Here is a 57336-nt window from a genome sequence, read left to right on the forward strand (position 1 = left end):
TCGCCTCCACACCGTCCATCCGCGGCATCCGGATGTCCATCAGCACCACATCGGGCTGCAGCGCCCGCACCTGGTCGAGAGCCTGGAGACCGTCACCGGCCTCACCCACCACCGCGAGATCGCCCTCCGCCTCCAGAATCATCCGGAAGCCGGTGCGCAGCAGCGGTTGGTCATCGACCAGTAGGACGCGGATAGCCACGGTTCTCCTTAAGGTCCTTCAAGGGCCACAGGCCGGCCGGCCTCAGCATGGACCGGATCCATTCTGCCCTGCACGTCCGGCACGTCCTGCGCGGGCTCCGCCGGGCGTACCGACAACGGGTAGACCGGGGGAGTGCCGCCGAACTCCGGACAGAGCGCCTGATGGTCGCACCAGCCGCACAGCTTCGTCGGCCGGGGCCGCCACTCACCGGTCTCCGTGGCGAGCGAGATCGCCTCCCACAGAGCCAGCAGCTTGCGCTCCACCCGCTCCAGATCCGCCACCACCGGGTCGTACGTCAGCACGTCCCCACTGCCCAGATAGACCAGCTGGAGACGGCGCGGTACCACACCCTTCAGCCGCCAGATGACGAGCGCGTAGAACTTCATCTGGAACAGCGCCCCCTCCGCGTACTCCGGGCGCGGCGCCTTCCCCGTCTTGTAGTCGACGATCCGGACATCGCCCGAAGGCGTCACATCGATCCGGTCGATCACCCCGCGCAGCCGCAGCCCCGACTCCAGCTCCGTCTCGACGAACAGCTCCCGCTCGGCCGGCTCCAGCCGCGTCGGATCCTCCAGCGAGAACCAGCGCTCCACCAGCCGCTCCGCCTCCGACAGCCACCGCGAAAGCCGCTCACCCTGCGGATCCTCCGCGAACAGCTCCGACAGCTCCGGCTTCGACTCCAGCAAACGGTCCCACTGCCCCGGGATCAGCGCCGTGGCCCGGCCGGCCGTCCGCTCCGTCGCCGGATTGTCGAACAGGCGCTCCAGCACCGCATGGACGAGCGTCCCCCGGGTAGCCGCCTCACTGGGCTTCTGCGGCAGCTTGTCGATGACCCGGAACCGGTACAGCAGGGGACACTGCATGAAGTCGCTCGCCCGCGACGGCGAAAGGGACGAGGGCGGCTGAGGCGGCCGCGGTACTGAGGTCATGACGAAGACCCTACGACCCGCCACTGACAACAACCGGCATACCATCGACCACAGACCCCCGAACACTGCATCATCGTGCCGGACGGCACCGACCGAAGGGACCTCGTGGACGAGAGCGGCAACAGCGGGCGGCCGCAGCCCGGCGCAGGCGGAACGGACCCCGCCGCCGGCCCCGGCAGGAAGAAGCCGCCGCGCCGCGAAGAACCCGGAGGCGGCATCCTCATGGGCCGCCCCTTCGGAGTACCCGTCTACGTCGCACCGAGCTGGTTCCTGGTCGCCGCGCTGATCACCTGGGTCTTCGGCGGCCAGCTCGACCGGGTCCTGCCCGGCCTCGGCGCGGCGCGCTACCTCGTCGCCCTCTTCTTCGCCATCGCCTTCTACGCCTCCGTGCTCGTCCACGAACTCGCGCACACCGTGGTCGCACTGCGCTACAAACTGCCGGTACGCCGCATCCAGCTCCAGTTCTTCGGCGGCGTCTCCGAGATCGAGAAGGAATCCGAGACCCCCGGCCGCGAATTCGTCCTCGCCTTCGTGGGACCGCTGCTCTCCCTCGTCCTGGCCGGCGTCTTCTACATCCCGCTGAACTACGTCGAACGCGGCACCGTCCCCGGAGTACTTCTCGGCGGACTCATGATCTCCAACCTCATCGTCGCCGCCTTCAACCTGCTGCCAGGCCTCCCGCTCGACGGCGGCCGGATGCTCCGCGCCGTCGTCTGGAAGATCACCGGCCGCCCGATGAGCGGCACCGTCGCCGCCGCCTGGGTCGGCCGGGCGCTGGCCGTCATCACCCTCATCGGCCTCCCCCTCCTCACCCGCACCGGGTCCTTCGGCAACGACACCGACAGCCTCAGCGGCATGGACACCGTCATCGACGCCCTGCTCGCCGCGGTCCTCGCCGCCATCATCTGGACCGGAGCCGGCAACAGCCTGCGCATGGCCCGGCTGCGCGAACACCTCCCCGACCTGCGCGCCCGCGCCCTCACCAGGCGCGCGGTACCCGTCGAAGCCGCCACCCCGCTCTCCGAAGCCCTGCGGCGCGCCAACGAGGCCGGAGCCCGCGCCCTCGTCGTCGTCGACGCAAGCGGCGAACCCAAGGCCGTCGTCCGCGAGGCCGCCATCGTCGCCGTCCCCGAACACCGCCGCCCCTGGGTCGCCGTCAGCGGCCTCGCCCAGGACCTCACCGACGGCATGAAGGTCTCCGCCGAACTCGCCGGCGAAGCCCTCCTGGACCGGCTCAAGGCCAGCCCCGCCACCGAGTACCTCGTCGTCGAGGACACCGGCGAGATCTACGGAGTGCTGTCCACGGCCGACGTGGAACGCGCCTTCGTCGCCGCCATGGCCCGCCCCGCCGCGTGACCCCCCGGCCCGCACCCGGACACGCGGTCGGAGCCCACGGAAACACCGGTACGCTGGTCACATGTCTGAACCGACCGGTGCCGCCCGCCGACGTGGGCCCTTCAAGGTCGGGGACCAGGTCCAGCTCACCGATCCCAAGGGACGCCACTACACCTTCACGCTCGAAGCCGGAAAGAACTTCCACACCCACAAGGGTTCTTTCTCGCACGACGAGCTGATCGGTGCTCCCGAGGGCAGTGTTGTCCGCACCACGGGGAACGTCGTCTACCTCGCGCTGCGCCCCCTGCTCCCCGACTACGTCCTGTCCATGCCCCGCGGCGCCGCCGTGGTCTACCCCAAGGACGCGGGGCAGATCCTGGCCTTCGGCGACATCTTCCCCGGCGCCCGCGTCGTGGAGGCCGGCGTCGGATCCGGCGCGCTCTCGACCTTCCTGCTCCGCGCCATCGGCGAGCAGGGCATGCTGCACTCCTACGAGCGCCGCGAGGACTTCGCCGAGATCGCCCAGCAGAACGTCGAGCGCTACTTCGGCAGCCCGCACCCCGCCTGGCAGCTCACCGTCGGAGACCTCCAGGACAACCTCACGGAGACCGACGTCGACCGCGTGGTCCTGGACATGCTCGCGCCCTGGGAGTGCCTGGACGCCGTCTCCAAGGCGCTCGTCCCGGGCGGCATCCTCTGCGCCTACGTCGCCACCACCACCCAGCTCTCCCGGACGGTCGAGTCCATCCGCGAGATCGGCTGCTTCGCGGAACCCCAGCCCTGGGAGTCGATGATCCGCAACTGGCACGTCGAGGGCCTCGCCGTCCGCCCGGACCACCGGATGATCGGCCACACCGGCTTCCTCGTCACCGCCCGGCGGCTGGCCGACGGTGTCCAGGCCCCGCCGCGCCGCCGCCGCCCCTCCAAGGGCGCCTACGGCGACGACTACAGCGGACCGGGCAGCCAGAGCGGTACCGCCACCGACTGACCCGGCAACGCACCCGCGCCGCCGCCGAGTTCCCGGACCGACCCGGGAACTCGGCGGCGGCGCCTTTTCGTTGCCCCGGTACCGGTACCGGGGCAACGGCCGGCACCGGTGCCGGCCGCCGGTGCACCGGAAGCACGCAATCCCCGGGGACCCCACCGTTCCGCCCATGTGTGAGGTGTGGCACGATGCTGGCCACTCCCCACCCGCCGCCGACACCCTGCCGACGGCACCGCCGCTCAGGCATTCCGCACCAAAGGAACCACAGGAGACATCCCGCGTGCAGACCTCCGCGCTCCCGGACCTCGCGCACACCGACACCACCACGCTGCACTGGCTCGCCACCGCCGCGGCCATGGCCGCCGTGGTCGCGGCAGCCGGACTGCTCCAGCCCGACACGGCCGCCTCGGCCTCCACCACGCCCCACCGCACCGCCGTGCAGCACGGCTCGGCGCCCGTGGCCCCGCCCGACCCCGCCCGCGCGGCCTTCCCGCTGGAATGCGGCGGCGTCGGCACCACGGTCGCCAAGGAGGTCCCCGGAGACCTCGACGGCGACGACCGCCCGGAGACCGTCGCGGTGGTCCACTGCGCGGCCGGATCGGGCACCCCGCCCAGCGGCGTCTACGTCCTCACACAGGGAAGCGGGGCCGCACCCAGAATCGTCGCGACCCTGGTCGACCCCGCCCAGAAGATGAGCGTCGGAGACTTCACCGTGAGTGACGGAACCGTCTCCGCGACGCTCCTCGGCTACTCCTCGCCCACGGTCCCGTCCTGCTGCCCCGACGAGCAGGAGAAGGTCACCTGGCAGTGGCAGAACGGCGCCTTCGTACGCACCAGCCTGTCCGACGACCCCGCCGACGGCAACGTCTGACGGCGTCACCCGGCACAGCCGCCCACCACCGCCCTGCGGACCGGTTCATCCGGGCGGATCAGCCGGATCAGGCGGCCTCGGGACCGTACACCTCGACCCTGTCCGAAACGCGTCGTACATGAATGCAGTCGCCGGGGCACTCCTTGGCCGAATCGACCACGTCCTGGAGAAGCGGCAACGGCACCGGGGTGGTGGCCCCCTTGTCCTGCAGCAGCTCGTCGCCGTCGCTCTTCACATAGGCCAGTCCGTCGATGTCCAGCTCGAAGACCTCGGGCGCGTACTGCACACAGATACCGTCCCCCGTGCAGAGGTCCTGATCGATCCAGACCTCCAGGTCCTGCGTGTCGCCACCGGTGGGAGCGTCCTGCTGCGCGGTCATTTCGCCTGCCGTTTCCTGCGTATCCGAACCAAAAAAAGCCAGCCCTGACGGGTGTTGAACACTTCGACGATACAACCGGCCGCTTTCCGATGTTGAAGGGTGGGTATTCCCCTGACACGAGGGAGAGCGCAAGGGTGAAGATCGGACACACCCCACAGTCTTTGTGATCTAGGGGTTTCAATCATCACCCACCCAGGTAGGGTCAGGAAGCGTCCAGCTCCCCTTGGAGGAGGTGAGGACCGTGGCAGCCCACGACGACGACATCAACCGCGGCATCCGGCCCGTGCGGGGGTCCGATGACCCAGCCGGCCAGGTCGCCTATCTCGAGCAGGAAATCGCCGTCCTGCGACGTAAGCTCGCCGACTCTCCGCGTCATACGAGGATTCTCGAAGAGCGGATCGTCGAGTTCCAGACCAACCTCGCAGGCGTGTCCGCTCAGAACGAGCGGCTCGCCAGCACACTCCGCGAGGCCCGCGACCAGATCGTGGCCCTCAAGGAAGAGGTCGACCGGCTGGCACAGCCACCGGCCGGCTTCGGTGTGTTCCTGCAAGGCAACGAGGACGGCACCTGCGACATCTTCACCGGGGGCCGCAAGCTCCGGGTGAACGTCAGTCCCAGTGTTGAGCTCGATGACCTCCGGCGCGGCCAGGAAGTCATGCTCAACGAAGCGCTCAACGTGGTCGACGCCATGGAATTCGAGCGGGCCGGGGACATCGTCACCCTCAAGGAGATCCTTGAGGACGGCGAACGCGCCCTGGTGGTCGGGCACACCGACGAGGAACGGGTGGTGCGGCTCGCCGAGCCGCTGCTGGACATCACCATCCGCCCCGGCGACGCCCTGCTGCTCGAACCCAGGTCCGGCTACGTCTACGAAGTCGTTCCCAAGAGCGAGGTCGAAGAGCTCGTCCTCGAAGAAGTCCCGGACATCGACTACGACAAGATCGGCGGCCTGGGCGACCAGATCGAACTGATCCGCGACGCGGTCGAGCTCCCCTATCTGCACCCCGACCTCTTCCGGGAGCACGAGCTGCGGCCACCGAAGGGCATCCTGCTCTACGGCCCGCCCGGCTGCGGCAAGACACTCATCGCCAAAGCCGTCGCCAACTCCCTCGCGAAGAAGGTCGCCGAGGTCACCGGCCAGCCCACCGGCAAGAGCTACTTCCTCAATATCAAGGGCCCCGAACTCCTCAACAAGTACGTCGGCGAGACCGAGCGCCACATCCGCCTGGTCTTCCAGCGTGCCCGCGAGAAGGCGAGTGAGGGCACCCCCGTCATCGTCTTCTTCGACGAGATGGAGTCGCTCTTCCGAACCCGGGGATCCGGCGTCAGCTCGGACGTGGAGAACACCATCGTCCCCCAGCTGCTCGCCGAGATCGACGGCGTCGAGGGCCTGGAGAACGTCATCGTGATCGGCGCCTCCAACCGCGAGGACATGATCGACCCCGCGATCCTGCGACCCGGCCGCCTCGATGTGAAGATCAAGATCGAGCGCCCGGACGCGGAGGCCGCGAAGGACATCTTCGCGAAGTACCTCACGCCCTCGCTGCCCCTGCACGCCGACGACCTGGCCGAGAACACCGGCTCCAGGGAAGCCGCCGCGCACGCCATGATCCAGTCGGTCGTCGAGCGGATGTACACCGAGTCCGAGGAGAACCGCTTCCTCGAGGTCACGTACGCCAACGGCGACAAGGAAGTCCTGTACTTCAAGGACTTCAACTCCGGCGCGATGATCCAGAACATCGTCGACCGGGCCAAGAAGATGGCCATCAAGGCCTTCCTCGACCAGGGCCAGAAGGGCCTTCGCGTCTCCCACCTCCTCCAGGCATGCGTGGACGAGTTCAAGGAGAACGAGGACCTGCCGAACACCACCAACCCGGACGACTGGGCCAGGATCTCCGGCAAGAAGGGTGAGCGGATCGTCTTCATCCGCACACTCGTCACCGGAAAGCAGGGCGCGGACACCGGACGCTCCATCGACACGGTGGCAAACACCGGGCAGTACCTGTAGAACGCAGACCGGCTGCGGATGCCCGGCCGGGCATCCGCAGCCGGTTGCTTTCCGGACAGCTGCGACGACACCGCAGCAATGACGTAATTGATCTCCCCACCAGCACAGAGGCGCTCTAGGCTCATGCATACCGCCCGGTCGCGCAGTGCGGGTACGGGCACAACCGCGCACGCACCGGACAAGCAGCGGTACTTGAGCGCCGCTCCCGGAAGGGAGCGCCGCCGGGCAAGGAGGGCCGCATGACCGTACGGCGAGTAATGGGCATCGAGACCGAGTACGGAATCTCCGTGCCCGGCCACCCCAACGCCAATGCCATGCTCACCTCGTCCCAGATCGTCAACGCCTACGCGGCGGCGATGCACCGGGCGCGTCGCGCCCGCTGGGACTTCGAGGAGGAGAACCCGCTGCGAGACGCGCGAGGCTTCGACCTCGCCCGCGAGACCGCCGACTCCAGTCAGCTCACGGACGAGGACATCGGCCTGGCCAATGTCATCCTCACCAACGGGGCACGGCTCTACGTCGACCACGCACACCCCGAGTACAGCTCCCCGGAGATCACCAACCCCAGGGACGCCGTCCTCTGGGACAAGGCCGGCGAGCGCATCATGGCCGAGGCCGCCGAACGAGCGGCCCAGCTGCCCGGCGCCCAGCCGATCCACCTCTACAAGAACAACACCGACAACAAGGGCGCCTCGTACGGCACGCACGAGAACTACCTGATGAAGCGGGAGACCCCGTTCTCGGACATCGTGCGCCACCTGACCCCGTTCTTCGTCTCGCGCCAGGTCGTCACCGGAGCGGGACGGGTCGGAATCGGCCAGGACGGCCACGAGCACGGCTTCCAGATCAGCCAGCGCGCCGACTACTTCGAGGTCGAGGTCGGCCTGGAGACCACACTCAAGCGGCCGATCATCAACACCCGCGACGAGCCCCATTCGGACGCCGAGAAATACCGCCGGCTGCACGTGATCATCGGCGACGCGAACCTCTCCGAGATCTCGACCTATCTCAAGCTGGGCACCACCTCACTGGTCCTCTCCATGATCGAGGACGGCTTCATCAACGTCGACCTGGCCGTCGACCAGCCGGTGCGCACGCTGCACCAGGTGTCGCACGACCCGGATCTCCAGCAGCTGGTCACGCTGCGCAGCGGCCGGACACTCACCGCCGTACAGCTCCAGATGGAGTACTTCGAGCTGGGCCGCAAATACGTCGAGGAGCGGTACGGCGCGGATGCCGACGAGCAGACCAAGGACATCCTGATCCGCTGGGAGGACACGCTCAACCGGCTGGAGAACGATCCGATGAGCCTCTCCCGCGAGCTGGACTGGATCGCCAAGCGGGAGCTCATGGAGGGCTACCGCCGCCGAGACAACCTCGACTGGGACGCACCCAGGCTGCACCTGGTGGACCTCCAGTACGCCGACGTACGGGCCGACAAGGGCCTCTACAACCGTCTGGCGGCCCGGGGCAGGATGGACCGCCTGCTGGACGAGAACGAGGTCGAGCAGGCCCGTACGGCGCCGCCGGAGGACACGAGGGCGTATTTCCGCGGCCGCTGCCTGGAGCAGTACGCGGACGACGTCGCGGCGGCCTCCTGGGACTCGGTCATCTTCGATCTCCCGGGCCACGACTCCCTGCAGCGGGTGCCCACCATGGAGCCGCTCCGGGGCACACGTGAGCACGTGAAGGACCTCCTGGACCGCTGCCGCACCGCGGAAGAGCTGGTCCGGGTGCTCACGGGCGGCTGAAAGGGCCGCAGGCTGGGAATCATTCCGATGACCTCCGGACGTTGAGACAAGTACCGGGCCAATGTCGGACCCCGTAGGTAGGGTCTGATCAAGTGCTTCGAACCGAGCGGGGTGAGCTACATGGCGACCAAGGACACCGGCGGCGGACAGCAGAAGGCGACGCGTTCCACCGAGGGGACCGAGGAGCAGGCGCAGGACGCGCAGGCCTCCGAGGACCTCAAGGAGCGACAGGAGAAGCTGAGCGACGACGTCGACGACGTCCTCGACGAGATCGATGACGTACTCGAAGAGAACGCAGAAGATTTCGTGAGGTCGTTTGTTCAAAAAGGTGGGGAATAGGGCTTAATGTCCGAATCCCTCGACGGGAGGAACTGTTCTCGCTGTCGGAAGAGTCTGCCGCGGCAGTCCTTCGCGAGTAACAGGACCATGCCGGACGGCCTCCAGGCGTACTGCCGGCGGTGCTCTGCCGAGTACTACCAGCAGCGTCAGGAGGCCAAGGGCAAGTCCGTCCGGGTCAGGGTGCCGGTGCCGCGGGGGCACAAACGTTGTCCGCAGTGCGGCGAGGTGAAACCGCATGGTCAGTGGGAGCGGAACAGGTCGTCCTCGGACGGCTGGTCCAGCTACTGCCGCCCATGCCGGGCGGAGCGGAACCGGATCAGTTACTTCCGACGCACATACGGCCTCGCTCCGGCCGAGTTGGACGCATTGATCGCCGCTCAGCAGGGCACGTGTTGCATCTGTCTGACCGCTTCGGCAGAGCATGTGGATCACTGCCATGAGACGGGTAGGGTCCGAGGCGTACTGTGCTTCAGCTGCAACGCAGCCCTGGGGCAGCTCAAGGACCGGCCGGATGCCATAAGGCGTGCAGCCGCATATGTGGAGGGAAACGCGTGGAAGCCAACACTCGTAGCACCGGGCGTCTACCAGCTGCCTTCCTGACGCCGGGATCGTCCTCCTTCATGGACTTCCTGACCGACCAGTCGCCCGCGATGCTGCCGGGCAACCGGCAGCTGCCGCCCATGAAGGGGGCCATCGAGGCCCCGCACGGGACGACCATCGTCGCGGCGTCGTTCCCCGGCGGCGTGGTGCTGGCCGGTGACCGGCGGGCGACCATGGGCAGCATGATCGCGCAGCGCGACATCCAGAAGGTGTTCCCGGCCGACGAGTACTCGGCGGTGGGCATCGCCGGTACGGCCGGTCTGGCCGTGGAGATGGTCAAGCTCTTCCAGCTGGAGCTGGAGCACTTCGAGAAGGTCGAGGGTGCACAGCTCTCCCTGGAGGGCAAGGCGAACCGGCTCTCCACGATGATCCGGAGCAATCTGGCGATGGCCATGCAGGGTCTCGCCGTAGTGCCGCTCTTCGCCGGCTACGACGTCGACCGCGAGCGGGGCCGGATCTTCTCGTACGACGTCACCGGAGGCCGTTCCGAGGAGCAGGGCTACGCGTCCACCGGCTCCGGGTCGATCTTCGCCCGCACCTCCATGAAGAAGCTCTACCGCGAGGACCTGACGCAGGAGCAGACGCTCACTCTGGTCGTACAGGCCCTTTACGACGCGGCGGACGACGACTCGGCGACCGGTGGGCCCGATGTGGCCCGGCGTATCTATCCGATCCTCACCGTCATCACCGACGAGGGTTTCCGGAAACTCACCGAGACAGAATCCGCAGAGATTGCCCGGTCGGTTCTGGAACGACGGCTCGCCGAGCCTGACGGCCCGCGCGCCGAGCTGCTCTGACCGCCCCTTCCGAGGCTTCTTCGATGCTCTTGCCACTGACAGAAAGGGACGGATAGCCGGTGTCGACGCCGTTCTATGTCTCACCTCAGCAGGCCATGGCCGACCGGGCGGAATACGCCCGGAAGGGCATCGCCCGTGGTCGCAGCCTGGTTGTGCTGCAGTACACCGACGGCATTGTGTTCGTCGGTGAGAACCCGTCCCGTGCGCTGCACAAGTTCAGCGAGATCTATGACCGGATCGGTTTCGCCGCCGCCGGTAAGTACAACGAGTACGAGAATCTCCGTATCGGCGGTGTGCGCTATGCCGATCTGCGCGGATACACCTATGACCGTGACGACGTGACGGCCCGTGGACTGGCGAATGTCTACGCGCAGACACTCGGCACCATCTTCTCCAGTGCGGCCGAGAAGCCGTACGAGGTGGAGCTGGTGGTGGCCGAGGTGGGCGCCGCGGCGGACGGTGACCAGATCTACCGGCTGCCGCACGACGGCTCGATCGTCGACGAGCACGGCTCGGTCGCCGTCGGCGGCAACGCCGAGCAGATCAGCACCTTCCTGGATCAGCGGCACCGCGACGGCATGTCGCTGGCCGAGGCACTGAAGCTGGCGGTGCAGGCGCTGTCCCGCGATCCCAACGGCAGTGAGCGGGAGATCCCCGCGGAGCGGCTGGAGGTCGCGGTCCTGGACCGTACGAGGCCGCAGCAGCGCAAGTTCAAGCGGATCGTCGGCCGGCAGCTCGCGCGGTTGCTGGAGGCCGACGGTGCCGGATCGACGCCGACGGACGCTCCCTCCGACACGGAGGACGGCGACGACACCACCTCGGCGGTGACCGGTACCGGCAAGCCGAGCGGCAAGAAGACCGTTGCCGACTCGGGCGATTCCGCAGATTCCGGTTCGGCCGACTCCAGCTCCACCGATTCGGGTGGGGACGTGGAGTAGTCCGCTCGGCCGTACGGCTCTGCCCCGGTCCGCCTCTCCGGCGGGCCGGGGCTCTGTCATGCGGGGCGGTCCGGGGGCGGGGGAGCGGAGGAGCCCCGGGCGACCAGGTGCACCGGCAGGCTGCCGGTCTCGGCCGTGCGGCCGTCCAGGACGGCCAGCAGGGCGTTCATGCCGCGTTCGCCGACCTGTTCGGCGGGCAGCCGCACGGTGGTGAGTTCGGGCTCCACGGCGGTGGCCAGGGCCAGATCGTCGAAGCCGGTCACGGAGAGGTCGTCCGGCACCCGCAGTCCGAGCCGGCGGGCCGCCTTGCAGGCGCCCGCGGCCAGGATGTCGTCGTCGCAGACGATGGCGGTGGGGCGGGGGCCCGGCAGGGCGAGTGCGCCCTCCGCGGCCGCGCGGCCGGCCCGCACGTCCAGAGCCGCTCGCACGGTGCGTACATCGGTGCCCGGCACACCGCTCAGGGCGTCCCGGACGGCGTCGGCGCGCACCGCGAAGGTCCAGGTGTCGACGGCCGAGGCGAGATGGACGAAGCGGCGGTGGCCGAGAGCGAGCAGATGCTCCGTCACCTGCCGCATCCCGTCGGCGACATCCAGGTTGACCCGGGCCGCCGGACCCGGGGCCGAGGGGTCGCTGTCGAGCATGACGAGGGGCAGGCCGGTCCCGTGCAGGGCGCCCAGCGCGTCGGCGGCCATCGATGAGGCGATCACCCCGTCGAGTGCGGCACGGGCCGAGGCGAAGGGGTCCCGGGCCGGGCCGGTGCCGTCGGGCGACGGGTACAGGACGACGCCGAAGCCGTGTTCGGCGGCGACCGAGGCGGCCCCGGTGTAGACCCGCGCGAAGAACTCGTTGGTGAGGGCGGGGACGACGAGCAGGGCGGTCCTGGTGCGGCCCAGGCGCAGATTGCGGGCGGCGAGATTCGGCCGGTACCCGATCTCGTGGGCGGCCTGTCGTACGCGCTCCGCGGTGGCCGCCGAGACCCGGCCGCGCCATTTGCCGCCGAGGACCAGGGAGACGGTGGCCTGCGAGACACCGGCGGCCCGTGCCACGTCACGGCTGGTGGGCCGGGCGGGGGCGGGCTGGGCTGGGCTGGTCACTCGGGCCTCCGGGCCGGTCGGGGCAGGCGCCGCGCGGTGGACCTGCGGACTGGTCACATGGTACGTATGAACCAGGAAGTTATACGTAAAACCTAGGGTGGCCGAAAGGCGTCCCGGGGAGAGGGGCGGGACATGGCCGCGGGATATCTGGACATCCTCCGGGCGCGGCATGCCGCCCGGCTGCTGACGGGCACCCTCGTGGGGCGGCTGCCCAACGGCACCGCCCCCATCGCGATCGTGCTGTTCACCCGCGCGGAGGGCGGCAGCTACGCCCTCGCGGGGGCGCTGGCCGCCGTGTACGGGCTGGGCACGGCGGTCGGACAGCCGCTGCTGGGCCGCGCGGTGGACCTGTACGGGCAGCCGCGCGTCCAGTTGCCCGCCGCCGTGCTCTCGGCCCTCGGCATGGTGCTGCTCGCCGTGGCGGGCTTCGGGTCGCTGCCGCTCGCCTACGGGGCCGTGGCCCTCGCGGGCGTGGCCACACCTCCGCTGGAGGGGGGCCTGCGGGCCCTGTGGCCGAGCGTCCTGGGCAGCGAGGACCGGGTGCACCGGGCGTACGCCATGGACGCGGTCGCGCAGGAGGTCATGTTCACGGTGGGGCCGCTGCTGGTGACCGTGCTGGTCTCCCTCTGGTCGCCGGCCGCCGCACTGCTCGTGATCAACGCGATAGGGGTCCTGGGGGCGTTGTCCGTCGTGCTGTCCGCCCCGTCCAGGGCCTGGCGTTCCGCGCCGCGTGAGGCGCACTGGCTGGGCGCCCTCCGCTCGCCGGGGCTGCTGGCGCTCCTCGGTTCCTTCTTCTTCGTCGGGCTGGCGCTGGGCTCCATCACGGTGGCGGGTGTGGCGTACGCCGACGACCGGGGCCAGGAGTCCGTCTACGGCTGGCTGATGGCCGCCCTGGGGCTCGGCGCGCTGATCGGTGGCGTGGTGTACGGGGCGCGGCAGTGGGCGGGGCCGCCCGAGCGCCGGCTGCGGGTGATCGTGGCGCTGCTGGCGCTCGGCTACCTGCCGCTGACGCTGACCCCCGGTGTGGTGGCGATGACCGTGCTGGCCGGCGTCGCCGGGGTGTTCCTGGCGCCCGCGATCGCATGTTCGTTCATCGTCGTCGACAGGCATGCGCCGCGGGGCACGGTGACGGAGGCCTTCTCGTGGCTGGTGACGACCTTCGGGGTGGGCGCGGCGGCCGGGACGGCGGTGGCGGGACCGGTCGTGGAGCTGGGCGGGACGGCGTGGAGCTTCGCCGTCGCGGGGGCCGGTGGAGTGGCGGCGCTGCTGGTTCTGCTGGCGACCGGAAGGGTCCTCGCAGCTCCCGGCCGTAGTGCTGTGGCGGTGCGAGGATCGGAAAATGATCGAAACGGTGCCGTCGAACCCGGTTTCAGCTCGGGCCATCAGGCGTAATGTTCAGTCATGGACCGCCGCATTTTCGGGCTGGAGAACGAGTACGGCGTCACGTGCACGTTCAGGGGACAGCGCCGACTGTCTCCTGATGAAGTGGCGCGCTACCTCTTCCGCCGTGTTGTGTCATGGGGCCGCAGCAGCAATGTCTTTCTGCGGAACGGCGCCCGCCTCTACCTCGACGTGGGATCGCATCCGGAATATGCAACCCCCGAATGCGACAACCTGACCGAACTGGTCACTCACGACAAGGCCGGCGAGCGCATTCTCGAAGGCCTGCTTGTCGACGCCGAACGCCGTCTGCACGAGGAGGGAATCGCGGGCGACGTCTATCTCTTCAAGAACAACACCGATTCGGCCGGAAACTCCTACGGTTGCCATGAGAACTACCTCGTGGCCCGGCACGGAGAATTCTCCCGGCTCGCGGACATCCTCATTCCCTTCCTCGTCACGAGGCAGCTGATCTGTGGTGCCGGCAAGGTGCTGCAGACCCCGCGGGGCGCGGTCTACTGCGTCAGCCAGCGTGCCGAGCACATCTGGGAGGGCGTCAGTTCCGCGACGACACGCTCCCGTCCGATCATCAACACCCGGGACGAGCCGCACGCCGACGCGGAGCGCTACCGCCGCCTCCACGTCATCGTCGGTGACTCCAACATGTCCGAGACGACCATGCTGCTCAAGGTCGGCGCGACCGATCTGGTGCTCCGCATGATCGAGGCGGGCACGGTGATGCGGGACCTGACGTTGGAGAACCCGATCCGGGCGATCCGGGAGGTCAGTCACGACATCACCGGGCAGCGCAAGGTGCGCCTGGCCAGTGGCCGCGAGGCGTCGGCCATCGAGGTGCAGCGCGAGTACTACGAGAAGGCCGTGGACTTCGTGGACCGCCGCGGCATCCGTACGGGCAACGTCGAGAAGGTCCTCGAACTGTGGGGCCGCACGCTCGACGCGATCGAGGCCGAGGACCTCGACCGGATCGATACCGAGATCGACTGGGTCATGAAGTACAAGCTCATCGAGCGCTACCGGGCCAAGCACAACATGACCATGTCGAATCCGCGGGTCGCCCAGATAGACCTCGCCTACCACGACATCCATCGTCGCCGGGGCCTGTACTACCTGCTCGAGCGCAAGGGGCAGGCTGCCCGTATCTGCAATGACCTGAAGATCTTCGAGGGCAAGTCGGTGCCCCCGCAGACCACCAGGGCGCGGCTGCGCGGCGACTTCATCCGGCGGGCGCAGGAGCAGCGCCGGGACTTCACCGTCGACTGGGTCCACCTGAAGCTCAACGACCAGGCGCAGCGGACGGTGTTGTGCAAGGACCCGTTCCGTTCCGTGGACGACCGAGTGGAGAAGCTGATCGCGGGTATGTGAGCCGCCGCAGGAAGTGCTTCGGCTCCCTGGGCCTGTCGACAGGCCCAGGTGCGACTCGGGCCCCGTACGTTCCTCGTGCGGGGCCCTTTCCACGCCCTAGAGTGTCGGGGACCCCCACGGGGCCTGCCCCACCCACATGTGTCGTCTGAGATCTGAGGAACCAGTGCGCCGACTTGCCGGCCTTCTAGTCGTCCCCCTGCTGCTGCTGTCAGCGGCCTGCGGTAGCGACGACAAGGGCTCCGACTCCGCTTCCGCCTCCGCGTCCGCTCCCTCCAAGGGTGGATTCCCCGCCATCACCGCGGGCGCGAAGTTCGGCGAGAAGCCCACTCTGGCCAAGGGCACGGGGACGCCGCCCAAGGAGCTCAAGACCAACGTTGTCAGTGAGGGTGACGGCGCGAAGCTCAAGAACGGCGACGCGATCCAGGTCAACTACCTCGGGCAGGCGTGGGACTCCACCAAGCCGTTCGACAACAGTTTCGACCGCAAGCAGCCGTTCGACCTGACGCTCGGCGCCGGCATGGTCATCCAGGGCTGGGACAAGGGCCTGGTCGGCCAGAAGGTCGGCAGCCGGGTCGAGCTGGTCATTCCGCCGGACCTCGGTTACGGAGCGCAGGGCCAGGGCGACATCAAGCCGAACGCGACCCTGGTCTTCGTCGTCGACATCCTGAAGGCGAAGCAGATTCCGGCGTCGGCCAAGGGCAGCGAGGTCGCCCAGGACAACGTCGACCTGCCGAAGGTGGGCACCAACACGGACGGCAAGGCGCCGACCGTCAAGATCCCCAGCAAGTCCACTCCGCCGAAGAAGCTGGTCTCCAACTATGTGCTGGAGTCCAAGGGCGAGGTCGTGAAGGACACCGACAGTGTCGTCGTGAACTACGTGGGCCTGCTGTGGAAGGACGGCAAGACGTTCGACAGCACCTACGCGACGGGCAAGACGCAGACCTTCCCGCTGGCCCAGGTCACCCTCAAGGGACTGAAGAACGGGCTGATCGGGAAGAAGATCGGCAGCCGTGTGCTGCTCGTCGTCCCGCCGGACCAGGCCTTCGGCAGCAAGGCGCAGCAGTCCATCCCGGCGAACTCGACGCTGGTCTTCGCCGTGGACATCCTGGCAAAGATGTAAGACTGTCCCGGTTGCCCAGTTCATCATTTAGAGGAGCAAGTCAGTGAGCATCGAGAAGCCCGAGATCGACTTCCCGGGTGGCGAGCCGCCGGCCGACCTGGAGATCAAGGAGATCTGGGAGGGTGACGGTCCCGTCGCCCAGGCCGGTCAGACCGTCTCCGTCCACTACGTGGGCGTGGCCTTCTCCACCGGTGAGGAGTTCGACGCCTCCTGGAACCGCGGTACGCCGCTCCAGTTCCAGCTCGGTGCCGGCCAGGTCATCAAGGGCTGGGACCAGGGCGTGCAGGGCATGAAGGTCGGCGGCCGTCGCCAGCTGACCATTCCCTCGCACCTCGCCTACGGTGACCGCGGCGCCGGCGGCGGCGCGATCGCCCCGGGCGAGACGCTGATCTTCGTCTGCGACCTGGTCGCTGTCTGATCCCGCACCTGTGTGCTGCGAGGGCCCGTGCCGCAAGGCACGGGCCCTCGCTTTCGTCCGGGCACTCCGGAGCGGTACGGTCGACGGTCGTAGAGCAAAACAGAAAGGGCGTCGATGGCGATTGCCAAGGCCGAGCGGCTGATGAACCTGGCGCTGTGTCTGCTGGGGACCCGGCGCCCGCTCAGCAAGCGCGAACTGCGCGGTTCCATCGAGGCCTACCTGGAGGCGGGCTCCGACGACGCCTTCAACCGGATGTTCGAGCGCGACAAGGACGATCTGCGCGAGCTCGGTCTGGTCATCGAGACCGTGGAGAACCTGGACGGCGACACCGGCTATCTCGCCCGTCGCGACAGCAACCGGCTGCCCCCGATCACGCTGGACGCCGAGGAGGCCGCCGCGCTCGGGCTGGCCGCCAAGGTGTGGCAGCAGGCCCGGCTGGCCGGTGCGGCCAGTGGCGCCCTGCAGAAGCTGCGGGCGGCGGGCATGCCGGAGGCCGAGGACGCGTACGAGGTGCACAGCGCCCTCGAACCCCGTATCCCCGTTCACGAGGCCGCGTTCGAACCGCTGATGCTGGCCTGCCGGGACCGCCGCCCGGTGACGTTCGACTACCGCAAGGCCAATGCCGCCCGCCCCGAGCAGCGGCAGGTCGAACCGTGGACGCTGGAGTGCTGGCGCGGCCACTGGTATCTGGCCGGCTGGGACCGGGGCAGGGGCGCGGAGCGGGTGTTCCGGCTCTCCCGGATCGCCGGCAAGGTGCGCTCCCGGGCCGGCGCGTTCACCGCCGAGGTGCCCGACGTCGTCACCGTCCGTGAGACCGTCGAGAGCTGGGCGGGGGAGACGGCGACCCGGACCGCGCTGATCAGGCTGCGGACCGGTTCCGGCTACCCGCTGCGGGCCCGTGCCACATCGGTACGGGAACTCGGTGACGGGTGGGAGGAGTTGGAGATTCCGTACGGACACGGTCTGGACGCCTGGCTCGTCGAGTTCGGTCCGGACGTGGTCGTGCGGGAACCTGCGGATCTGCGGGCCGACGTGGTGGACCGGCTGCGCGCCGTGGCCAAGGACTGAGGGGACCGTATTCATGGCCACGAACGCCATCGACCAGACCCGCCGGATGCTCTCGCTGGTGACGTATCTGCGTGAGCGCCCCGGCGCGCACGTCCAGGACGTCGCGCGGGCCTTCGGGATCACCGAGGACGAGCTCATCTCGGACCTCGACGTCCTGCCGATGTGCGGGACCAGCTTCCGCGGCGGCGATCTGCTGGACATCGACACCGACGGCGACCGGATCTGGTGGCACAACCCGGACGACGTCGCGGAGCCGCTCCGGCTCGCCGCCGACGAGGCGACCGCCCTGCTGGTCGCCGCCCGCGCCGTCGCGACGCTGCCCGGACTGCGGGAGAGCGACCGGCAGGCACTGCTGCGCGCGACCGCCAAGCTGGAGGCCGCCGCCGGTGAGGTGGGGGCGGCGAGCTCCCGGCTCTCGGTCACCTTCGAGTCCGAGGGCGGCGTCTTCGCGGACGTGGACCGGGCGATCTCCGAGCGGCGCCGGCTTTGGCTGCGCTACTACTCGCCCGCGCGCGACGAGCTGACCGAGCGCGAGGTGGACCCGATCCGCCTCTTCGCCGTCGGGCACACCTATATGGAGGCCTGGTGCCGCTCCTCCGAGGACCGGCGCACCTTCCGCCTCGACCGGGTCGCGGAGATCCGGCTGCTCGACGAGCCGGCCGCGCCGCCCGAGCTGGAGCTGCGGGATCTGTCGGAGGGGCTGGTCCAGCCCGCCGCCGGGGATCCGGAGGTCGTGGTGGAGGTCGGCCCCGGCGGGCGCTGGGTCGCCGAGTACTACCCGCACGACAGCGCCCACGAGCTGCCCGACGGCGGTCTGCGGATCACCCTGCGGACGCCCGACCCGGCCTCGCTGCGCCGTCTCGCGCTCCGGCTCGGCCGGGAGGGGCGCATCGTCTCGCCGCCGGAGCTGGCCGAGAGCGCGCGGCGCGCGGCACGGGCGGCGCTCACCGCCTACGACGGCCCGGCCTGAGGGGAGGGCGCAGGAGATATGAGCAAGCTGTCCGCGGTGTCGGATGTCTCGTCCGTCGCGACCGTTCTCGTTCCCGAGTCCGTACGGTTCAGGGCCGCCTGTCCGGACTGCCGCGCGCGGTTCGAGCTGGCGGCCGGCGCCATCCGGCTCGCGATCGGTGCCACCAGCCGGACGACGTTCTACTCCTTCACCTGCCCCGGGTGCGACGCCGCCGTCCGCAGACCTGCGGGGGACCGGATAGTCGAGCTCCTCACCGACGGCGGCGTACGGACGCTGCGCCTGCACACCGGCTCGTAGGAACCGGACCCCACCAGCCCTCGGACAGCCGGATCACACCGGTCTGTCCGGACCCGGACACGAGACACATCGAGGCTCTGCGCATGTTCTGGCCCATGCTCGCCATCGCCCTGGGGTTCCTCGGCATCGCCGTCCTGGGCGTGCTGGCCATCAGGGTGTTCATCGAGGCCCAGCGCCTCGGCCACCAGGTGACCCTTACCACGGAGCGCATCAACCGGGCCGCCGAGGATCTGGAGCAAGCGGCCACCGATCTCGCGGCCACGGGTGAAACCCTGAGGTAGGGGGCCTGTTCGATCGGGGCGGGCGCGGCCTCCTGTTTCTCAGTTCAGGGGGGTACGCTGCTGGTGGCGGCCCAGGCAGGGAGGTGCTGGCCGCTATTCAAAGTATGCACGGGCATTGCCTCGCGTTTACTCCTGCGGGTTACGATCGCTCCCAGCGAATAGGTCGGACGAGTGTCCGATCCAGGGCAGTCCGACCCAAGGGCAGCGAGCCCACCTCCAGCCGCCTCAGCGAGAAGGAAGCACATCATGGGCAATCTGAAGCCTCTCGAGATCGTTCTGATCATCGCTGTCGTTCTCCTGTTGTTCGGTGCCAAGAAGCTTCCTGACATGGCCCGTTCGCTGGGCAAGTCGGCCCGCATCCTCAAGAGCGAGGCCAAGGCCATGAAGAAGGACGACGAGCCGGCGACCACGACGGACGCCGCCGCCGACCAGGCTGCCCAGCAGCCGGCCGCCGCGCGCACGATCCAGGCTTCCCCCGGCGATGTCACGAGCTCCCGCCCCGTGAGTGAAGCGAAGCCCACCACCCAGAGCTGACGGCTGACGGATTTCTCCGGCAGCTGCCGCACGAGACGAGGGAAGTGGGTTGCTCAAGTCTGCCCGCAAGCAGGAGAAGGACGGCGAGGGGCGGATGTCTCTCGCTGATCACCTGCGTGAGTTGCGTAACCGACTGCTGATCGCGGTCGTGGCGGTCATCGTGATCACGTCGGTCACGGCCTTTTTCTACAAGGACCTGATCGACTTCCTGATCCGTCCCATCCTGGAGTCGGTCGGCTGCACCAACGGCCGGAAGGTCCAGGAGAACGGCCGCCCGTGCGCCGAGATGACGGTGAACGGTCTGGTCGCACCGTTCTCCATCGCCCTCAAGGTCTCGCTCATGGCGGGCGTGGTGCTCTCCACCCCCGTCTGGCTCTACCAGCTGTGGGCGTTCCTCGCCCCGGGTCTCCACAAGCACGAGAAGAAGTACGCACTGAGCTTCGTCGGCGCGGGTGTGCCGCTGTTCCTCGTGGGTGCCGCGCTCGCGTACAAGCTGATGCCGCAGACGGCCGCGGTCCTGCTCGAATTCACCCCCGAGAACACGACGAACCTGCTGCCCGTCGACGACTACCTCAACATCGTCACGCGTATGGTGATCGTCTTCGGTCTCGCCTTCGAGCTGCCGCTCCTGCTCGTCCTGCTGAACTTCACCGGAGTGCTCACGGCCAAGCGGCTCGCGGGCTGGTGGCGCGGCATGGTCATGGGCATCACGATCTTCGCCGCTGTCGCCACGCCCACCGGTGACCCGCTGACGATGATCACGCTCGCAGCGCCGATCGTGGTCCTCTACTTCCTCGCACTGGGTATCTGCCTGGCCAACGACCGGCGCAGGCGACGGAGCAACCCCGACGCCGAGCTGGACGACGACGAGGCCTCGGAGCTCGACCTCACCCCCGAGGACATCGGCGACATGGAGAACGTGTCGGCGTCACGGCCCTCGCTGCCCGAGCAGGCGGACGGGGAACGGGACGGCGGACGATCGACCCGGTCGAACGGTTACGACGACATCACCTGACCTTGTAAGGTCCCCCGGGTGACCAGCGAGATCACTCTCTTCGTCAATCCCACCGCAGGACGCGGCCGGGGCGCGCACGCCGCGCAGCCGGCCGCTTCCGCGTTGCGGGACGCCGGGTTCTCCGTCCGTACGGTCCTCGGTGAGGACGCCGACGACGCGTTGCGGCGGGCCCGCGAGGCCGTGGCCGGGGGGACCGGCGCGCTGGTCGCCGTCGGCGGGGACGGGATGATGTCGCTGGCCCTGCAGGCAGTGGCCGGCACCCGGACCCCGCTCGGCGTCGTCGCCGTCGGCACCGGGAACGACTTCGCCCGCGCCCTGGGCCTGCCGGTACGCGACCCGGCCGCGGCCGGGCGACTGGCCGCCGAGGCGCTCAAGGGCAGCGCCGTCCGCGAGATCGACCTCGGCCGGGTCGGTGACCGGTGGTTCGGGTCCGTGCTCGCCTCGGGCTTCGACTCCCGGGTCAACGACCGGGGTAACCGGATGCGCTGGCCCGGCGGCCGGTTCAAGTACGACCTGGCGATCCTCGCCGAACTCGCCGCGTTCCGGCCCATCGCCTACCGCATGAGCCTGGACGGCGGCCCGGTCAGGGAGATCGCGGCGACCCTCATAGCCGTCGGCAACGGATCCACGTACGGCGGCGGCATGCGGATCTGCGCGGACGCCGTCATGGACGACGGCCTCTTCGACGTGACGGTGGTCGGCGACTGCAGCCGGACCACGCTCCTCAAGGTGTTCCCCCGGGTCTACAAGGGGACGCATCTCAGCCACCCCGTCGTCACCACGCACCGGGTCTCCTCCATCTCCCTCGAAGCGGTCGGCGTCACCGCGTACGCGGACGGCGAGCCGCTCGGCGCGCTGCCGCTGACCGCCACCTCGGTGCCGGGCGCGGTCCGGGTGCTCGGGGCGGCTTCTCCGGCCGGTTCTGCCACGGTGAACTAAAGATCGCGTCACTGTCGGAGGCGGCGGGTAGGCTCGTGGACAAGATGACAGAGGACCTCTCACCAGCTGAGCGATACCAGGCTTCCCGGATCCGAGCCGCCGAGCAGGCGACCGCGCTCGGGCCGTTCCGCGAGATGTACGAGTTCGAGCTGGACCCCTATCAGATCGAGGCCTGCACGGCGCTGGAGGCCGGCAAGGGCGTGCTCGTCGCCGCCCCGACCGGCTCGGGCAAGACGATCGTCGGTGAGTTCGCCGTGCACCTCGCCCTGGAGCAGGGCCGCAAGTGCTTCTACACCACACCGATCAAGGCCCTCTCCAACCAGAAGTTCGCCGACCTGGTCAAGCGCTACGGCGCGGACAAGGTGGGCCTGCTCACCGGCGACAACAGCGTCAACGCCGATGCCCCGGTGGTCGTCATGACCACCGAGGTGCTGCGGAACATGCTGTACGCGGGCTCCCAGGCCCTGAGCGGCCTCGGCTACGTGGTGATGGACGAGGTGCACTACCTCTCCGACCGCTTCCGGGGCGCGGTGTGGGAGGAAGTGATCATCCACCTGCCCGAATCCGTGACACTGGTGTCACTGTCGGCGACGGTGTCCAACGCCGAGGAGTTCGGCGACTGGCTGGACACCGTGCGCGGCGACACCGCCGTGATCGTCTCCGAGCACCGCCCCGTGCCGCTGTGGCAGCACGTGCTGGCCGGACGCCGGATGTACGACCTCTTCGAGGAGGAGAGCGACCACGGCGGCCGGGGCGTCGGACGCCGTGAGGTCAACCCCGACCTCGTCAGGCTCGCCCGCATGGAGAACCAGCGCGGGTACAACCCGCGCGAGCGCCGCCGCGGGAAGATGGTGCGCGAGGCGGACCGCGAGCGGGAGCGGCGCCAGCGCAGCCGGATCTGGACGCCGTCGAGGCCGGAGGTCATCGACCGGCTGGACGCCGAGGGTCTGCTGCCCGCCATCACGTTCATCTTCAGCAGGGCCGGCTGCGAGGCCTCCGTGCAGCAGTGCCTGCAGGCCGGGCTCCGGCTCAACAACGAGGACAAGCGCCGGCTCGTACGGGAGATCGTCGAGGCGCGCACCGCCTCCATCCCCACCGAGGACCTCCATGTCCTCGGCTACTACGAATGGCTCGAAGGCCTGGAGCGGGGCATCGCCGCGCACCACGCCGGGATGCTGCCGACCTTCAAGGAGGTCGTCGAGGAACTGTTCGTGCGCGGGCTCGTCAAGGCGGTCTTCGCGACCGAGACGCTCGCCCTCGGCATCAACATGCCCGCGCGCTCCGTCGTCCTGGAGAAGCTCGTCAAGTGGAACGGCGAGCAGCACGCCGACATCACCCCCGGCGAGTACACCCAGCTGACCGGCCGGGCGGGGCGGCGCGGGATCGACGTCGAGGGTCATGCGGTGGTGCTCTGGCAGCGCGGCATGGACCCGGGCGCGCTCGCCGGACTCGCGGGTACGCGCACGTATCCGCTGCGCTCCAGCTTCCGGCCGTCCTACAACATGGCCGTGAACCTGGTGCAGCAGTTCGGCAGGCACCGCTCCCGCGAACTGCTGGAGACCTCCTTCGCCCAGTTCCAGGCGGACCGGTCGGTCGTCGGGATCTCCCGCCAGGTCCAGAAGAACGAGGAGGGTCTGGAGGGCTACAAGGAGGGAATGACCTGCCACCTCGGTGACTTCGAGGAGTACGCGCGGCTCCGCCGCGACCTCAAGGACCGGGAGACGGAGCTCGCCAAGCACGGAGCGTCGCAGCGGCGGGCCGCCGCGGCGGCGTCCCTGGAGAAGCTCAAGCCCGGCGATGTCATCCATGTGCCGACCGGCAAGTTCGCCGGACTGGCACTGGTCCTGGACCCCGGACTGCCCGCAGGGCGGACCAACGGGCACGGCCACCGGGGCATGGAGTACCACGACGGGCCGAGGCCGTTGGTGTTGACGGCCGAACGGCAGGTCAAGCGGCTCGCCTCGATCGACTTCCCGGTGCCGGTGGAGGCGCTGGAGCGGATGCGCGTGCCGAAGTCGTTCAACCCGCGCTCGCCGCAGTCGCGCCGCGATCTGGCCTCCGCGCTGCGCACCAAGGCGGGGCACATCGTGCCGGAGCGGCACCGCAAGGAGCGCTCGGGCGCAGCCGACGACCGGGAGATCGCCCGCTACCGGGCCGAGTTGCGCGCGCACCCCTGCCACGGGTGCGACGAGCGCGAGGACCACGCGCGGTGGGCCGAGCGCTACCACCGGCTGCAGCGCGACACCCAGCAGCTGGAGCGCCGCATCGAGGGGCGCACCAACACGATCGCCCGCACCTTCGACCGGATCGTCGCGCTGCTCACCGAGCTCGACTACCTGCGCGGCAGCGAGGTCACCGAGCACGGGAAGCGGCTCGCCCGCCTCTACGGCGAGCTGGACCTGCTGGCGAGCGAGTGCCTGCGCGCCGGTGTGTGGGAGGGGCTGAACCCCGCCGAACTCGCCGCGTGCGTCTCGGCGCTGGTGTACGAGGCCCGGCAGTCCGACGACGCGGTGGCGCCCAAGCTGCCGTCCGGACCGGCGAAGACCGCGATGGGCGAAATGGTCCGGATCTGGGGGCGGCTGGATGCCCTGGAGGAGGACTTCAAGATCAACCAGGCGGAGGGGGTCGGACAGCGCGAACCCGACCTCGGCTTCGCCTGGGCGGTGTACATGTGGGCGTCCGGCCGGACGCTGGACGAGGTGCTGCGCGAGGCGGAGATGCCGGCGGGGGACTTCGTGCGCTGGTGCAAGCAGGTGATCGACGTGCTGGGGCAGGTGGCCGCCGCGGCGCCGCGCGAAGGCAGTTCGGTGGGGCGGAACGCACGGAAGGCGGTCGACGAGGTGCTGCGCGGAGTGGTGGCCTACAGCTCTGTGGGGTGATGCCGGGGCCGGTGGCTGCCCCCGGCGGCCGAGGCTGCGGCTCTGTACGCGCGCCAGCCGCCGTGTTCCGTGATGTCCGTCGCCCCGTGCACGGCGTACGGCTCGCAGAGGAAGCCGGTGGCCGCCGTGCCGTCCGCGAGGTCCACCCGGCCCAGGGCCATCGGGTGGGGGAGGGCGGCCGCCAGGACGCCGAGGCCCTCGGCGGGGAGTTCCCAGATCTCCGTTTCGACGGCGGCGCCCCCCGTGTCCGCGCGTACCAGGCCAGGCTTGGGCGGGGTCGTCGCCAGGGCGTGCAGCCGGTAGGCGGCGGCTGTCGTCGTCGTACGGACCAGCCGGGCGCCCACTGCCAGGAGCTGGAGGTTGAGCGGTTCGCCGGTCAAGTGCGCGCCCACCACGGCCAGATGGGCGGGCGGGGTCAGCAGGTCCGCGATCCGGGGCAGCCGTTCGTCCGTGCCGGTCGGGCCCACCAGCATCACGCCGAACGGCAGCCCCGCCACCTCGCCCGCGGGGACGGCCACCGCGCACAGCCCGAACAGGTTGGTCGAGTTGGTGAACCGGCCGAGGCGGGCGTTCGCCCCCGGCGGGTCGGCCGCGACGTCGGCGAGGCTGGGGTGACCGGGGGCCGTGGGGAGCAGCAGCGCGTCCGCGTCGCCGAGTGCGGCCACGGCCGCGGTGCGCAGTGCGGCCAGCCGGTCCAGGTCCGCGAACAGTTGGTGTGCCGGGATGTCCCGTGCGGCGCCGATGACGGCCGCCACCGTCGGGTCGAGGTCAGGGGAGCCGCCGTCGACGAACGCGCCCACCGCCGTATAGCGCTCCGCGACGAACGCCCCCTCGTACAGCATCGCGGCCGCCCGGGTGAACGGGGTCAGGTCGACGGGCCGCAGCACGGCGCCCGCCGCGCGCAGCCGGTCCGCCGTCGAGGCGGGCGGGGCGCTGACCGGGGACGAGGCGGCACTGCGCACCGGTCTGGTCTTCGGGCTCATCGAGGGCGTGATCCTGGTCCACCTGTCGGGTCCCGAGCGGCCCGTGGAGGCGTTCGCGGCGGCCGAGGCAGACGCTGCACTGCGGATCGTCGGGGTCACGTGGACTGCTGGGGGCATCGGTGCCATCGGGGGTGCGGGTACCGCCGGGGTCACGGGGACGGCCGGGGCGCCGCCCGCGTAAGCCCGACGGGGACGGCCGGGGTTACGGGGGCGCCGCCCACGTGACCCCGGCCACGGCTCACCCCCGTGCGCGCGAGCCCGGCGTCAGCGGGCGGCCGCCGCCCCGACGGCCGAGCCGAAGCGTGCATTCACGACCGGGTGCCCCAGCGACTCCGGGGTGAAGAGGATCGAGCCCGTCCCGGTCGGTCCTGTCTCCGAGCCCGGGATGACGCTCACCGCTCCGGTCGCCAGGTACTTGCCGGGCGCGCCGACCGCCAGGTCCGCACGGCCGTCCGCGTCGAAGTCCCCGGCCGTCACCGACCGGCCGAACTGGTCGTTGCCCTCCATCACGCCCATCACTCCGGGCGAGTCCAGGGTCAGCTTCCGCGCGTGGGCGGCGTCCAGTCCGGTCGGCTTCCCCGGTACGACGGTCAGCGCGCCCGCGTTCTGGATGCCGTCGGAGTCCGGCTCGCCGACCGCCGCCGTCACCAGGTCCGCGTGCCCGTCGCCGTCGGTGTCCGCCAGGACGCCCGCGGTGCCCGGCTCCACCGGGCCGCCGTAGGTCACCCCCGCGCCCAGCCCGGCGGCGGTGCCCGGGAACATCCGCAGCAGGAACTCGTCGGGGCCGTCGGAACCCTCGGTGTCCACGACCACGTCGTCCCGGCCGTCACCCGTGATGTCACCGGTCACGACGCTGTAGCCGGTGAAGGGCAGCCCCGTCCGGCCGATCGGCTGTGTCTTCAGGCCCTTCGCGGAACCGGGCAGCACAGCCAGCGTTCCCTCGTCGGCCCCGTCGTCGAAGTAGGCCTGCGTGACCAGGTCCGTGTAGCCGTCGCCGTTGATGTCGCCCGAGGCGATCGGCCCCATTCCGGCGCCGCCGCCGGGTGGGGCGAACGCGGTCATCGCCGGTTCGTCGATGTCCCGCAGATTGCCCGCACCGCGTACGACATTCACCTTCGTTCCGGTGGAGACCGCGATGTCGTCGCGCCCGTCGCGGTCGAAGTCCCCGACCGTGAGGTTGTCGCCGAAGCCCTCGCGCGGGGCCGGTTTCGGATCGTGGAACGCGATGGCGTCGCCGCCCGGTCCGCCCTTGGCGCCGAAGACGATGGTCACGGCGCCGGCGCCCGCCACCGTCCCGATGGCCTCGCCGCCGGAACCGATCACCAGGTCCGTGTACCCGTCGCCGTCCACGTCCCCCATGGCCACCGAGGAGCCGAACCGGTCACCGGCCTCCGGCACGCCCGGGACGCCGGCCGTGTCCTGAGTGATGCCCTTGTGCCTGGTGACCCGTACGCCCTGGGCGGTGCCGTAGACGAGCGAGACGTAGCCCGCCTTCGCGTACCCCTTGATGGTGCCCTGCGGGGCGCCCGCCGCGAGGTCGCCGAAGCCGTCCCCGTCCACGTCGCCCGGCGCCGGGGCGGCCGCCTTGCGCGGGGTCTGCGACGCCGCCGCCGCACCGTGAACCGGTGCGGCGAAGGCCGCAGGTGCCACCAGGCCCCCCGCCGCCACGGCTGTCGCCAGAGCCGTACACGCCATCAGATGCCGCGCCATGTGCCCACTCCCGTCCCTGTGCTCACCGAGTGCCGCCGCCGGCCGCCCGGGAGGGGCGCCGGAGGCTGCCGTCAACCCACAAGACCCGTGAGGGGGATGAATAGTTGCGGTTGTTCCGCAGGCCGGCCGTCGCCGCGGCGGACCGGGCGGGTGCCCGCGCGCCACGCGCCGGGCACGCCGACGCCCGCACCGTGCGCGATCCGCGGTGCGGGACGTCATGCCCCGGGGGCGTGTTCTACGACCGGCCCCGGCTGCTCCTCAACGACGCTCCCGCGCAGACCAGCCCGAGCAGAACGGTCAGGCCGCCGATGATGACGTTGTTGAGTACGACGCCCATGTCCGGGCTGCTGCCCACCACCCAGGGCGAGATGATCATCCAGGCGCCCATGGCGCAGATGGCCCAGCTCAGGCCATACATCCGTTGCGGCATCACGGTGAACCCGAGACCCAGCACGGCGATCGCGATACCCATGATCAGGTTGTGATTCACCAGGGTGGTCTGGCTCGTCGTGAAGTGCAGCACCCAGGGCGAGATGGCGCAGTACAGGCCGACCAGGAACACCGGCCCGTCCACGAGTGCCACATCGCGGCCACCCATCACCCGTGCGTAGCGATCGCGCATTTCGGAGGCGTCGGGGTGTCCGGCCAAGTCGTGGCCGGCGTGCGAGACGTTTGACATGAGGTTCGTCTCCTTCGCTCCCGCAGGCCAGGACGCGCCTTGTGCGATGAGCGGCCTGCAATGCCATTCTGCTCTTATTTGTCGCTTATGTGTAGGTTCAAGGCAGCTGAATTTCGGCGGGATTCGCACCGGTCCGGAGGCCGTCGGGCCGCTCGGAAGGCCGGGGGCCATCCGGCCGCCCCGCAGCGGGTGACCGCTTAGCGGACACGCGGCAGAGCGCGCCGGTCGCGGTGGCGGCGGCCGGGAAGAGCACCGTGAACCACTGGAAGTACCAGTGGCCGCCCGCCGGCTCGTACACCGCCGCCCGGGGCCAGGCCAGGTTCACCGTCATGGCGGCCCGTAGAGGAGGGCCAGCGCGTTGACCGGCAGCCCCCAGCGGGGCCCCGCCGTCTGGATGGCCGGCGTGGCCATGGCCACCGCTACCGCCGCGTCGGCGAGCAGCATCCGGCCCACGCCGTCATCGAGGCTGCTGGTCCGCACGTACGAGAGGCCTTCCGTGGCCGGCCGCCCGTCGGTCAGGGCCGGCGCGGCCAGCATGCCGGCGAGAACCAGCAGCCCGCCGAGGCCAGCGCGAGCGAGATCGTCCGGGGGGCGGTGCAGGCGTGAGACGCGGCCGTGTCCGCGCGGGGCCGAACTGCTCACGCCCCCCGGCGGGTTGCCGGGGGGCGTGAGCAGTTCGGCGGTGAGTGACTACTTCGGGGGCATCAGGACCGAGTCGACGATGTAGACCGTCGCGTTGGCGGTCGGGACGTTGCCGCAGACGACCTTCGAGGAGTCGTTCACGGTGTACTCCATGTTGGAGCCCGACGTCGTCAGCTTGCTCTTCTCCAGGGTCTCGAAGGAGCCCTTCTCCAGCTGCTTCGGGGTCAGCTTCTCGCCCACCACGTGGTAGGTGAGCACCTTGGTCAGCTCGGCCTTGTCGGCCAGCAGCTTGTCCAGGTCGGCCTTCGGGACCTTGGCGAAGGCGTCGTTGGTCGGGGCGAACACGGTGATGTTCTGCGCGTTGTTCAGGGTGTCGACCAGCCCGGCCTTCTTCACCGCGGTGACGAGGGTGGAGAGCGCCGGGTTGTGCGACGCGGCCGTGGCGACCGGGTCCTTCGCCATGCCGTCGAAGGAGCCCGAACCGCTCTTCGGTACGGACGCGCAGCCCGGACCGAAGGGCTGGTCCATGTTCATCGAGTCGCCGGCGGAGGCGGATGCGGAGGCCTTGGCGGAGCTGGCGGTGGAGCCGGACGCACTGTCCTTGGAATCGCTGGAACAGGCGGTGAGGGCGAGCGGGAGGACCACTGCCGCGGACACGGCGACGGCGGCACGGCGGATGTGGAGGGCGTTCATGATGTTCTCCTGGGTCGGTCCGGGTGACTGACTGATCACCTGAAGTGATGAAGGGGAAGTGTGTGGGGCCGCGGTCCTGCTTCGCGCCGGAGCCGGGCGGGGCGGCGGGGGTGTCCGCTCAGGACACGTCGACCACCACCGAATGCCAGCCGGTCGCCCCGTTGGGGACCGTGCCGACCCGGTTGCCGGTCTGGGTGACGCCGGTGCGGTCGGTCGCGCGGACCTCCAGGGTGTGGTTGCCGGAGGTGGCCGGCCAGTCCCACACCCACTGCCGCCAGGTGTCGCGGCTGTCCTCGGCCGCCAGCCGCGCGTGGTGCCACGGTCCGCCGTCCACCCGGACCTCGACCCGCGAGATCCCGCGGTGCTGGGCCCAGGCGACCCCGGCGACCGGGATAGTGCCGGGCTTCGGTGAGGCGAACGGGCGGGGGGTGTCGATCCGGGACTCGGTCTTGATGGGCGCCTGCTTGGACCAGGACCGCTTGACCCAGTAGGCGTCGTAGTCGTCGAACGTGGTGAGCTCGATGTCCTTCATCCACTTGCAGGCCGACACGTATCCGTACAGGCCGGGGACGATCATCCGGACCGGGAAGCCGTGGTCGAAGGGGAGCGGCTCACCGTTCATGCCGAGGGCGAGCATCGCGTCGCGTCCGTCCATCACCGTCTCGACCGGGGTGCCGATGGTCATGCCGTCCACCGAACGCGTGATGATCTGGTCGGCGGGGCCGCCGCGCGACGGCGGCTTCACCCCGGCCTCGCGCAGCAGGTCGGCCAGCCGGACGCCGATCCACCGGGCGTTGCCGACATACGGTCCGCCGACCTCGTTGGACACACACGTCATCGTGATGTCGCGCTCGATGATCTCGCGGCGCAGCAGATCCTTGAAGCTGAGCTCCACCGGGCGCTTCACGCCCTTGCCGTGGATCCTCAGCTTCCACTCGTTCGCGTCGATGCGCGGGACGACCAGGGCCGTGTCCACCCGGTAGAAGCTCTTGTTCGGGGTGATGAACGAGCCGAGTCCCCGGATCCGCAGATCGGCGCCCGCCGGTACGGCCGGCGCCGCCGAGACGGGCACGGGCAGCACCAGGTCGTGGCGTGAGGCGGTCGCCCCGGCCTGGACGGCGGAGGTGAGCCGGCGCCCCAGCACACCGGCGCCCGCCGAGGCTGCCGCCGCGGCGCTCGCCGCGATGACGAAGCCCCGCCGGTCGAAGGTGCCGGATGCCGGCGCCCCGCCCCTCCCGCCAGCCGCGGGGGAGGGACCGGGAACCAGGGCGAGCCGTCCGACCAGGAGATAGAGCACCCCTGCGGCCAGTACGGCACCCACCACCGAGGGCAGCGCGTCCGCGGGCCGACCCTCCGGCCGGCCCACCGCGGCGACTGCCCCGACCACACCGAAGACCAGCACGGCGGCCGAGCCGATGAGCCGGTGCCGCAGCGCGAGCACTCCGACCACCACCGCGAAACCGGCCAGCAGAACCAGGATGCCCAGCTCCAGGACCAGCTTGTCGTTGGTGCCGAAATGCCGGACGGCGAAGTCCTTCAGCGCCGGGGGAGTGCGGTCGATGACCGCACTCCCCACCGCCGTGACCGGACCCGCCTCGGGGCGGATCGCCGCCGCCGCCAGCTCGGCGACGGCCAGCGCACTGAACCCGGCGATCAGACCGCTGAGCGCGGCGAGTGCGGCTCGCGCCCAGCGGGACCGCCGGGACCCGTGGGCCCCGTCCTGCGCATCGTTCTGATCTTCGCTCACACCGGGGATTCGGTGCCGGTCGCCCGGCGGATTGGTCCCTCACCCGAATGGATGAGAGCGGATCACGGCCAATCCACGGTGCGACCTGCAACGAATCACACCCGAGAGGCATCCGCAGCTCCTCCGGAAACAGAAGGAGGGGCGAATGGTGCCGGTGCTCGGAGGGAGCGTTATGACAGGGATGCGGCGACGGACAGCCGTGGTGGGCAGCGGGGTGGCGGGACTGACGGCCGCCCACATCCTGCGGACGGCCCACGACGTGACGCTGTTCGAGGCGGACGGCCGGGTGGGCGGCCACGCGCACACCCACGAGCTGCCCGCATCCGACGGCCGTGTGCACCGCGTGGACTCCGGCTTCATCGTGCACAACCGGCGCACCTACCCGCACCTGCTGCGGCTCTTCGCGGAACTCGGCGTCGCCACGCAGGAGTCGGAGATGAGCATGTCCGTGCGGTGCGAGGGCTGCGCCCTGGAGTACGCGGGCGCCCGGGGCGCGGCGGGCCTCCTCGCCCGGCCGGGCGCCGTCCGCAGCCCGGCCTATCTGCGGATGCTGGCCGCGGTGCCCCGCTTCCACCGGGCAGCCCGGCGGCTGCTGGCCGACGGGGAACCGGGCGCGCAGACCCTGACACTGGGCGATTTCGCCGCCCGGGGCCGCTTCTCCCCGTACTTCACGGCACACTTCCTGACCCCGCTCGTCTCCTCGGTCTGGTCCTGCGACCCGGCGACCGCGATGCGGTACCCGGCCCGCTACCTCTTCACCTTCCTCGACCACCACGGGCTGCTCTCGGTCACCGGCTCCCCGGTGTGGCGGACCGTCACCGGCGGATCGGGCGCCTACGTCGACCGGGTCACCAAGGAGCTCGGCGCCGTCCGCACGTCCACCCCGGTACGGGCCGTGCGCCGGCACGCCGACGGGGTGGAGATCACCACCGCGGACGACACCACCGAGGAGTTCGACTCCGTCGTCATCGCCACCCACCCCGACCAGGCACTGCGCATGCTCGCCGACCCCACGGACGAGGAGCGCGACACCCTCGGCGCGTTCCGCTACTCCCGCAACCCCACCCTCCTGCACACCGACACCCGGCTGCTGCCGAGCGCCCGAGGCGCCCGCGCCTCCTGGAACTACCTGATGCCCTCCTGCACCGCGAGCCCCGACCACGTCACCGTCAGCTACGACATGAACCGGCTCCAGCGGCTCGACGCCCCCGAGACCTTCGTCGTCACGCTGAACGGCGCCGACCGCGTCGCCCCCGGCCTGGTCCGCGCCCGCATGGTGTACGAACACCCCGTCTACACCCCGGAGTCGGTGGCGGCGCAGGCCCGGCTGCCCGCCCTGTCCGGACCGCTCACCGCCTACGCGGGGGCGTACCACGGCTGGGGATTCCACGAGGACGGCTGCCGCTCGGGGGCGGAGGCGGCCAGAGCCCTGGGGGTGGACTGGTGAACGCCCTCTACCCCTGCACCATCGCCCATGTACGGTCCGCGCCCGTCACATACGCCTTCCGGCACCGCACCTACCTGTGGCTGATCGACCCGGACGCGCCACCGCCGCTGCCCGCCGCCCTGCGCGTCCTGGCCCGCTTCGACGCGCGCGACCACTTCGCCGGCACGGCCCCGACCATCCGGGAAGGCCTGAGCCGGTTCCTGGCCGCGAACGGCATCGACCTCGCCGACGGAACGGTGCGGATGCTCACCCAGGCCCGGGTGTTCGGCCACGTCTTCAACCCGCTGACCGTCTACTGGTGCCGCCGCGCCGACGGCACCCCGCTCTGCACGGTCGCCGAGGTGCACAACACCTACGGCGAACGGCACTGCTACCTGCTGCACCCGGACCCCGCCGGACGGGCCTCCACGGAGAAGGAGTTCTACGTATCGCCGTTCTTCGGCGTCGACGGCTCCTACCGGATGCGGCTCCCCGAGCCCGGCCCCCGGCTCGAACTGGCGGTGCATCTGGAACGGTCCGGCACCCGGCCCTTCACCGCCACCGTGCGCGGTGTACGACGTCCCGTGACTCCGCGCGTACTGCTCCGGCTGGCGCTGCGCCACCCCTGGTCCACGGCGGTCGTCTCGGCCGCCATCCGGCTGCACGGAATCCGTCTGCTGCTGCGCGGGCTGCCCGTGCGCTCCCGTCCCCGCCACACCACTCAGGAAGGAATGCAGTGAGCGTGTCCACGTCCCACTCCCCGTCGTCCCCGGCCACCTCGCCCCCGGCGGCCGCCCCGCCCCCGGTTTCCCCGCCCCCGGCGCACGCCCCGGACGCCGACCCCGAGCGCTGGCCCGATGTCGCCCGGCCGCCGCGCGCGTCCCGGCTGCGGACCGCCGTCGCCGAACGGCTCGTACGCCACGCCCTGGCCCGGCTCCCCCTCCGCGTCCGGCTCGCCGGACAGGAGAACCTCGGCCTCGGCGGCCCCCTGATGGACATCCGGGACCCCGACGCCTTCTTCCGCCGCATCGGCGTGAACGGCCTGATCGGCTTCGGGGAGTCCTACATGGCGGGCGAGTGGGACTCACCCGACCCGGTGGGCGTACTGACGGTCCTCGCCGGCGAGGTCGCCACCCTCATCCCGCAGCCCCTCCAGCGGCTGCGCGGACTCTGGGCGGGGCGCCGGCCCGCGGAGCAGCTCGGCACCCCCGAAGGCGCCCGGGACAACATCAGCCACCACTACGACCTGTCCAACGAACTCTTCGCCCTCTTCCTCGACGAGACCCTCAGCTACTCCTCCGCCGTCTTCCGCAGCTTCCCCGCGGACGCCGAGGCCCTGCCCGCCGCCCAGCACCGCAAGATCGACCGGCTGCTCGACCTGGCCGGGGTCGGCCCCGGCACCGAACTCCTCGAAATCGGCACCGGCTGGGGAGAACTGGCGATCAGGGCCGCCGCCCGCGGCGCCCGCGTCCTCTCCGTCACGCTCTCCGCCGAACAGCGGGACCTGGCCCGCCGCAGAATCAGCGAGGCCGGATACGGCGACCGGGCCGAGGTCCGGCTCTGCGACTACCGCAGCGTCGAAGGGAGCTACGACGCGGTGGTCAGCGTCGAGATGATCGAGGCGGTCGGCGCGGAGTACTGGCCGGCTTACTTCCGGACCCTGGAGGAGCGGCTGGCCCCCGGCGGCCGGATCGCACTCCAGGCCATCACCATGCCGGACGACCGGATGCGCGCCTCCCGCACCACCTTCACCTGGATCCACAAGTACATCTTCCCCGGCGGGCTCCTGCCGTCCGTCGAGGCCATGGCGGAGGTCACGGCCGAACACACCGGCCTGCGCATCGACCGCTGCGACGACTTCGGCACCCACTACGCCGAGACGCTGCGGCTCTGGCGCGAACGGTTCACCGAGCGGACCGATGAGGTCGACGCACTCGGCTTCGACACGGTCTTCCGCCGCATGTGGACCTTCTACCTGGCCTACTCCGAGGCGGGATTCCGCTCCGGCTACCTCCATGTGCGGCAACTACTGCTGACCCGTCAGGAAACGGCGTGATGACTCTTACCGGCAAGCAGGACAAACAGGCGACGACCGGCGCCGCCCAGCGCATCGAGCCCCTCGTCGAGCAACTGCTCGGCGGCCCGCTCCCCGTCAGGGTGCGGATGTGGGACGGCAGCGAGACCGGCGCCGCCGACGGCCCCCTGGTCCACGTGCGCTCCCGGCGGGCGCTGCGGCGGCTGCTCTGGGCGACGGGCGAACTCGGGCTCGCCGAGGCGTACATCACCGGTGACGTCGACGTCGAGGGGGACCTCGCCGAGGGGCTGCGCGCGATGCGTCTCGCGGTACGCGAGCGCGGACTGCGCGCGCCGCGTCCCGGCGTCGGGGGCCGGCTGCGGGCGGCCGGCACCGCGCTGCGCCTGGGCGCGGTCGGCCCCCGGCCGCCGGTTCCCGCCGCCCGCGCGGGACTTCACGGAGTCCTGCACAGCAAGTCCCGCGACCGGGCCGCGATCAGCCACCACTACGACCTCTCCAACGACTTCTACGCACTCCTCCTCGACGAGACGATGGCCTACTCCTGCGGCTACTGGACCAGTGACGCACCCGGCTACGAAGCCGTCGACGCCCAGCACGACAAGCTCGAACTGATCTGCCGGAAGCTGGACCTGCGCCCCGGGGCGCGGCTGCTCGACATCGGCTGCGGCTGGGGCTCGCTGACCCTGTACGCCGCACAGCGGCACGGAGTCCGCGTCACCGCCGTCACCCTCGCCCGCGAACAGGCCGCCCACGTCCGCGCACAGGTGGCCGAACGGAACCTGGAGGACCTGGTCGAGGTCCGCTGCTGCGACTACCGCGACATCGGCCTGGCCCCGGGCCACGAGGGCGGCTACGACGCGGTGTCCACCATCGAGATGGGCGAGCACGTCGGTGACGCCGAGTACCCCGCCTTCACTGCCACGCTGCACGCCATGGTCCGCCCGCAGGGCCGGGTGCTGGTCCAGCAGATGTCCCGGGGCCGCGACGCCCCGGGCGGCGGCGCGTTCATCGAGTCCTACATCGCCCCCGACATGCACATGCGCCCGCTCGGCGAGACGGTCGCGCTGCTGGAGAGCGCCGGACTCGAGGTACGCGACGTCGAGGCGCTGCGCGAGCACTACGTACTGACGGTCGACGCGTGGCGGCGCACCCTGGAGGGCAACCAGCGGGAGTTCGTGGACCTGGTCGGCGAGGAGACCGTACGGGTGTGGCGGCTCTACCTGGCCGGTGGCGCACTCGCCTTCGAGGAACGGCGGATGGGCGTCGACCAGATCCTCTCCGTACGTCCGCAGGAGACAGGCACGGCCGGGATGCCCGCAACCCGGCGCGGCTGGTGCGCCCCGGCGGCACCGGCTGCCCGGGACGGCGAGAGCGTGGGGGCCACCGGATGAACGGCTTCGGATGGGCGGCGTTCGCACAGGGCCTGGCACCCGGTGCGGGCGCCGCGCTCGCCGTCATGCTCGGCACGTTCGCCGTCGCGCTGCGCAAGGGCATGCACCGCGTCGTGGACGTCGCCTGGGGTCTGGGGTTCACCGCCGTCGCGCTCGTCTCGTACGCCATGTCGGCGGGCGGCGGGGGAGACGGCACCCGGCGGCTGCTGGTCACCGTGCTGACGGCGGTGTGGGGGCTGCGGCTGGCCTGGCACATCGCCCGCCGCGGACGGGGCCACGGGGAGGATCCGCGCTACGAGGCGATGCTGGCCAAGGCGCCCGGCAGCCCCGCGCTGTACGCCCTGCGGAAGGTGTACCTGCTCCAGGGGGCGCTCGTCTGGCTGATCTCGCTGCCGGTGCAGGCGGCCGGGTACGTGCAGGGGCCGGCCGGCGCCCTGGTGTGGGCGGGGACCGCGCTGTGGGCGGTCGGTCTCTGCTTCGAGGCGGTGGGGGACCACCAGCTGGCCCGGTTCAAGGCGGACCCGGCCAACCGGGGGCGGATCATGGACCGGGGGCTGTGGTCCTGGACCCGGCACCCGAACTACTTCGGTGACTTCTGCGTGTGGTGGGGGCTGTTCCTGATGGTCTGCGAGGCACCGCCGGCCGCTGCGGCCACCCTCGTGGCGCCCGTCCTGATGAGCTTCCTGCTCATCGGGGGCAGCGGAAAGGCCCTGCTGGAACGGCATATGGCGGAGCGTCCGGGCTTCGCCGAGTACACCGCCAGGACCAGCGGCTTCTTCCCCCGGCCGCCGCGCGGGAGCTGAGTGCGGAGCCCCGGCGGCGGTGCACTGGACCCCGTACCTCCATCGCCTCCCAACGGCGGAGGTACGGGGCGAGCACCGCGACGTGGTCCCGGCCCGCCGGGACGACCCGACCCGGGCGAGCACGGTGGCCACCGCGTCCGGGGGCGGGACCCGCGCCGCATGGCGGCCGGCGGTCCCGCTCACCACGTGTTCCCGTCGTGGCGCGGCCCATGCGGCCCGTCTCCGGCCGGAACGAAGTGTTCCGGCCGGACCCGGGCCGCCTTCTCAGGCCGGCGGCAGCTTCATCAGCGCCAGCGGGGTGGTGGTCGGCTGCTCGGAGCCGCCCGCCGGCTCGACCGTGACGCCGACACCCGTCGCGTCGTCCACCGGCCCGTCGAGCAGGGTCGCGTAGGTCGTCGACGAGGGCCCGGTCGCCTGCATCAGGCCTGCGGAACGCATCGTGCCGCCGTCGTCGTACCAGAGCTGGTAGGACTTGCCGGCGGGCGCCTCCGCCAGCCCCGAGGCCAGGAACACCGCCCGGTCCTGGCTCCTGGACACCACCACGGTCCCCTTCGCGCCGTCGCTCAGCGTGGCCGAGCCGGTCCGGGCGTCGGGGGCCGAGATGACCTCGGCCAGCTGCTCGCTCCGCTGCTGGGTCGCGCGGGCGTCGGTGCGGGCGTCCTGCGCCTCCTGGTTCTGCCAGACGACAACACCGCCCAGGCCGGCCGCCGCTGCCAGGCACGCGGCCAGCGCGAACTTCGGCCAGCGCCCTGCCCTGGAGGCGATGTTCCGGCTCGCCGCGCCGCCGGAGCGGGCCCGGTGGCCGGTGGACGGCGGCTCCTGGCGGACGGTCGTGATCTCCGTCAGCACCCGCTCGCGCAGATCCCGCGAGGGCGTCGCCGAGACCGCGAGGCCGAGCCGGGTCGCCGTCTCGGACAGCTCCCGTACCTCGACGGAGCAGGCCTCGCAGTCGCCCAGGTGGCGTTCGAACTCCCGGCGTTCGGTCTCCGGGAGCGCGTGCAGGGCGTAGGCCCCGGTCAGTGTGTGAAGTCCGGCGTTGCTCATGCGCTCACCCCGAGGCAGTCGCGCAGCCGGATCAGCCCGTCGCGCAGTCGAGTCTTGATCGTTCCGAGCGGTACCGCCAGCAGTTCGCCCACCTCGCGATAGGTGAGCCCGCGGTAGTACGCCAGTGTGACGGATTCCCGTTGCAGCTCCGAGAGGGTCCGCATGCAGCGGCGGACCTGTTCCCGCTCCAGCCGGCTCTCGACCTGTTCGGTGACGTCGTCGAAGGCGGGGGTGCGGTCGAGCAGCGCCGCCTTGTGCTCGCGGGCCGTCGTCGCCTCCACCGAGCGCACCCGGTCCACGGCGCGGTGATGGGCCAGTGTGAGCACCCAGTTCATCGCGCTGCCCCGGGCCGCCTGGAAGCGGGGCGCGGTGCGCCACACCTCCACCAGCACCTCCTGCGCGACCTCCTCCGACTGGGCGGGGTCGCGCAGGACACTCCTCACCAGCCCGAGCACCGGGCCGCAGACGGCCTCGTACACCTGAGCGAAAGCGTCTTGATCACCTCTGGCGACCATTCCCAGGAGCTCCTGGAGGTCGGGCCCGGCCGAGGCCAGTCCGCTGATGTGCACGGCTTCTTTCACGCGGGCTTCCTCCCGGGACGGTCAACGGTCTCCAGGAGTGATTCGGAGCCGGTGGCGGTGCGGATTGGTCGGGGGCGGGGCAGTGGAAGAAATCCTTCCACGGCGGAATTCCTTCCACGGCCTTCGCGGTACGTCGCGGTTGACGTGTTCTCGGAACTCGCGACACGACACCGGTCAGCCGCGACGCCCTGATGAACGCCAACGTGGTGCAGAACGGCACCGGCACCTTCCTGCTGCCGCTGACCTTGCGCTCGTACCGGAAGTCGGTCCGACCCGGCGGCCGCGCCACTGGACAGCCCTGTCGTGACCGGCCAGGCCGGTCATGACACGAGCTCCTTCTCGACGGCGGGGGAGCGGGACTGCTGTGCGGTGGCCGGCCGCAGGGACGCGTACGTGCCCGCCGCGGTGGCCGCCAGGACAGCGGCGGCCGCGGTGAGCGTCGCCCCGTCCGGACGGATCAGCGGCTGGCCGCGCAGCGCCTGCCACGTGACCAGGGCGACCACCGCGCCGTAGGCGCCGGACGCGACCAGCACCAGGCGCAGCCGGACCCGGGCGTCGCGGAGCCGGGCGGAGCGCGGTGCGAGTGCGACCAGGGCGAGCAGGAACAGCGGCAGCATCTGGAGCGCGTGCATCCCCACGAAGTGCGGGATACGCAGGTCGCCGCCGGTCGTCGACCAGCCGGTGAGCGGCATCGACGGTCCCCCGTCCGGCACGCCGACCGAGTGGGCCCCGATCACCTCGGCCGTGTCGAGGTTCCCGGCGGCCCGCTGGCGGGGCGTGGGCCGGGTCATCAGGAAGCCGAACCCGGCGCCCACCAGGGCCAGCGACACTCCCGAGCGGATCGCCCAGGCGGCGGCGCGGTCGGGTATTCGGGCGCGCAGCAGCAGGATCGCGATGACCAGGGTTCCGGTCCAGAGGACGACCACGGTGACGGCCATCGCGTTGAACAGCGACTCGTCGAACGGTGTGGCGTGGTTGAAGTGACTGCGCTTACCCCGGATCACCTGGCCGGTGATGATCGCCATCTCGACCGCGCCCGAGAGCGCCACCACCGTCCCGGCCCACCAGCCGGTGCGCCGGCCCCGGGTGAGCAGCGTCAGCATCCAGGCGAGCGTGAGGTCGTACGCCACGAACGAGACCGCGAACTTGAACGGTTTGAGCCAGATCGCCGCGCCCGCGAGTACCCGGTCGTCGACCAGCAGGCCCACCCCGGAGACCACCGACAGCACGGCCATCGCAGCGGCGAGGACGACTAACGGGCGGTGCCATGTTCGCCATTGAGGCATGAGTTCTCCCAGGGGTGACGCAGGAATGAATATGGATAGCGGCACTCGCCGCTATCTGATAGTCGAACTATCTATGATGGGCGCGAGGCTTGGCAAGCACGAAGAGGGAGAGCGCTCGGTGCGCATCGGAGAGTTGAGCCGCAGGTCCGGGGTGCCGGTACCGACGATCAAGTTCTACGTACGGGAGGGGCTGCTGCCCGCCGGGCAGCTGACCAGCCCCAACCAGGCGAGTTACGACGCCGGTCACGAGCGCCGGCTGCGGCTGATCCGCGCCCTGCTGGACGTCGGCGGGCTCCCGCTGTCGGCCATCGGTGACGTGTTCCGGGTGATGGAGGATCAGGACCGGCCCCTGCACGACGTGCTGGGCATCGCGGCGAAGCGCATGACCGCCCCCGTGGACGACGAGCCGGGGGCCGAACTGGAGGAGGCCCGCGAGGACGTGGCCGATCTCCTGCGGCGGCGCGGCTGGCGGGCCGAGGCGCGCAGCCCCGGCGGGGAGTCACTGGCCGGGGTGCTGGTGGCGCTGCGCCGGGCGGGCCACGGGGGTTTCGTCGACCTGCTCGACGAGTACGCGGACGCCGCCGAACGGGTCGGCCGGGCCGACCTCGGCTATGTGGCCGAGCACGTGGCGCGCGAGGACCTGGTGGAGAGCGTGGTCGTCGGCACGGTGCTGGGCGAGGTGATGTTCAGCGCGCTGCGGCGGCTCGCGCACGTGGACGCGTCCGCGCGGGCGTACGAGCGGGGCGGTGGGGGAGCGGCGGACGCGGACGGCGCGTGAAGGGGCACGCATGACGGTGCCCCGGTCCGTGGACCGGGGCACCGCCGAACGGGGCTGCGCGCAGCGTCCTACGCGGCGCTCTCCTCGCGTTCCACCTGTGCGTTCCACTCGCGCTTGACCGAGCGCCAGGCATCGTCGTTCTGGCCGAGGCGCCAGTAGCCGGAGATCGACAGCTGGGGCAGCGGGATGCCTCGGTCCAGCCGCAGGTGGCGGCGGATGTCCTTGACGAAGCCGGCCTCGCCGTGGACGAACGCCTGCACCTCGCCCGCCGGGAAGTCCAGTTCCTTCACGGCGGCGGTCAGCGCCTCACCGACCGGGCGCTCGCCCCGGTGCAGCCAGGTGACCTCGGCGCCGTCCGGAGTGGCGATCTTCTGCTCCTCCGTGGCATCCGAGACCTCGATGAAGGCGCGCACCACCGCGTCCGCGGGCATCTGCTCCAGCGCCGCGGCGATCGCCGGCAGCGCGCTCTCGTCGCCCGCCAGGAGGTGCCAGCCGGCCGAGGCGTCCGGGCCGTAACCGCCGCCCGGCCCCAGGAAGGTCACCTGGTCGCCTGCCTCGGCGCGGGCCGCCCATGGACCCGCGAGGCCCTCGTCGCCGTGCACCACGAAGTCGATGGCCAGTTCACGGGTGGCCGGGTCCCAGGAGCGCACCGTGTACGTGCGGGTGGTGGGCCACAGTTCGCGCGGGAACTCCTCGCGGATGCGGGCCATGTCGAAGGGGTGCGCGTAGTCCGCGCCCTCGGGGGCGAAGCAGAGCTTGACGTAGTGGTCGCTGTATCCGGAGAGCGTGAAATCGGCGAGACCGTCACCGCCGAGCACCACCCGGATCATGTGCGGGGTGATCTGCTCGGTGCGCAGGACCTGCGCACCCTGCGCCGTGGGGGCCTGCCGCGCCGGTCGTTCTGCCACGAGGTTCTCTCCCTGTCCGGGGCCGGTCAGGTACCAGCCGCCCTTAGGGTTACCTAACTTAACACCTCGCTCCCGAAGTGTCCTCAGTTCTGAAGCGTGAAGAGCAGCCGCTGCAGTGCGCCGCCCAGCCCCCACTGCCGCGCGAGCGCTTCGAGGGCCGCCGGGTCGCGCGGCCCTGCGGGCAGCGCGGGGTCGAACTCCGGGAGCGGTACGTCGCCGGAGACCCGGACCACCGTCGGCGCGACGGCCACATAGTCGCGGGCCTCGTCGAGCCGCTTGCGCTGCGAGGGTGTCAGCTTCGCGGCCGGGTCGTCCACCGCCGCCATGATTCCGGCGAGGTCGCCGAAGGCGTCCAGCAGCTTGGCCGCCGTCTTCTCGCCGATCCCGGGCACGCCGGGCAGCCCGTCGCTCGGGTCGCCGCGCAGCAGGGCCAGGTCGACATAGCCGGAGCCGTCCACCCCGTACCTCTCACGCAGCCAGGCCTCGTCCGTCACCTGGAGCGAGCCGACGCCCTTCAGCGGGTAGAGCACCCGCACCCCGCGGGCGTCGTCCACCAGCTGGTAGAGGTCGCGGTCGCCCGTGACGATGTCCACCGGGCCGGTCGCCAGGCCGGTCAGCGTGCCGATCACGTCGTCCGCCTCGTACCCTGCGGCGCCGACCCGGGCGATGCCCAGGGCGTCGAGCACGTCCTCGATGACCGGCACCTGCGGGGCCAGCGTGTCGGGGGTCTCCTCCTCGTCGGGCAGTCCCGTGCCGGTCTCCACCGCGACCCGGTGCGCCTTGTACGAGGGGATCAGGTCGACCCGCCACTGCGGCCGCCAGTCCGCGTCCCAGCAGGCGACCAGATCGTCGGGCCGGTGGTCCTGCACCAGCCGGGCGATGAAGTCGAGCAGTCCGCGCACGGCGTTGACCGGAGTGCCGTCCGGCGCGCGCACCGAGTCGGGGACTCCGAAGTAGGCGCGGTAGTAGAGGGAGGCGGTGTCGAGGAGCATCAGGCGTCGCGTCACCCCCTGATGATGCCGCACCCCACCGACAGTGGCCGCCGGGGACGCGGTTCCCGTTCGGCGGCCACTTCTGTGTGAGCTGGGTCACTCTCGTGTTTGCGTTGTGTAAGTGGGGGCAGGCGCGGCATTGGAGCGGACCACGTCGCATTTTCAACTAGTGCACGTGCCATGCGGACAGAAGCCGCGCGCTCCACGGTCTGCCGGAGGGGGTGGCAGACCGTTTCGGTTCAACGCGTGAGGTGTATGTGTCAAGGCTGCAAGCCGAACACTTGTACAAAGTTTTCGGCAGACGACCCGATCAAGCCGTGCGGAAGCTCGAGGGCGGCTCAAGCCGTGACGAGTTGCGCGCCGAGGGAACGACCGCAGCGGTGATCGACGCATCGTTCACCGTGGAGCCGGGACAGATCTTCGTTGTGATGGGTCTGTCCGGGTCCGGCAAGTCCACCTTGCTGCGCATGCTCAACGGCCTGCTGGAGCCCACCGCGGGGAAGGTGCTGTTCGACGGCCAGGACCTGACCGCCCTGACTCCCGCCGAACTCCGCCATGTCCGGTCCACCAAGATCAGCATGGTGTTCCAGCACTTCGCCCTCTTCCCGCACCGCAGCGTGCTGGAGAACGCCGGTTACGGCCTGGAGGTACAGGGCGTACCGCGTGACGAGCGCAACCGGCGCGCCACGGAGGCCCTGGAGATGACCGGCCTGGCGGGCTGGGAGAACTCCTGGCCCGACGAGCTCTCCGGCGGTATGCAGCAGCGTGTCGGCCTGGCCCGCGCCCTGGCCACCGACGCCGACCTGCTCCTCATGGACGAGTCCTTCAGCGCACTCGACCCGCTGATCCGCCGCGACATGCAGGACCAGCTCCTGGAACTGCAGAAGCGGCTGAAGAAGACCATCGTCTTCATCACCCACGACCTCAACGAGGCCATGCGCCTCGGTGACCGCATCGCCGTGATGCGCGACGGGGAGATAGTCCAGCTCGGCACCGCCGAGGACATCCTCGTCACCCCGGCCAACGACTACGTCGCCTCCTTCACCCAGGACGTCGACCGGTCCCGGGTGCTGACCGCGGGCGCGATCATGGCCGAGACGGACACCGTCATAGGCACCAAGACCGACGCGGGCAAGGAACTCCGTACCCCGGAGGACATCCTGCGGGAGGCTCCGGCCACCGTCACGGAGGGCACCCCGATCATCGAGCTGTTCACGCCCTGTTCGCAGAGCGGTGTCGCGGTCGCCGTGACCGACGACAAGGGCAAGCTCGTCGGCGTCGTGCCCCGGGCCCGGCTGCTGGCCGTGCTCGGTGAGCCGATGACCCCCGCCGAGGCTCCCCAGGACGCCGCGGCCTCGCTGAAGAAGGTGGCCAGTGTTTAGGCTCCACCTCGGCGACTGGGTCGACTCCGCCGTCGACTGGCTCCAGACCCACCTGGCCTGGCTCTTCGACGCCATCAGCTCCATAGTCAGCGGAATGTTCGACGGCATAGCCGCCGTGCTCTCCGCCCCCGCACCCCTGCTCTTCGCGGGCATCGTCGCCGTCATCGCCTGGTGGCTGCGCGGTCTGCTCGCCGGTGTGCTCGCGTTCGTCGGCTTCGCCCTCATCGACTCGGTCGAGCTGTGGGACGAAGCGATGGACACGCTCACCCTGGTACTCGTCGCGACGATCGTGACGCTGGTACTGGCCGTCCCGCTCGGTATCTGGGCCTCGCGCTCAAAGACCGTCAGCGCGGTGACCAGGCCGGTCCTGGACTTCATGCAGACCATGCCCGCCATGGTCTACCTGATCCCCGGCGTCATCTTCTTCGGCGTCGGCGTCGTCCCCGGCATCATCGCCACCATCATCTTCGCGCTGCCCCCGGGCGTCCGGATGACCGAGCTCGGCATCCGCCAGGTCGACGGTGAACTCGTCGAGGCCGCCGAGGCCTTCGGTACCACCTCGCGCAACACCCTGCTGCGGGTGCAGTTGCCGCTCGCGCTGCCCACGATCATGGCGGGCATCAACCAGGTCATCATGCTGGGCCTGTCCATGGTGGTCATCGCCGGCATGGTCGGCGGCGGCGGCCTCGGTGGCTCCGTCTACCGCGCCATCGGCAACGTCGACGTCGGCCTCGGCTTCGAGGCCGGTATCTCCATCGTCATCCTGGCGATGTACCTGGACCGGATGACCAGCGCGCTGGGCCGCGAGGTCTCCCCGCTGGCCCGCCGCGCGCTCGCCAAGGCGCAGGCCGTGGCCGGTGGACTGAAGGTGTGGAACTACCGCCCGCAGCCCGTCGTCGCCGTGGCCGGCATCGTCGTCCTGGCGCTCGTCGCCGGGAGCATGAGCCTGTTCGGCGGCTCCTCGGACTCGGACAACACCGCCGAGGGCGACCCGAAGAACGTCGGCGCCGGCAAGACCATCAGCATGGGTTACATCCCGTGGGACGAGGGAATCGCCTCCACCTTCCTCTGGAAGGAGCTGCTGGAGCAGCGCGGCTTCAAGGTCGACGCCAAGCAGTACGAGGCCGGCGCGCTGTACACCGGTATGGCCAACGGCCAGATCGACTTCGAGACCGACTCCTGGCTGCCGGTCACCCACGCCGCGTACTGGAAGAAGTACAAGGACCGCCTGGACGACATGGGCTCCTGGTTCGGACCCACCACGCTGGAACTGGCCGTCCCTTCGTACGTGAAGGACGTCAAGACCCTGGACGACCTCAAGGGCAAGGGCTCGAAGTTCAAGGGCCGCGTCGTGGGCATCGAGCCGAGCGCCGGTGAGACGGGCCTGCTCAAGGACAAGATCCTGCCGGGCTACGGCCTGGACAAGGAGTACAAGGTCGTCGACGGCTCCACGCCGTCCATGCTGGCCGAGCTGAAGCGCGCGTACGCCAAGAAGGACCCCATCGTGGTTCCGCTCTGGTCGCCGCACTGGGCGTACAACCAGTACGACCTGACCAAGCTCAAGGACACCAAGAACCTCTGGGGCAAGGGCGACGGCATCCACACGCTGAGCCGCAAGGGCTTCTCCGACGAGAACCCCGAGGTCGGCAAGTGGCTGAAGAACTTCAAGATGACCGAGGACCAGCTCACCAGTCTTGAGGCGCAGATCCAGAAGAGCGGATCCGGCAAGGAGCAGGAAGCCGTCCGCACCTGGCTGAAGGCCAACCCGGGATTCGCCGACAAGGCGGCCCCGGTCGCGAAGGCCGCCACCTCCAAGGGCGCCAACGGCAAGGACGAGCGCGAGCGCGCCGTCGAGATGGCCTGGTTCCCGTGGGAGGAGGACATCGCCGCCACGTACCTGTGGAAGGCCGTCCTGGAGGACCGCGGTTACAAGATCAACCTCAAGCAGTTCGAGGTCGGCCCGATGTACACCGCGATGTCCCGCGGCCAGATCGACGTGCAGTTCGACGGCTGGCTCCCGTACACCCAGAAGAACTACTGGGACAAGTACGGTTCGAAGCTCACGGACATCGGCTCGTGGTACGGCCCCACCTCGATCGAGGTCGCGGTGCCCGACTACGTGAAGGGCGTCAAGTCCCTGGCGGACCTCAAGGGCAAGAGCGACGAGTTCAAGGGCCGGATCGTCGGCATCGAGCCGGGTACCGCCACGATGGAGAACCTCAAGAAGAACGTGCTGCCGAAGTACGGCCTCGACAAGGAGTACAAGGTCGTCGACTCCTCGACGCCCGGCATGCTGGCCGAGCTGAAGCGCGCGTACGCCAAGAAGGAGCCCATCGCCGTACTCCTGTGGACCCCGCACTGGGCCTACAACGAGTACAAGATGACCAAGCTCCAGGACCCGCAGAAGGCGTTCGGCGAGGGAGACCGGCTGCACACCATCGGTTCCAAGGACTTCCCGAAGAACTACCCGCAGCTGACCAAGTGGTTCAAGAACTTCAAGCTGAGCGAGGACCAGCTCGGCGGCCTGGAGAACGAGATCCAGAAGCAGGGCACGGGGCACGAGGAGGAAGCCGTGAAGGCCTGGATGGACAAGAATCCGGGCATCGCGGACAAGATGGCTCCGCAGCAGTAACCCCGTCGCGCCCCCACCAGGGGCGCGGCACCGGAAGGGGTGGCCACCGCCGACGGCGGTGACCACCCCTTCCGGCCTGTCCGGACGTCTCATTACCGGCCGTCCTCGCGTAACCGTGTGCGTAAGGTGCTGGCAGCCGGAAGGATGGGGAGTCGGGAGGGAGCCGGACATGGACGACAAGGAAACACTCCGGGTGGGCGCGGCGGTCCGACGGCAGCGCAGGTCCCTGGGGCTCACGCTGGCCGCGGTCGCGACGCGCAGTGGCCTGTCCGTACCGTTCCTCAGCCAGATCGAGAACGAACGGGCCAGACCCAGCGCCCGGTCCCTGGACCGGGTCGCGGACGCGCTGGAGACCACCACCGCGCGGCTGCGGGCCGCCGCCGACTCGGCGCGCGCCGTGGACGTCGTGCGCGGCGCACCGGAGGACGGCGACGGGGTACGCCGGGTGGTACGCGGCCGCCACCAGCTCAGCGCCCTCGAATTCACCGGCGAGCTCGACCTGGGGCGCGAGTTCCAGCACCGCAACGACGAGGTCATGTACGTGGCCGAGGGCGCGGCGGAGGTGGAGGCCGAGGGCCAGGCGTACCGGCTGGAGCGCGGCGACACGCTGTTCCTCTCGGGCGGGGTGCGCCACCGCTGGCGGGCCACGGTCCCCGGCACCCGGCTGCTGTTCGTGGCGGTCGCGGAACACATCGACGCGACGTTCGACCCTCGCCGCTGAGGCGCGGGGGCTCACGGGCCAGCTGCCAGGAGGTCACAGCCGTGCGGGTCGTCTCCCTCGTCCCCTCGCTCACCGAGGCCGTCGCCGGGAGCGGCCCCGGGCTGCTGGTCGGCGTCACCGACTGGTGCACCCACCCCGCCGGGCTGCGCGCCGCCCGCGTCGGAGGTACCAAGAACCCCGACGTGCCCGCGATCCTCGCCCTGCGACCCGATCTCGTCGTGGCCAACGAGGAGGAGAACCGGGAACCCGACCTCGCCGCGCTCCGGGACGCCGGGACCGAGGTCCTCCTCACCACCGTCCGCACGCTCGACGACGCCTTCGCGGAGCTGGACCGGCTCCTGACCGCGGCCTGCGGGCTGCCGAGGCCCCGCTGGCTGGACGAGGCCGAGGCCGCCTGGGCGGCGCTGCCGCCGCCGTCCGCCCCGCGCCGTGCCGTCGTCCCCGTCTGGCGCAAGCCCTGGATGGTCCTGGGCCGCGACACCTTCGCCGGCGACCTGCTGGCCCGGCTGGGCGTGCACAACGTCTACGCGGACCATGCCGAGCGCTACCCCCGCATCCCGCTCCACGAGCTGAACGCGGTCGGCGCCGACCTGGTCGTGCTGCCCGACGAGCCGTACCGGTTCACCGCGGCCGACGGGCCCGAGGCCTTCCCCGCGCTGCCCGCCGCACTCGTCGACGGGCGTTTCCTCACCTGGTACGGGCCGTCACTGGTGCGGGCGCCCGAGGCGCTGCGGGCGGCGCTCGGCTGAGCGGCCTCGGCGCCGCGCCGGCACCCGCCTCCGCGTAAACCGCTGGCCCCTGCCCCGGGCGGCCCGGAAGGATACGTGGATGACCGTCACCGCACCGCCCGCCTCCGGCGTCCGCCACGACTGGGCCGAGCTGCCGGCCTCCGTGCGCCGCGCCGTCGAGGGCATCCTCGGCGCACCCGTCATCGAGGCCCGCAGCCAGAGCGGCGGCTTCTCGCCCGGCGTCGCCGCACGGGTCAGGCTCGCCGACGGCGGCCGGGCGTTCGTCAAGGCGGTGAGCGCCGAGGTGAACGCCGGAGCCCCGGACCTGCACCGCGCCGAGGCCCGTCACACCGCCGCACTCCCGCCGCACGCCCCGGTACCCCGGCTGCTCGGCTCGTACGACGACGGCACCTGCGTCGCGCTCGTCCTGGAGGACATCGAGGGCCGTCAGCCCGCCGTCCCCTGGGACCGGGCCGAACTCGACCGCGTCCTGGACGCCGTCGACGCACTCAGCCGCTCCCTCACCCCGGCGCCGATCGACGCGCCCCCCGTCACGCTGCGTGACGCCTCGATGTTCACCGGCTGGCGGACCCTGCACGCGGCAGGGGGCGACGCCGGCCTCGGCCCCTGGGCCGCGCGCCACCTCGGCGCACTGGCGGAACTGGAGTCCGGCTGGGCGGCGGCGGCCGACGGCGACAGCCTCGCCCACGCCGACCTGCGCGCCGACAACATCCTGCTCACCGAGGACCGGGTCGTCTTCGTCGACTGGCCGCACGCGGTGCGGGCCGCGCCCTGGTTCGACCTGCTGGCGATGCTGCCCTGCGTCGCGGCGCAGGGCGGACCCGTCCCGGAGGCCGTCTTCACGGCCCACCCGCTCGGCCGCGACGCCGACCCGGCAGCGGTCTGCGCCGTGCTCGCCGCCCTGGCCGGCTACTTCGTGGCGCACTCCCTGCGGCCCGCCCCGCCGGGCCTGCCCACACTCCGGGCCTTCCAGGCGGCCCAGGGCGCCGCCGCACTGGACTGGCTACGCGACAGGCTCGGTCACCGGCTCGGATAGGGCCGCCGCCACCAGGGCCGCCATCACCCGCACGTCGTCGCCCATCTCCGGATGCCACTGCACCCCGAGGACCCAGCCGGGGCCCGGCAGCTCCACGGCCTCCACCGCGCCGTCCGCCGCGTGCGCCGACGCCACCAGGCCCGCGCCCAGCCGGTCCACGGCCTGGTGGTGGTAGGTGGGTACGGCGCAGTCGCCGCGCACCACGGAGGCGTACCGCGTCCCCGGCACCGCCGTCACCGTGTGCGTGCCGAACACCCCCGGCGCCCCGCCGGGGCCCGTGTGCCCGTCCAGATGCTGCGTCAGCGTGCCGCCCAGGACCGTGTTCAGCAGCTGCATCCCCCGGCAGATCCCGAGCAACGGGGTGCCGGACTCCAGCGCCGCCCCGATCAGGGCCCCCTCCCAGGCGTCCCGCTCCGCCGCGGGCGGCCCGGTCCGGGGATCGCGCCCGGCCCCGTACCGCGCCGGGTCCACATCCGGTCCGCCCGCGACCACCACCGCGTCGAGCCGCGCCACCACCGACGCCGCCAGCTCCGGCGCGTCCGGCGGGAGCAGGACGGCCAGGCCGCCGGCCTCACGGACCAGACGGCTGTACCCGGCGGGCAGCAGGGTCGCGGGCAGATCCCACAGGCCCCAGCGCGCCGAATCCACCAGATAGGTACTGATCCCGATCAGCGGGCGGTTCATCGGATCTCCCTCTCGCACGGCACGCGGAACACTTCGGCACCGTATCCAAATCCCTTGCCCTGCCCATAGATTTGGATCAGCTGACCATAGATCTGGATCATCTGCCGGCCCGCGAGGAGAGGATCCATCCGTGTCCGACCGAACAGCCCCGCTCGCCGTCGAGGAACTGCGGCTCCTCGTCGACAGCGGTGAGATCGACACCGTGGTGCTGGCCTTCCCCGACATGCAGGGGCGGCTCCAGGGCAAACGCTTCGCCGCCTCCTTCTTCCTCGACGAGGTCGTGCCGCACGGCACCGAGGGCTGCAACTACCTCCTGGCCGTCGACACCGAGATGAACACCGTCGACGGCTACGCCATGTCCTCCTGGGACCGGGGCTACGGCGACTTCGCCATGCTCCCCGACCTCACCACCCTGCGCAGGGTGCCCTGGAACGAGAGCACCGCGATGGTCACCGCCGACCTCGCGTGGAGCGACGGTTCACCCGTCCTCGCCGCGCCCCGCCAGATACTGCGCCGCCAGCTGGCCCGCCTCGCCGAACACGGCTACACCGCGCACGCGGGCACCGAGCTCGAGTTCATCGTCTTCAAGGACACCTACGAACAGGCCTGGGACCGCGGCTACCGGGGCCTCACCCCGGCCAACCAGTACAACGTCGACTACTCCGTCCTCGGCACCGGCCGCGTCGAACCCCTGCTGCGCCGCATCCGCAACGAGATGGCGGGCGCCGGCCTCACCGTCGAGTCGGCCAAGGGCGAGTGCAACCCCGGCCAGCACGAGATCGTGTTCCGCTACGACGAGGCCCTGGTCACCTGCGACCAGCACGCCGTCTACAAGACGGGCGCCAAGGAGATCGCCGCGCAGGAAGGCGTCGCGCTCACCTTCATGGCCAAGTTCAACGAGCGCGAGGGCAACTCCTGCCACATCCACCTCTCGCTCCGGTCCACCGACGACCCCGGCCGCAGCGTCATGGCGGACGAGGACGGCGCCATGTCCCCGGTGATGCGGCACTTCCTCGCCGGACAGCTCGCGGCCCTGCGCGACTTCTCGGTCCTGTACGCCCCGAACATCAACTCCTACAAGCGTTTCCAGCCCGGCTCCTTCGCCCCGACCGCCGTCGCCTGGGGCGCCGACAACCGGACCTGCGCGCTCCGGGTCGTCGGGCACGGCCAGTCCCTGCGCTTCGAGAACCGGCTCCCCGGCGGCGACGTCAACCCGTACCTCGCCGTCGCCGGACTCGTCGCCGCCGGCCTGTACGGCATCGAGCAGGGTCTCGAACTGCCCGAGCCCTGCGCGGGGAACGCGTACACCGCCGCCTACGACCACGTGCCCACGACCCTGCGCGAGGCCGCCGGGCTCTGGGAGCACAGCGAGATCGCGAAGGCGGCCTTCGGCGAAGAGACCGTCGCGCACTACGCCAACATGGCGCGCGTCGAACTCGCCGCCTTCGACGCGGCGGTCACCGACTGGGAGATCAAGCGCTCCTTCGAACGTCTGTGAGGACTTCCTTGACCCGTGAGCACCAGGTACTGAACCCGGCGACCGAGGAACTCGTCGCCACCGTGCCGGCCACCACCGCGGCCGGGGTGGACGCCGCCGTCAACCGGGCGGCCGCCGCCCAGCGGAGCTGGTCGGCGCTCGCCCCCGCCGACCGGGCCCGGCTGCTGCGCCGCTTCGCCGCCGCCGTGGACGGCCGGACCGAGGAGCTGGCCCGGCTGGAGGTCCGCGAGGCGGGCCACACCATCTCCAACGCCCGCTGGGAGGCGGGCAACGTCCGCGATCTGCTCGACTTCGCCGCCGGGGGAGTGGAACGGCTGAGTGGCCGGCAGATCCCCGTACCCGGCGGCATCGACATCACCCTGCTCGAACCCCTCGGCGTCATCGGCGTGATCGCACCGTGGAACTTCCCCATGCCGATCGCCGCCTGGGGACTGGCCCCCGCCCTCGCGGCCGGCAACGCCGTCCTCCTCAAGCCCGCCGAGACCACTCCGCTGACCGCGCTCCGGCTCGCCGCCCTGGCCCTGGAGGCCGGCCTGCCCGAACACCTCTTCCAGGTCCTGCCCGGCGCGGGCGACGAGGCGGGCAGCGCACTGGTCGAGCACCCCGGCGTCGCCAAGATCGTCTTCACCGGCTCCACCCGGGTCGGCAAGCAGATCATGGCCAAGTGCGCCGAACACGTGAAGCGGATCACCCTCGAACTCGGCGGCAAGAGCCCCAACATCGTCTTCGCCGACGCCGACATCGAAGCCGCCGCGGCCGCCGCCCCGATGTCGTTCCTGGACAACGCGGGCCAGGACTGCTGCGCCCGCACCCGGATCCTCGTCCAGCGGTCCGCGTACGACCGCTTCCTGGAACTGCTCGCCCCGGCCGTCGCCGCCGTCGTCGTGGGCGACCCGTCCGACGAGAAGACGCAGATGGGACCGCTCATCTCGCGCACCCAGCTGGACCGGGTGCGCTCGCTCGTCCCCGAGGGGGCGGCCGCCGTCCGGGGCAGTGCGCCCGAGGGGCCCGGGTTCTGGTTCCCGCCGACCGTCCTCACCGACGCACCCGCCGACTCGCCCGTCGCCACCGACGAGGTGTTCGGGCCGGTCGCGGTCGTGCTGCCCTTCGAGGACGAGGCTGACGCCGTCCGGCTCGCCAACGCGACGCGCTACGGCCTCGCGGGCTCCCTCTGGACGCGGGACGTGGGACGCGCGCTACGCGTCTCGCAGGCCGTCCGGGCGGGAAACCTCTCCGTCAACTCCCACTCCGCGGTCCGCTACTGGACCCCGTTCGGCGGGTACAAACTGTCCGGCCTCGGCCGCGAACTCGGACCCGACGCCCTCACCGCCTTCACCGAAACCAAGAACGTCTTCCTCAGTACGGAGGCCTGAACCGGCATGACCACGGACAACGGGAACATCTGCCGCCGCCTCGTCGGCCGCACCGCCGTCATCACCGGTGCCGGCAGCGGCATCGGGCTCGCCACCGCCCACCGGCTCGCCTCCGAGGGCGCGCACGTGGTCTGCGGCGATGTCGACGAGACCGCAGGCAAGGCGGCCGCCGAAGCGGTCGGCGGCACCTTCGTGCAGGTCGACGTCACCGATCCCGGACAGGTCGAGGCCCTGTTCGCGGCGGCACACGACACCTACGGCTCCGTCGACGTCGCCTTCAACAACGCCGGCATCTCGCCGCCCGACGACGACTCCATCCTCACCACGGGCCTGGAGGCCTGGAAGCGCGTCCAGGACGTCAACCTCACCTCCGTCTACCTGTGCTGCAAGGCGGCCCTGCCCTACATGCGGCGCCAGGGGCGCGGCTCCATCATCAACACCGCCTCGTTCGTCGCCAGGATGGGCGCGGCGACCTCCCAGATCTCGTACACCGCCTCCAAGGGCGGGGTGCTCGCGATGTCCCGGGAACTGGGCGTCCAGTTCGCCCGCGAGGGCATCCGGGTCAACGCCCTGTGCCCGGGGCCCGTCAACACCCCGCTGCTGCGGGAGCTGTTCGCCAAGGACCCGGAGCGCGCGGCCCGCCGGCTGGTGCACATCCCGCTCGGCCGGTTCGCCGAGGCGACCGAGATCGCGGCCGCCGTCGCCTTCCTGGCGAGCGACGACTCCTCCTTCGTCAACGCCACCGACTTCCTCGTCGACGGCGGAATCTCCGGCGCCTACGTCACGCCCCTGTAGGCCCCGGTCCCACCGCGTCCTCCCCGGTGAGGGGCTCGCGACCCACCCGGTGGCGAGCCCCGCCGGGGCCGCACGCGTCCGTCCTTCCCTCCCCGGCCCTCGTCTTCGGTGGAGAGCGCGGCTTCATCCCCCGGTCGTGCGGCGAGCCCTCCCAGGCGCTGACCAGGCCGTGCACCGAGGCGCGGTCACTGAGGCCGAGGGCGACCGCCGTCACCGCCCGGTTCCCGGTGTCCGCCCTGATGCGTGCTCCTCCACCATGCGCCGGGGCCACGGGGCGGGCCAGTGCTCCCCCGAGAGGGGCAGCGGCACGGCCCGGCAGGAATAAGCTGGCTCCCGCCACTCGCGTCGTCCGCCCCCGGGTCTCCCCGCGCGTGCCAGGCGCCGCCGCCCCGACGGCGCCTCCCCGACACGTCCTGGAGCGTGGCGATGAGCAACGCGACACCGCCCGGCTGGTACCCGGACACGGCCGCACCGGGTTGCGAGCGGTGGTGGGACGGGACGGCATGGACCGCCCACACCCGCCCGTACGCCACCGCGCAGCCGTACAGCCCCGCGCTGCCCGCTTCCCCGGCCGGGTCGGGCGGGGGAAGCGGCGGCAGCGGCGGCCGGATCATCGCCATGGTGGTGGCCGGTGCGGTCGTCGTCGGCGCGGCGGTGACCGGCGCGGTGCTGCTCGGCAGGGACGACGACGCCAAGCGGCCGGAGGCCCGGTCCAGCACCGCCCCGCCCGCGGACACCGCCACCCACGACGGCCCGGGGAGCCCGTCGCCGGACGCCTCCGCCGACGACGACAGCGACCCGGCCGTCCTGGTGGACCAGCTCAACGGCATCACCCTGCCGGTCCCCGAGGGCTGGGAGAGGCCCGAGAGCACCGTGGAGCAGGTGCTCACCATGCGAACGGCCCGCTCCTACAGCTGCCCCGGCAGCTCCGCCGACTTCTGCTACCACGGCACGGTGACCACGCGGACACCCAACGCCATGGACGCCGACACCGCCGAGCGCCTCGCCAGGGACGACATAGCCGAGGCTGCGGACGCGGCCTACGAGAAGAACGCCGTCGGGACCCGGATCCACGGCGGCATCATGTCCCACAAGCAGCTCGCGGCCGCCTCGGTGAGCGTGGCGGGACGCACCGGGTACCTGGTGCGCTGGCGGGTCGTCACCGGGAAGGGCCCCGGCGGGTACGTGCAGTCGCTCGCCTTCCCGTCGAGCGTCGGCAGCGAGTCGCTCGTCGTCGTGCGCTACGCCTTCGACGCCGGGCCCGACGGGCCGCCGCTCTCCCTCATGGACACCCTCACCAAGGGCATCCGGCCGATCGGTGACAGCGCGACGAGCGGCGGCGTCGGCAGCTCCGTGGCCCCCTGACGCCGTCCCCGGCTCAGAGGAAGGTGCGGCCCTCGCCCCGGTACGTCGGCACGGTCGCCGTGACCCGGTCGCCCTCGATCAGCTGCAACTCGTCGAACCGCTCGCACAGTTCACCGGCCTTCGCATGCCGGAACCACACCTTGTCACCGATCAGCAGATCGTCGGCCGGGGCGCCGAGCAACGGGGTCTGCACCTCACCCGGCCCCTCCTGCGGGTCGTAGCGGAGCCCCTCCGGCAGGTACGGGACCGGCAGCCGGTCCGGCCCGGCCGCACCCGACGCCGGATAGCCGCCACCGAGCACCGTCACCACGCCCACCCCGGGCCGCCGCACCACCGGCTGGGCGAACAGGGCCGCCGGACGGGCCGTGAACGAGGTGTAGTTGTCGAACAGCCGGGGCACGTAGAGCCCGGAACCGGCCGCGATCTCCGTCACCGCGTGCTCCGCGGCGGTGTGCTGCACGCTTCCGGTGCCACCGCCGTTCACGAACTCCAGATCCGGCGCCACCGCCCGTACCGCCCGCACCACCTCGGCCCGGCGGACCGCCAGTTCACGGCGGGCGGAGGCCTGCATCAGCCGGATCGCCCGGGACCGCAGCGGCCGACCCGCGACCGAGTCGCCGACCCCGGCGATATGGCCCTCGTACGCCATGAGGCCCACCAGCCGGAAACCGGGCCGACGGGCCACGGACCGGGCCAGCTCGGCCAGTTGGGCGGGGGAGCGCAGCGGTGAGCGCAGCGCCCCGATCCTGACCCGGCCGCCGAGCATCCGCAGCGAGATGTCCAGCTCCAGGCAGACCCGGATCTCCTCGGTGCCCCCGGCGCGTGCCGCGTCGATGAGCTCCAACTGCGCGTGGTCGTCCACCATCACCGTCACGGCGGCGGCCAGCTTCGGGTCCGATGCGAGTTCCGCGAACGCCGGCCGGTCGGCCGAGGGATAGGCGAGCAGCACGTCGTCGAACCCGGCCCGCGCCAGCCACAGCGACTCGGCCAGCGTGAACGACATGATCCCGGCGAAGCCGGGCCGGGCGAGCACCCGCTCCAGCAGGGCACGGCAGCGCACCGACTTGCTCGCCACCCGGACCGGCTTCCCGGCCGCACGGCGTACCAGGTCGTCGGCGTTGGCGTCGAACGCCTCCAGATCGACGACGGCGATCGGGGCATCGAGATGTGCGGTGGCCCGGTTGTAGCGGGTCCGGTCAGCGGCGCGGGCAGTCATGGCCGCAGCTTGCCAGACACCTGTACCGCTGGGTAGGGGGATGATCTGCGCAGATCGGTCCGGCGACCGGCGGCCCGCTCCCATCAGGGGCGCCGCAGCCCGTAGAGTGACGGGCACGCGGCGCGCAACGAGCCTGCCTGTGGCGGCGATCCGCGTGCGGTACGGACGGGACCAGGGGGGCTGATGAGTACCGAGGCGCAGCGCGCTCCCGTCCCGCCACGCCCGGCCGCTCCGCCGGCCGGCCGGCCATCCACACCGACCGGCCCCGCCGAATCCGAGCCCTCCGCACCGGCAGGCCCCGCCGCAGGGCCGGCCCCCGCGAAGGCACCCCGTCCCGAGCCGCTCGCCGTGGAGTCGACCGCCCGGCTCCGGCCCGTGCCCCCGGCCCCGCCGCGTCCGGCAGTACCCCCCGCCGCCCCGGCCGTCCCGCCGCGCCCCGCGACGCCGCCCGCGGCGACCCGGCGCCGCCCGGTCGGCGCGGTGGCCCTCGGCGTACCGCCCGGGTGGCCCGACGGCCCCTCGGCGCCGCCCGCCCACCGGCCGCCGTACCACTTCATGCCGGCCGAGACACCCGCCGAGACCACCACCAGGCTCCGCCCGGTGCGGAGCCGGAGCCCCTTCAGGACCGCGGCCGCCGCCGTCTGCGTCGTGCTCGGGCTCGGCCTGATCGGCGGCGCGGCCACCGGCAGCTGGCTGATCAGCGACTCCTCGGCCGACCCGGCGGCCCACAGCACCTACACCGTGGGCCGCGCCGCCTGGCACAGCGTGCCCGTGGACACCCTCTTCCCGCGCACCCTCAAGGGGGACGGCGCCGGGCCCGGCGGCTCCGACCGGGTCTGGACCAGGCTCGCCGTCGCCCCGGACAGCGGCTGCACGAGCGCGCTGGACCCGCTGCTGCTCAAGACGCTCCGCCCGGCCGGCTGCGCCCGGCTGCTGCGCGCCACGTACACGGACGCGACGTCCAGCAGCGTGACCACCGTCGGGCTGGTCTTCACCGAGGGCGACACCGACGCCATGCGCGCGCTGAACACCCGGTTCACCGATCAGCACCTGGACGGACGCACCGACCTGATGCCCCGCGCGTACCCCGTAAAGGGCACCCCGGCCGCCGGGTTCGGCGACAAGCAGCGCGCCAGCTGGAGCGTGCACGTCCTGACCGAGGTGCCCGTCGTGGTGTTCGCGGTCTCCGGTTTCGCCGACGGACGCACGGTCCCCGTGCCGCAGCCCGCCGCCAAGGCCATGGCGGCACACGCCACGACGGCGGCCGCCCAGGCCGGGCTCGGCCACGAGGCCAAGGGGCTGGCCGACCTGGTCGAACGCGGGCTGCGCGGGACCGTCACCGACCTCACGGAGAAGCCGGAGTGAGCCCAGTGCCCGGAGCGACCCGCCGCGCCCGCCGGCGCCGTGCCGTCGGCGCGGTCTGCGCCGCCACCGCGCTCGCGCTGCTGCCCGCGGCACCGGCACGGGCCGACACCATCAGGGCCCAGCAGTGGGGCCTGGACGCACTCCACACCGACCGGGCCTGGCAGACCACACGCGGCAAGGGCATCACCGTCGCCGTCGTCGACACCGGGGTGGACGGCAGCCTGCCCGACCTGGCGGGCCAGGTGCTGCCCGGCAAGGACATGATCGGCTTCGGCGCCGAACGGGGCGACCGGTCCTGGGCCCGGCACGGCAC

53 protein-coding genes and 3 pseudogenes (2 of these 56 cut by a window edge) are annotated in these 57336 nt (G+C 71.2%); 39 read left to right on the forward strand and 17 right to left on the reverse strand.

Annotated elements, in window-relative coordinates; translation table 11 throughout:
• Positions 1-199 carry the 5' portion of a response regulator transcription factor gene (locus EDD93_RS27280; RefSeq protein ID WP_123528159.1) on the reverse strand. It extends 473 nt beyond the left edge of the window, so 199 of the gene's 672 nt are visible here — the first part of the coding sequence; its start codon is at positions 197-199; its stop codon lies off the left edge, out of view.
• An 8-nt stretch (positions 200-207) separates the two neighbouring features.
• A complete protein-coding gene (locus EDD93_RS27285) occupies positions 208-1062 on the reverse strand; it encodes a PD-(D/E)XK nuclease family protein (protein WP_260256032.1) in 855 nt (284 codons plus the stop codon).
• Between the two features lie 171 nt (positions 1063-1233).
• On the opposite strand from EDD93_RS27285, the gene EDD93_RS27290 reads away from it, so the two are divergent.
• The 3 genes from EDD93_RS27290 (at position 1234) to EDD93_RS27300 (ending at position 4319) form a co-directional block, all read left to right on the forward strand.
• Positions 1234-2484, forward strand: coding sequence for a site-2 protease family protein (locus EDD93_RS27290; protein WP_123529373.1), 1251 nt, complete (start codon positions 1234-1236; stop codon positions 2482-2484).
• Between the two features lie 61 nt (positions 2485-2545).
• Positions 2546-3451 (forward strand): tRNA (adenine-N1)-methyltransferase, encoded by a 906-nt coding sequence (locus EDD93_RS27295; protein WP_123528161.1) that lies wholly within the window; start codon positions 2546-2548, stop codon positions 3449-3451.
• Between the two features lie 277 nt (positions 3452-3728).
• Positions 3729-4319, forward strand: a complete 591-nt coding sequence (locus EDD93_RS27300; RefSeq protein ID WP_123528162.1) for a hypothetical protein — start codon at positions 3729-3731, stop codon at positions 4317-4319.
• 67 nt (positions 4320-4386) lie between these two features.
• Here EDD93_RS27300 and EDD93_RS27305 read toward each other — a convergent pair whose 3' ends face one another.
• Entirely contained in the window at positions 4387-4698 is a 312-nt protein-coding gene (locus tag EDD93_RS27305; protein WP_123528163.1) for a ferredoxin, read from the reverse strand.
• Between the two features lie 241 nt (positions 4699-4939).
• On the opposite strand from EDD93_RS27305, the gene arc reads away from it, so the two are divergent.
• The 6 genes from arc (at position 4940) to prcA (ending at position 11131) form a co-directional block, all read left to right on the forward strand.
• Entirely contained in the window at positions 4940-6706 is a 1767-nt protein-coding gene (gene arc, locus EDD93_RS27315) for a proteasome ATPase (protein WP_123528164.1), read from the forward strand.
• 239 nt (positions 6707-6945) lie between these two features.
• Complete coding sequence (dop, locus tag EDD93_RS27320; RefSeq protein WP_185092541.1) at positions 6946-8457, forward strand: depupylase/deamidase Dop; 1512 nt, start codon at positions 6946-6948, stop codon at positions 8455-8457.
• 120 nt (positions 8458-8577) lie between these two features.
• The gene (locus EDD93_RS27325; protein WP_123529375.1) at positions 8578-8796 is read left to right on the forward strand and encodes a ubiquitin-like protein Pup; all 219 of its coding nucleotides are present in this window, start codon (positions 8578-8580) and stop codon (positions 8794-8796) included.
• An 87-nt stretch (positions 8797-8883) separates the two neighbouring features.
• The gene (locus tag EDD93_RS27330) at positions 8884-9396 is read left to right on the forward strand and encodes an endonuclease VII domain-containing protein (RefSeq protein ID WP_311318340.1); all 513 of its coding nucleotides are present in this window, start codon (positions 8884-8886) and stop codon (positions 9394-9396) included.
• Positions 9348-10193, forward strand: coding sequence for a proteasome subunit beta (gene prcB, locus EDD93_RS27335; RefSeq protein WP_123528167.1), 846 nt, complete (start codon positions 9348-9350; stop codon positions 10191-10193). The genes EDD93_RS27330 and prcB overlap by 49 nt, the downstream gene beginning before the upstream one ends.
• A 59-nt stretch (positions 10194-10252) precedes the next feature.
• Positions 10253-11131, forward strand: a complete 879-nt coding sequence (gene prcA / locus EDD93_RS27340) for a proteasome subunit alpha (RefSeq protein ID WP_260255967.1) — start codon at positions 10253-10255, stop codon at positions 11129-11131.
• 56 nt (positions 11132-11187) lie between these two features.
• On the opposite strand, the gene EDD93_RS27345 is transcribed toward prcA, so the two are convergent.
• On the reverse strand, positions 11188-12225 hold the full coding sequence (locus EDD93_RS27345; RefSeq protein WP_123528168.1) for a LacI family DNA-binding transcriptional regulator: 1038 nt from the start codon (positions 12223-12225) through the stop codon (positions 11188-11190).
• 132 nt (positions 12226-12357) lie between these two features.
• On the opposite strand from EDD93_RS27345, the gene EDD93_RS27350 reads away from it, so the two are divergent.
• The 12 genes from EDD93_RS27350 to EDD93_RS27405 all read left to right on the forward strand — a co-directional run bounded on the left by EDD93_RS27350 (position 12358) and on the right by EDD93_RS27405 (position 24509).
• Positions 12358-13617, forward strand: coding sequence for an MFS transporter (locus tag EDD93_RS27350; RefSeq protein WP_123528169.1), 1260 nt, complete (start codon positions 12358-12360; stop codon positions 13615-13617).
• 9 nt (positions 13618-13626) lie between these two features.
• Complete coding sequence (gene pafA, locus EDD93_RS27355; protein WP_123528170.1) at positions 13627-14988, forward strand: Pup--protein ligase; 1362 nt, start codon at positions 13627-13629, stop codon at positions 14986-14988.
• A 163-nt stretch (positions 14989-15151) separates the two neighbouring features.
• On the forward strand, positions 15152-16108 hold the full coding sequence (locus EDD93_RS27360) for an FKBP-type peptidyl-prolyl cis-trans isomerase (protein WP_123528171.1): 957 nt from the start codon (positions 15152-15154) through the stop codon (positions 16106-16108).
• Between the two features lie 43 nt (positions 16109-16151).
• Positions 16152-16526: an FKBP-type peptidyl-prolyl cis-trans isomerase gene (locus tag EDD93_RS27365; RefSeq protein WP_123528172.1), complete on the forward strand. Its 375-nt coding sequence runs from the start codon at positions 16152-16154 to the stop codon at positions 16524-16526.
• Positions 16527-16640: 114 nt separating this feature from the next.
• Positions 16641-17594 (forward strand): YafY family protein, encoded by a 954-nt coding sequence (locus tag EDD93_RS27370; protein WP_123528173.1) that lies wholly within the window; start codon positions 16641-16643, stop codon positions 17592-17594.
• 13 nt (positions 17595-17607) lie between these two features.
• Positions 17608-18564: a YafY family protein gene (locus EDD93_RS27375; RefSeq protein WP_123528174.1), complete on the forward strand. Its 957-nt coding sequence runs from the start codon at positions 17608-17610 to the stop codon at positions 18562-18564.
• 18 nt (positions 18565-18582) lie between these two features.
• Entirely contained in the window at positions 18583-18861 is a 279-nt protein-coding gene (locus EDD93_RS27380; protein ID WP_123528175.1) for a hypothetical protein, read from the forward strand.
• An 83-nt stretch (positions 18862-18944) separates the two neighbouring features.
• Positions 18945-19142: a hypothetical protein gene (locus tag EDD93_RS27385; RefSeq protein ID WP_123528176.1), complete on the forward strand. Its 198-nt coding sequence runs from the start codon at positions 18945-18947 to the stop codon at positions 19140-19142.
• A gap of 243 nt (positions 19143-19385) precedes the next feature.
• Positions 19386-19676, forward strand: coding sequence for a Sec-independent protein translocase subunit TatA (gene tatA / locus EDD93_RS27390; protein ID WP_123529378.1), 291 nt, complete (start codon positions 19386-19388; stop codon positions 19674-19676).
• Between the two features lie 49 nt (positions 19677-19725).
• Entirely contained in the window at positions 19726-20691 is a 966-nt protein-coding gene (gene tatC / locus EDD93_RS27395) for a twin-arginine translocase subunit TatC (protein WP_123528177.1), read from the forward strand.
• An 18-nt stretch (positions 20692-20709) separates the two neighbouring features.
• Positions 20710-21630, forward strand: coding sequence for a diacylglycerol kinase (locus EDD93_RS27400; RefSeq protein ID WP_123528178.1), 921 nt, complete (start codon positions 20710-20712; stop codon positions 21628-21630).
• 44 nt (positions 21631-21674) lie between these two features.
• Positions 21675-24509, forward strand: coding sequence for an RNA helicase (locus EDD93_RS27405; RefSeq protein WP_123529380.1), 2835 nt, complete (start codon positions 21675-21677; stop codon positions 24507-24509).
• Here the strand turns inward: EDD93_RS27405 and EDD93_RS27410 are convergent.
• Positions 24491-25420 (reverse strand): annotated as a pseudogene (locus tag EDD93_RS27410) (amidase family protein); the annotation flags it as partial. The gene EDD93_RS27405 and the pseudogene EDD93_RS27410 overlap by 19 nt on opposite strands.
• Here EDD93_RS27410 and EDD93_RS40405 point away from each other — a divergent pair.
• Positions 25419-25673, forward strand: a pseudogene (locus EDD93_RS40405) (hypothetical protein); the annotation flags it as partial. The pseudogenes EDD93_RS27410 and EDD93_RS40405 overlap by 2 nt on opposite strands.
• 83 nt (positions 25674-25756) lie before the next feature.
• Here EDD93_RS40405 and EDD93_RS27415 read toward each other — a convergent pair.
• The 5 genes and pseudogenes from EDD93_RS27415 to EDD93_RS27435 all read right to left on the reverse strand — a co-directional run bounded on the left by EDD93_RS27415 (position 25757) and on the right by EDD93_RS27435 (position 30873).
• Positions 25757-27202, reverse strand: coding sequence for an FG-GAP-like repeat-containing protein (locus EDD93_RS27415; RefSeq protein WP_123528180.1), 1446 nt, complete (start codon positions 27200-27202; stop codon positions 25757-25759).
• Between the two features lie 235 nt (positions 27203-27437).
• The gene (locus EDD93_RS27420) at positions 27438-27881 is read right to left on the reverse strand and encodes an SPW repeat protein (RefSeq protein WP_185092542.1); all 444 of its coding nucleotides are present in this window, start codon (positions 27879-27881) and stop codon (positions 27438-27440) included.
• A 97-nt stretch (positions 27882-27978) separates the two neighbouring features.
• Positions 27979-28460 (reverse strand): annotated as a pseudogene (locus EDD93_RS27425) (hypothetical protein); the annotation flags it as partial.
• 111 nt (positions 28461-28571) lie between these two features.
• The gene (locus tag EDD93_RS27430; protein WP_123528181.1) at positions 28572-29216 is read right to left on the reverse strand and encodes a fasciclin domain-containing protein; all 645 of its coding nucleotides are present in this window, start codon (positions 29214-29216) and stop codon (positions 28572-28574) included.
• 118 nt (positions 29217-29334) lie between these two features.
• Positions 29335-30873, reverse strand: coding sequence for a molybdopterin-dependent oxidoreductase (locus EDD93_RS27435; RefSeq protein WP_123529384.1), 1539 nt, complete (start codon positions 30871-30873; stop codon positions 29335-29337).
• A gap of 262 nt (positions 30874-31135) precedes the next feature.
• On the opposite strand from EDD93_RS27435, the gene EDD93_RS27440 reads away from it, so the two are divergent.
• The 5 genes from EDD93_RS27440 to EDD93_RS27460 are packed head-to-tail and all read left to right on the forward strand — an operon-like array spanning position 31136 to position 36618.
• Entirely contained in the window at positions 31136-32410 is a 1275-nt protein-coding gene (locus tag EDD93_RS27440) for an NAD(P)/FAD-dependent oxidoreductase (protein WP_123528182.1), read from the forward strand.
• On the forward strand, positions 32404-33129 hold the full coding sequence (locus EDD93_RS27445; protein WP_123529388.1) for a DUF1365 domain-containing protein: 726 nt from the start codon (positions 32404-32406) through the stop codon (positions 33127-33129). The genes EDD93_RS27440 and EDD93_RS27445 overlap by 7 nt, the downstream gene beginning before the upstream one ends.
• 2 nt (positions 33130-33131) lie before the next feature.
• Positions 33132-34445: a class I SAM-dependent methyltransferase gene (locus EDD93_RS27450; RefSeq protein ID WP_123529386.1), complete on the forward strand. Its 1314-nt coding sequence runs from the start codon at positions 33132-33134 to the stop codon at positions 34443-34445.
• A complete protein-coding gene (locus EDD93_RS27455) occupies positions 34445-35815 on the forward strand; it encodes a cyclopropane-fatty-acyl-phospholipid synthase family protein (RefSeq protein ID WP_123528183.1) in 1371 nt (456 codons plus the stop codon). The genes EDD93_RS27450 and EDD93_RS27455 overlap by 1 nt, the downstream gene beginning before the upstream one ends.
• Positions 35812-36618 (forward strand): DUF1295 domain-containing protein, encoded by an 807-nt coding sequence (locus EDD93_RS27460; RefSeq protein ID WP_123529390.1) that lies wholly within the window; start codon positions 35812-35814, stop codon positions 36616-36618. Before EDD93_RS27455 ends, EDD93_RS27460 begins: the two co-directional genes overlap by 4 nt.
• A 264-nt stretch (positions 36619-36882) precedes the next feature.
• Here EDD93_RS27460 and EDD93_RS27465 read toward each other — a convergent pair whose 3' ends face one another.
• The 3 genes from EDD93_RS27465 to EDD93_RS27475 all read right to left on the reverse strand — a co-directional run bounded on the left by EDD93_RS27465 (position 36883) and on the right by EDD93_RS27475 (position 39478).
• Positions 36883-37662 carry an anti-sigma factor domain-containing protein gene (locus tag EDD93_RS27465; RefSeq protein ID WP_123528184.1) on the reverse strand — a complete coding sequence of 260 codons (780 nt, stop codon included), beginning with the start codon at positions 37660-37662 and terminating at the stop codon, positions 36883-36885.
• Positions 37659-38243, reverse strand: a complete 585-nt coding sequence (locus EDD93_RS27470; protein WP_073737408.1) for a sigma-70 family RNA polymerase sigma factor — start codon at positions 38241-38243, stop codon at positions 37659-37661. The genes EDD93_RS27465 and EDD93_RS27470 overlap by 4 nt, the downstream gene beginning before the upstream one ends.
• 320 nt (positions 38244-38563) lie before the next feature.
• Entirely contained in the window at positions 38564-39478 is a 915-nt protein-coding gene (locus EDD93_RS27475) for a hypothetical protein (RefSeq protein WP_185092545.1), read from the reverse strand.
• Positions 39479-39647: 169 nt separating this feature from the next.
• Between EDD93_RS27475 and EDD93_RS27480 the strand changes: the two genes are divergently transcribed.
• Positions 39648-40307, forward strand: a complete 660-nt coding sequence (locus EDD93_RS27480) for a MerR family transcriptional regulator (protein WP_123528186.1) — start codon at positions 39648-39650, stop codon at positions 40305-40307.
• Positions 40308-40375: 68 nt separating this feature from the next.
• Here EDD93_RS27480 and EDD93_RS27485 read toward each other — a convergent pair whose 3' ends face one another.
• The gene (locus EDD93_RS27485; RefSeq protein WP_123528187.1) at positions 40376-41215 is read right to left on the reverse strand and encodes a siderophore-interacting protein; all 840 of its coding nucleotides are present in this window, start codon (positions 41213-41215) and stop codon (positions 40376-40378) included.
• A gap of 83 nt (positions 41216-41298) precedes the next feature.
• On the reverse strand, positions 41299-42207 hold the full coding sequence (locus EDD93_RS27490; protein WP_123528188.1) for a 5'-3' exonuclease: 909 nt from the start codon (positions 42205-42207) through the stop codon (positions 41299-41301).
• 317 nt (positions 42208-42524) lie between these two features.
• Here EDD93_RS27490 and EDD93_RS27495 point away from each other — a divergent pair, with 317 nt between their 5' ends.
• The 5 genes from EDD93_RS27495 to EDD93_RS27515 all read left to right on the forward strand — a co-directional run bounded on the left by EDD93_RS27495 (position 42525) and on the right by EDD93_RS27515 (position 48727).
• On the forward strand, positions 42525-43589 hold the full coding sequence (locus tag EDD93_RS27495) for a glycine betaine/L-proline ABC transporter ATP-binding protein (RefSeq protein WP_123528189.1): 1065 nt from the start codon (positions 42525-42527) through the stop codon (positions 43587-43589).
• Positions 43582-46221 carry an ABC transporter permease/substrate binding protein gene (locus EDD93_RS27500; protein ID WP_123528190.1) on the forward strand — a complete coding sequence of 880 codons (2640 nt, stop codon included), beginning with the start codon at positions 43582-43584 and terminating at the stop codon, positions 46219-46221. Before EDD93_RS27495 ends, EDD93_RS27500 begins: the two co-directional genes overlap by 8 nt.
• Before the next feature lie 169 nt (positions 46222-46390).
• A complete protein-coding gene (locus EDD93_RS27505) occupies positions 46391-46942 on the forward strand; it encodes a helix-turn-helix transcriptional regulator (RefSeq protein ID WP_123528191.1) in 552 nt (183 codons plus the stop codon).
• 41 nt (positions 46943-46983) lie between these two features.
• Positions 46984-47691, forward strand: a complete 708-nt coding sequence (locus EDD93_RS27510; RefSeq protein WP_123528192.1) for a helical backbone metal receptor — start codon at positions 46984-46986, stop codon at positions 47689-47691.
• A 79-nt stretch (positions 47692-47770) separates the two neighbouring features.
• Positions 47771-48727, forward strand: a complete 957-nt coding sequence (locus EDD93_RS27515) for an aminoglycoside phosphotransferase family protein (protein ID WP_123528193.1) — start codon at positions 47771-47773, stop codon at positions 48725-48727.
• On the opposite strand, the gene EDD93_RS27520 is transcribed toward EDD93_RS27515, so the two are convergent.
• Complete coding sequence (locus tag EDD93_RS27520; protein ID WP_123528194.1) at positions 48695-49411, reverse strand: gamma-glutamyl-gamma-aminobutyrate hydrolase family protein; 717 nt, start codon at positions 49409-49411, stop codon at positions 48695-48697. The genes EDD93_RS27515 and EDD93_RS27520 overlap by 33 nt on opposite strands.
• A 130-nt stretch (positions 49412-49541) precedes the next feature.
• Between EDD93_RS27520 and EDD93_RS27525 the strand changes: the two genes are divergently transcribed.
• The 4 genes from EDD93_RS27525 (at position 49542) to EDD93_RS27540 (ending at position 54442) form a co-directional block, all read left to right on the forward strand.
• On the forward strand, positions 49542-50909 hold the full coding sequence (locus EDD93_RS27525) for a glutamine synthetase family protein (RefSeq protein ID WP_123528195.1): 1368 nt from the start codon (positions 49542-49544) through the stop codon (positions 50907-50909).
• An 8-nt stretch (positions 50910-50917) separates the two neighbouring features.
• The gene (locus EDD93_RS27530) at positions 50918-52282 is read left to right on the forward strand and encodes an aldehyde dehydrogenase (RefSeq protein ID WP_123528196.1); all 1365 of its coding nucleotides are present in this window, start codon (positions 50918-50920) and stop codon (positions 52280-52282) included.
• Positions 52283-52288: 6 nt separating this feature from the next.
• The gene (locus tag EDD93_RS27535) at positions 52289-53077 is read left to right on the forward strand and encodes a 3-oxoacyl-ACP reductase (RefSeq protein ID WP_123528197.1); all 789 of its coding nucleotides are present in this window, start codon (positions 52289-52291) and stop codon (positions 53075-53077) included.
• Between the two features lie 426 nt (positions 53078-53503).
• Positions 53504-54442, forward strand: a complete 939-nt coding sequence (locus EDD93_RS27540) for a DUF2510 domain-containing protein (RefSeq protein WP_123528198.1) — start codon at positions 53504-53506, stop codon at positions 54440-54442.
• 13 nt (positions 54443-54455) lie between these two features.
• Here the strand turns inward: EDD93_RS27540 and EDD93_RS27545 are convergent, their stop codons facing one another.
• Positions 54456-55658 (reverse strand): amino acid deaminase/aldolase, encoded by a 1203-nt coding sequence (locus EDD93_RS27545; RefSeq protein WP_123528199.1) that lies wholly within the window; start codon positions 55656-55658, stop codon positions 54456-54458.
• A gap of 555 nt (positions 55659-56213) precedes the next feature.
• Here EDD93_RS27545 and EDD93_RS27555 point away from each other — a divergent pair.
• Positions 56214-57023: a hypothetical protein gene (locus tag EDD93_RS27555; RefSeq protein WP_123528201.1), complete on the forward strand. Its 810-nt coding sequence runs from the start codon at positions 56214-56216 to the stop codon at positions 57021-57023.
• A gap of 5 nt (positions 57024-57028) precedes the next feature.
• Positions 57029-57336: the start of a type VII secretion-associated serine protease mycosin gene (gene mycP, locus EDD93_RS27560; RefSeq protein WP_123528202.1), read on the forward strand. It continues 898 nt past the right edge of the window; the window shows 308 of its 1206 coding nt (coding positions 1-308); the start codon lies at positions 57029-57031; its stop codon lies off the right edge, out of view.

The organism is Streptomyces sp. 840.1, from assembly GCF_003751445.1.
Classification (GTDB): domain Bacteria; phylum Actinomycetota; class Actinomycetes; order Streptomycetales; family Streptomycetaceae; genus Streptomyces.

What these genes read in the sequence shown, in the direction of transcription:
- EDD93_RS27285 (WP_260256032.1), bottom strand. Translation starts at nt 1,062, where the DNA reads ATGCAGTGTCCCCTGCTGTACCGGTTCCGGGTCATCGACAAGCTGCCG.
- EDD93_RS27295 (WP_123528161.1), top strand. Translation starts at nt 2,546, where the DNA reads ATGTCTGAACCGACCGGTGCCGCCCGCCGACGTGGGCCCTTCAAGGTC.
- EDD93_RS27305 (WP_123528163.1), bottom strand. Translation starts at nt 4,698, where the DNA reads ATGACCGCGCAGCAGGACGCTCCCACCGGTGGCGACACGCAGGACCTG.
- dop (WP_185092541.1), top strand. Translation starts at nt 6,946, where the DNA reads ATGACCGTACGGCGAGTAATGGGCATCGAGACCGAGTACGGAATCTCC.
- EDD93_RS27325 (WP_123529375.1), top strand. Translation starts at nt 8,578, where the DNA reads ATGGCGACCAAGGACACCGGCGGCGGACAGCAGAAGGCGACGCGTTCC.
- EDD93_RS27330 (WP_311318340.1), top strand. Translation starts at nt 8,884, where the DNA reads ATGCCGGACGGCCTCCAGGCGTACTGCCGGCGGTGCTCTGCCGAGTAC.
- EDD93_RS27350 (WP_123528169.1), top strand. Translation starts at nt 12,358, where the DNA reads ATGGCCGCGGGATATCTGGACATCCTCCGGGCGCGGCATGCCGCCCGG.
- pafA (WP_123528170.1), top strand. Translation starts at nt 13,627, where the DNA reads ATGGACCGCCGCATTTTCGGGCTGGAGAACGAGTACGGCGTCACGTGC.
- EDD93_RS27370 (WP_123528173.1), top strand. Translation starts at nt 16,641, where the DNA reads ATGGCGATTGCCAAGGCCGAGCGGCTGATGAACCTGGCGCTGTGTCTG.
- EDD93_RS27375 (WP_123528174.1), top strand. Translation starts at nt 17,608, where the DNA reads ATGGCCACGAACGCCATCGACCAGACCCGCCGGATGCTCTCGCTGGTG.
- EDD93_RS27380 (WP_123528175.1), top strand. Translation starts at nt 18,583, where the DNA reads ATGAGCAAGCTGTCCGCGGTGTCGGATGTCTCGTCCGTCGCGACCGTT.
- EDD93_RS27385 (WP_123528176.1), top strand. Translation starts at nt 18,945, where the DNA reads ATGTTCTGGCCCATGCTCGCCATCGCCCTGGGGTTCCTCGGCATCGCC.
- EDD93_RS27405 (WP_123529380.1), top strand. Translation starts at nt 21,675, where the DNA reads ATGACAGAGGACCTCTCACCAGCTGAGCGATACCAGGCTTCCCGGATC.
- EDD93_RS27415 (WP_123528180.1), bottom strand. Translation starts at nt 27,202, where the DNA reads ATGGCGCGGCATCTGATGGCGTGTACGGCTCTGGCGACAGCCGTGGCG.
- EDD93_RS27420 (WP_185092542.1), bottom strand. Translation starts at nt 27,881, where the DNA reads ATGTCAAACGTCTCGCACGCCGGCCACGACTTGGCCGGACACCCCGAC.
- EDD93_RS27430 (WP_123528181.1), bottom strand. Translation starts at nt 29,216, where the DNA reads ATGAACGCCCTCCACATCCGCCGTGCCGCCGTCGCCGTGTCCGCGGCA.
- EDD93_RS27440 (WP_123528182.1), top strand. Translation starts at nt 31,136, where the DNA reads ATGACAGGGATGCGGCGACGGACAGCCGTGGTGGGCAGCGGGGTGGCG.
- EDD93_RS27455 (WP_123528183.1), top strand. Translation starts at nt 34,445, where the DNA reads ATGACTCTTACCGGCAAGCAGGACAAACAGGCGACGACCGGCGCCGCC.
- EDD93_RS27460 (WP_123529390.1), top strand. Translation starts at nt 35,812, where the DNA reads ATGAACGGCTTCGGATGGGCGGCGTTCGCACAGGGCCTGGCACCCGGT.
- EDD93_RS27465 (WP_123528184.1), bottom strand. Translation starts at nt 37,662, where the DNA reads ATGAGCAACGCCGGACTTCACACACTGACCGGGGCCTACGCCCTGCAC.
- EDD93_RS27475 (WP_185092545.1), bottom strand. Translation starts at nt 39,478, where the DNA reads ATGGCCGTGCTGTCGGTGGTCTCCGGGGTGGGCCTGCTGGTCGACGAC.
- EDD93_RS27490 (WP_123528188.1), bottom strand. Translation starts at nt 42,207, where the DNA reads ATGCTCCTCGACACCGCCTCCCTCTACTACCGCGCCTACTTCGGAGTC.
- EDD93_RS27505 (WP_123528191.1), top strand. Translation starts at nt 46,391, where the DNA reads ATGGACGACAAGGAAACACTCCGGGTGGGCGCGGCGGTCCGACGGCAG.
- EDD93_RS27515 (WP_123528193.1), top strand. Translation starts at nt 47,771, where the DNA reads ATGACCGTCACCGCACCGCCCGCCTCCGGCGTCCGCCACGACTGGGCC.
- EDD93_RS27520 (WP_123528194.1), bottom strand. Translation starts at nt 49,411, where the DNA reads ATGAACCGCCCGCTGATCGGGATCAGTACCTATCTGGTGGATTCGGCG.
- EDD93_RS27535 (WP_123528197.1), top strand. Translation starts at nt 52,289, where the DNA reads ATGACCACGGACAACGGGAACATCTGCCGCCGCCTCGTCGGCCGCACC.
- EDD93_RS27540 (WP_123528198.1), top strand. Translation starts at nt 53,504, where the DNA reads ATGAGCAACGCGACACCGCCCGGCTGGTACCCGGACACGGCCGCACCG.
- EDD93_RS27545 (WP_123528199.1), bottom strand. Translation starts at nt 55,658, where the DNA reads ATGACTGCCCGCGCCGCTGACCGGACCCGCTACAACCGGGCCACCGCA.
- EDD93_RS27555 (WP_123528201.1), top strand. Translation starts at nt 56,214, where the DNA reads ATGCCGGCCGAGACACCCGCCGAGACCACCACCAGGCTCCGCCCGGTG.